This window comes from Microbacterium sp. DT81.1 (assembly GCF_049844955.1).
In the GTDB taxonomy this organism is placed as follows: domain Bacteria; phylum Actinomycetota; class Actinomycetes; order Actinomycetales; family Microbacteriaceae; genus Microbacterium.
Genome location: NZ_JBNCMA010000010.1, coordinates 1 through 54,845 on the forward strand (window position 1 = coordinate 1; position 54,845 = coordinate 54,845).

A 54,845-nucleotide genomic window follows, 5' to 3' on the forward strand; every position below is an offset into this window, starting at 1 on the left:
GAAAGCCCTCGCTAGACTGCCCGCAATCGTTCACTTTTCAAGCGCCGAAACCGTTCAGAATTCGAGCGCCGTCGACACTGATCGAGCGTGTAGACCCGCTGGCATTCCCCGCAGTAGGCGCGCCTCTTCGGCCTCCCGGTCACGCTCGGATACCAGAACAGGTTCACCGGAGGCACGTCGCATCGTGGGCACGGGCGCGCCCGGGTGATCGCCGCCGGCAGATCCGCCACCGGCACGGATCTGGAGGGCGAGCGCTCACCGTGGCGGCGCCGGCGATCGCCCTCCCGGAGGCATTCTCGGCACAACTCGAACGGATCGCCGGTATGCGGTCCCGAGCGGCGGCGCTCCACCCGCACATCCTCGGCGGAGCGAATCGGGTGCCCCTTCCGACAGACACCCCGGCGGAGCAGCCCGCCCACGGTGGCCGGCGCGGCCCGTTCAACCTCGCTCACGCGCACACCGTAACCGACCCGGCGCCGGGTTGGCGAGGGCGATCGTGAGGGGCGAGCAGCGGGATCAACTGATTCGCGATTGTGCGGCGGTGTGGCCGGATGGGCGCGCGTTCCTGCCCACCGTCGAGATCATTCAGCTGATCCGCGAGGTGTTCCCCGATCGGTGGGGCGAGGATGCGCTGAGGCGACCACTCTCCCCGCAGTTGTTCGCCGCGATCCTCCGCCCGCTTCCCCGCGGCGCGGAGTCGGCTCGGTTCGATGATCGGATGGGGCGGTGGCGGAGCGCGCTCGATGCCCTGCTGCAAGATATGACGCCGGAAGCGCCGCGGCGCGCGCACGGTGCGCCCGAGCCCGCCGCTCTCCAGGGGGTGCTCCTCGGCTCCACGCTGATCGTGCAACTCCCCGAGCAAGCCGCACACGCGATCGCCGCGCGAGGATGCGCCTGGATCCTCCGCGATCCTCCGCCCGCACCTCGCGATCCGGCCCGTTTCGTTCCCGATCCTCCGACTCTTCGGGCGGATCCTCCCCCGATGCGGGTTCAGCTCGTGACACCGCCGGGCGCCCCCGGGAGGCTGATCGCATGACCAGCGCCACGATCTCCGACCTTATCGTCCCGCCCGCGGAATACCCCTATCCGGATTGGGCGCCGCCCGGCGATACGTTCCACGTTCCCGAGCACATCCGCGCCGACTACGCTGCGTGCCAGATCCCTCCGAATGCGGAAGCCGACTACTGGCGGAACGGGGCGGTTACCGTCGTGAGTATCCCGCATGAGGCCGCGATCGCCCGAGCCCAGCGCGCCGGGCGACTCCAGGGAGACCTCGTGACCGATCCTCGTGATCTCATGGTGCACGCGGATGATTCGGTGTCCTACCGGAGCGACCACAACGGGGCGAACGCGCGTTTCACCGTGACCGCGACGGTCAAGCTGGAAGGTCGGACCGGCTACCCCGAGTGGCTGCACCTCCGCCGGCTCGATCGCGCCCAGGCCGCGCTCGATGCACGCGCCGCCCAGGCGCGCTTGCGGGAGCAACACACCTGCGGAATCTGCGGAGTGTTCGACGCCGCCCCTCGTACTCTCACGCTCCCCGATCTCCCCGCCGCCCGAGTGTGCGGCGAGTGCGGTGAGTTGATCGCGCACCGTCACCGGGAGAGATTCACGATCAGCGGCAGACCGCGCGGCGATCTCGTGGACGCATGGCTGAACGCAACAGGAGGAGATCTCGCATGACCGGAAACTACGCGCCCTACATCATGCACGAGCACGTCGAGATTGGAAGCCGGCCCGCCGCATCCAGACCGGCTAGCGCCGCCGCCGTGCTTGCGAACATCCGCACGATGGAATTGAGCGATCAGCAGGCGGCGCTCGACGCCCGAGTGCAAGATCTGGAGACCGCGACCGCGCATAGCGGGATTGGGCAACGGCTCACCGGCGCCGGTCTAGAGCGCTACCGTAGAGCCCTCGCCGTGGGGATCGATGAGCAGTCAGCCCGATCCCTTGGGCTCGCCACCTCGCGCGGTACGAGCCGGCCCACCGGCAGTGCCGCTGAGACCTTCCAGGTCGCATCCGGGCGGCCGATCGTGTACTACCCAGGAGAGCGCCGCAGTTGGAGAGACCTCAACTAGCGGTACCTAGCGGGGTGCGAACCGGGCTATCCAGCCTCCTCGGTGCGTTTGCATACCCGGGTTTCAGCCTCCGACCTGCACGCACCCGGAGCGAGCGCGAAGCCTCGCGTGAACCGCGTGGATGAGTTGGAGCGGCGGTGCCCGGCGTGTGGCACGGTGCTCCGTGATCGTGTGACCGGGTTCGAGGTGTAAACACTCCGATCTCTGCCGTTACTGCGGGGAAAGATGTGATCGTCACCCCACCAGGGATCGTGCCGAAGGCGTCTTCCGCCACCCGTATGGTCCGGTCTAAACAGCTACCGAGATCTGTCGAGTATTCGGCGGCGTTTCAGTCACTCGGCGGGTCCGTCCCCGCGTCGTTCTGGACTCGTCCTTTGAGGATCGTGCCATGCGAGCGACGGGAGACGGCGTGGGTGTGATCGATGCCCAGAACTGCATCTCATCGACAAGCCGCTGAGACACAACACCAACTTTCGCGGCATGTTCGATGACACTATGGATCGGTTCCGGCTGATCGGAATAGCCTGGCGTGTCAAGGTCTACAAAGTACTTGAGGGAGGCTTGAAACCGGTGCGCGTCAAGCTCATCCCCTTCGAGGTGTACGGCCCACAACCCGTGGCCGATCATCACCGGGCCACCCACCAGATCTGCGGTGTCCACTCTTTGGGGCGGCGCCTCCTCAGTCTGGTAGAGCTGCTCGACCCGATCCGCCACGCGTGAGAGCGACGCGACAAGTTCCTCATCACTCCGACGCTCATCACGCCTGCCACGAACCACAACGGTGATACTGACTCCAAGCGTCAGAAGGCAGGCGACCACTAGAACGGCGCTGACAATCTCCATGATCACTCCGTGGTCTTTTCGGTAAGACGATCTAGCTTACGAGCATTTTCTTCGCTTATGGTCCGAATGATACTCACATCCTTCGATATCTGAAGCGCCTTCCCCAAGCTCTTCTCGATCCTATCCGTGGCGCTTCGGGCGATCTGGGACAGTGTCGGGTCCGGTGGAAAGACCTTCCGCATCAGCGGGGGGCCAAACGCTACGACGATCGCGGTCAACAGAGAAAGAGCCGCTGCGATGACGGGCGTCCAGTCCTGCTCTACGGCCTCAGCGGTAGCGGACCTAAGAATCTGCAGCAACATGCGCCCACCCCGGAACGATGATCGGAGAGTTGTTGGTCATGAGCCCGCTCACCTTGGTTCGGAGCTCAGTGAGGGACTCGATCAGGCCTTCCAGATCGCCAGGTGTGATCTGGAAGACGACGCTGCTATTTCCGTTTCCCACAGGATCATCGAAGCGAAGACGAGCGATCGCAAGCGGCACCACATGTGTAGCATCCTCAGGTTGTGCAACCACCCTGAGATCAACCGCGAAGATGTGGGACGTGAGGATAGGGAGGTACGCGTCTCGCTCGCTAAGTCCGTCAATCCGCGCAAGGTCATCAGGACCAGGTTGTAGTGCCCTCTCAAGGCGTGCCAACGCAGACGGCTCAGCGTCTGGCATCGCAGCACGGATATCCGCGATGACCTCGGCTGCACCCTCTCGGACTGCGGTCTCATACAGGATCCCCAAGGCGCGTTCGAGAACCTCGGTCCCGCTGGCCGTCGGCGGGGATGCGATCATCAAGTCGTAACCGCGTACCGCCTTCTCGAAGACGGCTTGGAACTGGTCATCCGGCAACGCCACGATCTTCGCAACCGTCCCACGGAATGACTCCACCTTGAAGAGCGACTCGACCCTACTCAATTGCGACCCCAGTGCATAGACCGCAACATAGCAGGTCGCCGTGAGCCGCGCGTAGCATGATCGGCGTCGCCGACCACTGGCGCCGTGACGACGGTGGCTACCCACCACTGTTGACCGCGATGCGCCCCCCTCCAGCCAGCCGGCGTACGTCGCCAGTTGCCGCCGCGCCGCGTGCATCATCGTGCATGATTGCCCTCCACAACCGGGCGCTCTCCGACGCAACCGGATGCACCCAATCGCCAACCAGCGTAGAGTTGAAGCGCTGGTCAGCGCGAAAATTTGGCGTCTTCAGCGACATGTCGGAGTAGCGTGGATGAGCTTCCCAAGCTGATAGCGCGGGTTCGATTCCCGTCATCCCCTCGATGCCCTGTCATGCCGCCGAAGGCGGTACGACGGGGCATTGTCGCGGATGCGCCGTCAGGTGACGGCGAGGTGGTCGGTGAGCGGGACCGACCCACTGTCGGTGATGTGCAGCATCGTCTCCAGGCGAACGCCGCCGGTGCCTGATTCGTACGCGCCGGGCTCGAGAAGGATCACCATGCCGGGCTCCAGCCTGGCGGGCTCACCGGGGATGATCCGGGGGTGTTCGTGAACCGATGTCCCGATGCTGTGGCCCGTGTGGTGGGGGTAGTCGTAGCCATGTTCGCGCAGGACCTTTCGGACGCTGCGGTCGATGTCCGCCACGGAGGCGCCGGGAACCGCCGTTTCGATGCCCGCCTGCAGCGCCGTCAAGACGAGTCGGCGCAGCCTCTGAATTTTCGGGGCGCCCCCACCGACGGTGAAGGTGTTGCAGGAGTCGGCCCAGTAGCCGTTGATGCGGGGCGCGAAGTCGAAGATCACCGGATCGTTCTCGACGATTCTCCGCGAGGTGGGCCAGCCGCCCACTCCTGCGGTTCGATCAGGGCCGGAGAGGAGATCTCCGGCGATGGCGACCCGTTCGCCTGCTTCAGCCTCGACCGCGCTGCGGACCAGGCTGAAGAGCTGGAGTTCGGTCATGCCGACCTCGGCGGCATCGACCGCCGTGTTCTGTCCGAGCGCGGCGTGTCGACCGCTCTCTGTGAGCAGCGTGAGCTCGCGGGGGGTTTTGATCATTCGTGCGCGCGCAAAGATCTGGGTCCCGTCTCGCGTGGGGATACTGCGGCGCCGCAGCAGATCATCGACGTGTGCGGGAAGGGAAGCGGGCTCCACGAGTGCGGGGCCGGGGCTCGGGCTCAGCAGGTCGATGGCTGCGCCGAGGGCTTCCAGGTAGTTCTGGTCGAGGTTCTCGGGGCCGTCGGCGCTGAAGCCCACGTAGTCGACGATGTCGTCGGCGAGGCTGGTACCGGGCGACTCGATGTTCGTCGTGATCAGCACGCAGCGGCCATCGTGTGAGACCAGCGCCGTGGCGGGGCCGCCGGCGAATGGCGAGCGACCGGTCTCGATGGCGACGGGTGCCGCGGTGACGTACCCCACCATCTCGGGACTTGTGAGCAAAGCCCACCCGCTGTCGTGCTCGCCGAGGAGCCGTCCCAATCGTGCGGCGGTATCACTGGTCATGGGGTGTCCTCATCGCAGAACGTTATCGGTGGCCGAGGTCAATGCGCTCAGATCATCGACGGTGGGGGTGCCTTCCCAGTCGCCCACTGTCGAGACGGCGATCGCGCCGACCCGGGTGGCCTGGGAAAGCCTGTCGAGGGGGGACATTCCGCCAAGGACTCCCGCGAGGTAGGCGCCGACGAATGCGTCGCCGGCCCCGACGGCATCCGTCACGGTGGCGGCGACGGCGGGGCGGTGGATCTCGCCGTCCGGCGTGAACAGGGTTGCGCCATGAGCGCCGTTCTTGATGATGACTTCGCTCACTCCGTGCCCGAAGAGATCCCCCGGTTCGTCAGCCACGAGGGCGAGCTCTTCGGGGCTGCCGAAGACGTAGTCCGCCTGCTGAGCGAGAACCTCGGCGAACCTCACTCCCGCACCTGCCAGGACGGTGAGCACTGCGGCCGTATGCGTCGAGTCCTGGTGACGGATGATCGCGAGCACGGGTGCCGCGGCGAGATCCTCCAGGATGCTCACGCCGGTGCGTCGCCGAAGTCGGGGATGGGCAGACGGACGCCGCCCTGCTTCGCCGACTCGTGCGCGATGATTCCCGGGACCGTGTACCGGGCGGCGACCCATGCGTTGACCGGTGGCAGTTCCCGGCGGGCCACCGCGGTGACGAAGTCGTTGACGAGGAACTGGTGGGAGCCCTCGTGACCGTTGTGCAGCCCGGCATACTGGCGGGGCAGCACGCTCGTGTCGTGGACCGGCGCGAATCCGCTGGTGAAGCTCTCGACGAGCGCGGCATCCACCCCGGTGCGCGAGCGGGGATCCGACTTCAGGGGAGCGTCGGATCGGCCCGCGGTCACTTCGGCTTTGACGTCCTCGTAGCCGTCGTGCGTCTGCCACACCACCGCGTCGGTCTGCTGCTCGAAGGCGGCGTCGGTGCCGTAGAGGCTGAGCCGCACCTCTGGGCGGTAGGGAGCGATGCCCACGCGGCGGAACTCGTTGATGCGCATGATGCCCCCGTCGGCGGTGGTGAACAGCGCTGTCTCGTTGCTGAAGTCGTTCTGCCACAGCGAGACGTTCTTGTCGAAAACCCCGTCGTCGACGGTGTCGACGAAGCCCAGGCAGGAGACGGAGGTGGCGTACGAGCCGGTGACCGCCAGCACGTTGCTGATGGAATGAGTGGGGTACAGCATCGGCGGGAAGCTGGCCGTGGCCTTCCAGTTCTCTCCACCGCTGAACTGGAAAGCCTTGTAGAAGCCGTCCGTCATGTCGTGCAGGTACTCTCCCTCGCCGTAGACGAACCGGCCGAACTTCCCTGCCCGCCACTGGTTGCGGCAGTACACCACAGCGGGATAGTAGTAGCTGGTCTCGCCCATCATGTAGGTGAGGCCGGTCTCCCGGACCAGGCGGAGGATCTCTTCGATCTCCGCCACCTCGATCGCCATCGGCACTGCCGAGTAGACGTGCTTACCGCGCTTGAGCGCTGCGATCGCCATCTGGCCGTGCATCCATCGCTGGGTGAAGATGGCGACGGCGTCGACGTCGGAGTCGAGCAGCTCGTTGAAGTCCGTGAACGCACGCTGGGCGCCGAAGTCGTTGCGGACCCGCTCGGCCCGCTCCCCCACGACGTCGCAGACGTACACCTCCGACACGTGGGGGTGCGACTGGAACAGATCCATGAACTCCGGCGCGAACTGGCCGAGTCCGACCACTCCAACCTTGAACTGCGACATGCGTGCTTTCACTTTCCTTTGCGATGAGACGTCACTCGGCAGCGCCGGGACGGTTTACTTGTAGAGGGCCGAGACTTCTTCGTCGAGGGCCGTCAGCGTGTCCGCCGGATCGGTGCCGTTCAGGAAGATGTTCTGCAGCGCGGCGCTGCCCGCCTGGCTGACCTGGGCGAACTTGAGCGCGACCGGCAGCGCAACCGGCGCGTCCGGGTCGGTGATGGTGTCCAGGATCGGCTGGAGGTCGACGCCCTTCTCTTCATACGCGGCGATCGCCTTGTCGGTGGACTCGGCAATGGCGGGGAAGACCACGCCGAACGTCGCTACCTTGTCCTGGCAAGCCGCCGATCCGAGGTACTTGACCCACTCCCACGCCTCATCTGGGTGCTTGGAGTTGGCGTTGATGGAGTCCGCCAGGCTGTTCGTGTAGCTGCGGAGCCCGTTCGGCCCTTCCGGAAGCTTCGACCATGCGATGTCGGCCTTGCCCTCCGAGAAGAGGCCGGCGTTCCAGCTGCCGTCAACGGCCAGGGCGATCGTCCCGGCATCGAAGAGCGCAGCAGTCGAGAGGCTGGAGTTGAGTGAGGCGGGCTGGATGTATCCGTCGTTCTGCATCTGCTGGAACCAGGCGATCGAGTCGATGACCGCTTCGTCGCCGAAGTGCCACTCCTCACCGAACGGGTTGGGGGACAGCAGCTCTGTGCCACCGGAGATCGCGAAGTTCCCCCAGCCGGTGTGGCCGGTGACGCTGTTGGGGTCCGAAGCCCTCAAGCCGTAACGCGTCACGTTCCCCTTGTCGAAGTCGGCATCCAAGCCGGTGTTCCCGTCGGCGTCGACGGCGAGCGCCTTGATGAGCTCCCCGAAGGAGCCTCCGTCGCTGGCGTTCCAATCGAGGTCGTTGAGGGTGGCCGGGTCGATGCCGGCCGCTTCGACGGCTGCCGTGTCGTAGGCGAGTCCCACGGCGTCGATGTCCTTCGGGAGGCCCCAGTACTTGTCGTCCATCTCCCAGTTCTGCAGGGTGACGGGAATGAAAGCGTCCAGGTCGACGTCGTCTTCCTCGATCAGCGGTGTCAGATCGACCAGCTGGCCCTGAGTGGCGTAGTCGGGGTAGTTGCTCGTGACGTTCGCGAACACGTCGGGGCCTGTGCCCGCGACGAAATCGGTAGAGAGTCCGGTCCAGTAGCTGCCCCAGTCGGACTGGGTGACGTTCACCTTGACGCCGGACTCCTTCTCGAAGTCGGCGGCACAGGCCTCGTAGGCAGGGACTTGGCTGGTGTCCCAGAGTGCATAGTTCAGGGTGACACCGTCGGCGTCACCGCCGCCGCCGGCGGAGGGGCTGCAGCCCGCGAGGGCGAGGACGCCGACCGTCGCAGCTGCGACGGCGACGGACGTGGACTTACGGATCATCTTCGACTCCTGGGTGTGATGGGTACTGCTGTGGTGGCTGGTTCGGGTACTGCGTTTTCGGATGGTGCGGTTGGGAGGGTGGGCAGTGTCAGCGCAGTCCGTTGAGCTGGATGGAGCCGACGAGTCGCTTGCCGATCAGGAGCAGGACGATGATCACCGGGACGACCGAGAGGGTGCTTGCGGCCATCAGCCCGGACCAGTCGATCTGGCTGCCCTGTGATTGGTCGCTGAAGATCGAGAGTGCGACGGTCAGTGGGCGCGCGTCGGGAGCCTTGGCGACCAGCAGCGGCCAGAGGAACTCCTGCCATTGGGTGACGCCGACGATGACGGCGAGGGTGATCATCGGGGGGATGCTGGTGGGGATGACGACGCGGGCGAAGGTGCCGAACACGCCGAGACCGTCCATCCGGGCGGCTTCTTCCAGTTGGGCCGGGTACCCGAGGAAGAACTGCCGCATGAAGAAGATCGCGAACGGCGACATGAGCAGGAACGGTGCGATCAGCCCGGCGTAGGTGTTGATCCAGCCGAGGTCCTTGATGAGGACGAAGTTGGGGATGGTGACCAGGATCGCGGGGATGAACATGCCGGCGAGGAACGCGACGAAGATCGCATTCCGGCCCCGGAAATGCACTCGTGCGAACACGTACCCGGCCGCCGTGCAGAAGATCACCTGGCCGATCACTGTCACGAAGGTGAACAGCAGCGAGTTGCCCAGGTACCGCATGAAGTCGATGCTCGCCACGCCGCCGGTCAAGGCCGCTTCCTCGGGGGTTGCGAAGCCGAGCACGCGCTTGAAGTTCAGCCACGTGAACTGCTCGGGGATCCATGCTCCGGGGTCGGCGAACAGGTCTGCGTTGAACGAGAACGCGGTCTTGAGCATCCACATCAGCGGCAGGACGGTGATTGCTGCGGCGACGGTCATGAAGATGATGCCGAAGAGGCGCCCCGGGGTGAGCCGGCGTCGTGTGCGTCGCATGTCAGAGTCCCTCGATCTCGGATTCGTTGGCGCGCCCGAACCGCAGCCCGACGTACGTCAGCAATCCGACGACGATCATGAACGACACGGCGATCGCCGACGCGTAGCCGAGATCGAAGTTCTCGAACGCGGTCTGGAAGATGTACGGGTAGAACGCCTCGGTGGCGTTGGCCGGGCCGCCCTTCGTGGTGACCTGGATGATGTCGAACACCTGCAGTGAGCCCACCACCGAGGTGATCAGCACGAATCCGATGATCGGGCGCAGCAGCGGCATGGTGATGGAGCGGAACATCCGCCACTCCCCAGCACCATCCAGCGCGGATGCCTCGTACAGCGACTTCGGGATCAGCTGCAGCCCGGCGAAGAACAGCAGTGCCACGTATCCGACGTAACGCCAGGTGTTCACCAGAGCCAGCGTGGGCATCGCCTGCGCCGCGGAGTCCAGGAACGGCTGCGCCGGGATGCCGATGCTCATCAGGAACTCGTTCACGATCCCGATGCTGGGATCAAGCATCCACTGCCACAGCAGTCCCACCGTCACGCCGGGGATCAGCCAGGGGATCAGCAGCAGCGCCCGAAGCCATGTCGACTGGGTCAGCCGGTCCAGCGCGACCGCGATCACCATCGCCAGCACCGTCTGCACGACGATGTTGATGACGACGTACTGCAGCGTCACCAGGATCGAGTTGCCCAGCTTGGCGTCGGTGAACATCGCCGCGTAGTTCTCCATGCCGATGAACCCGCCCGGATTCAGCAGGTTCGAATCGGTGAGGCTGTAGTAGATCGACCGCACCGAGGGAGCCAGATAGAACACGGCGAACCCGAGGGCCGCCGGCGCCAGAAGCAGGATGACGGCCGTCTTGTCCGCACGAGAGAAGAACGTCCTCTGCTGCTCCGCTGAGGGCACCGCAACCTTCCGCGGCTTCCGCAGCGGAGCGGCTATGGCACGCGTTGTCGTTTGCATCGTCATTGGTGCGTCTCCACTCGATAATCTGATCATACTACTAACTTTGTGGCACAGTACAACTTTCTTCACCGGGATACCGGCTTCAGTGGGCTGTGGAGTCCACGGCCTCTTGGACGTCGAGTGCCGCGGCGGCGAGCAGGGTGAGCATCGCGCGCCGAGCGCGTTCCGGGTCCGAGGCCTGCACCGCTTCGGCCACGTCGCGGTGCATCTGGAGAGATCGCTCGATGGAGATCGAGGTGGAGTGCACGAACTGGTCGCGAGCGGTCAGGCCGATGCCGATGAGCAGGCTCAGCTGTTCGATGAGCTCGTTGTGCGTGGCCGCAAGCAGGCCCACGTGGAACCGCTCGTCGTGCACGGCGATATCGGCGCCGGGCGCTCCCATTGCATCCAGGGCCTCGAACAGATTCCGTAGGTCCTCAGGCGTACGCCGCCGCGCGGCCAGCTCCGCCGCGCTCGGCTCCACCATGGCTCGGACCTCCTCGAGTTTCTGCAGCATCGCCGCATCGGTCACCCGGCTGAACTGCCAGCGCAGCACATCCGGGTCCAGCAGATTCCAGCTCTCACGATCCCGTACGAAGGTGCCGTGCCCCGGCCTGGCCCCGATCAGTCCCTTGCCGGCCAGCACCTTGATCGCCTCACGGACGACCGTCCGGCTCACCTCGTAGTTGGCGGCGATCTGCTCGGGGTCGAGGATCTCGCCGACCTTCAGCTCGCCGCCGATGATGCGGGAACCGAACTCGTCGACGACACGGCCATGAAGACCTCGGTCGGGATAACGCTTCATCGGATTCCGCCTTCATCTGGTGGGTGATCGTAGCCGCCGGGCGACGTGGAGATGTGCAGATCCCATTCAAGCCTCCCGGACGCCGGTACTTCAGCAGCGGAGCGGGCGCGCTGCGCCGCCGCGATGTCGGGATTGGCGCCGAGCATCGGCTCGATGCCGATCGACCGATACGCCGGACCGCCGTCCCAGCTGTACCCCTCGAGGTTGCGCCAGAAGCCGAAGCCGTGTGGTTGCCCGGCCACCACCAGACGCAGACCGAGACAATGGCCGGCGTAGTGGAGCTCGATCTGATCGAGGCCGGGAAGCAGGAAGAACGCCGCGGTGCCGTCGTTGACCGACACATCCGATATGTCTGTCCCATGAACGAGCGGCCAGTCCTGCCGGCGCTCCGGATTCTGGAACCCCCGCGGCCAATGGACCGTCGGCCAGCCCCCCGGCACGAGAAGCCGAAGCTCTGTCGGCGCCACGACGAGGGCGTGCAGTGCCCAGACGAATCGGTATCCCGGCTCAGCCGTCACCTCGTAGTGGAGGGTGTGCGTGTCTCCCTCTCGTGAGATGTGCCTCGTGATGGTGGCATCGGGCAGCCGGCATCTCAGTCCCGTGGCGCCTTCGAGTTCCCATTCCCGCCGCCACACCGCTCCGTGGTCGGGGTCGCCCGCGATCGTCGGAAAGCACTCCTCGGCTCCTCCGGCGTCGACGAACGCCTCGCCGGGGTTCTGCCGCCGCGCATCCGGCCGGCTCCAGAGCCATTCGAAACCGGATGCATCGGTGAGGCTGGTGAGCCGAGCGCCGTTGCGGATGTCGATCTGCATCGCGGCCACGGACTAGAGCGAGTCCTTGGTGATGGACCATCCGCCGTCCGCGACCACGCTGGCGCCGGTGATGAACGATGCGTCGTCGGAGGCGAGGAAGGCGACCACCGCGGCGATCTCATCCGGAGTGCCCATGCGGCCGAGCACAGTCGCGCCCGCCGCGCGGCTGAGATCCTCGTCCGGATCGAAGGCTGCTGTGGCGACCGGGCCGGGCAGCACGCAGTTCACTCGCACGCGGGGCGCGTACTGGACGGCGAGTTGACGGCAGAGCGCCGTGATCGCGCCCTTGGACGCCGCATAGGCGCTGTACCCGGGCAGCCCGAACATCGCATGAACGCTCGAGGTCGCGATCAGGGCGCCCCGCTGCGCGGTCAGGTCGTCGGCGAAGGTGCGCGCGGCGAGATAGAGGCTTCCGACGTTGACGTCCAGGACGTGACTCCAGTCTTGGCCCGACAGATCGCGCGGTTCTCCCTCGATATGCCGGTATGCGTTCGAGTGCACGATGTCGACGGGCCCGAAGCTGCCGTGGGCCAGCTCCCGCGCTTCCTCCCATGTCAGCGGGTCGGCGACGTCGCCCGCCAGGAAGAGGGCGCTTCCGGTGGATGCCGCGTTCAGCGCGGCGGCGCGGGACTGCCCGCCGTCGCGGTCGATGTCGACCAGGACCACCCGCGCGCCCTCGCTCACGAAGCGAGCGGCGGTGGCGGCGCCGATCCCGCTCGCCGCCCCGGTGACGATGGCGGTCTTGCCGGTGAATCTCACGCGCGGGCACCTTCCTGCGACCACTGAGCATGCTCGATCACGGCGAGGACGGCCGGGCCCTGGCCCCAGGGGACCGTGAATCCACGCGGTACGTGATCGTAGTGGCCGATGGATGTGCTCGCCCAGACAGCGGCGGATACTCCCTCCAAGGTACCGTCGGCACCCATGCTCGACACCGTGGCAGCGAACGAGCGTTCCAGAGCCTCGCCGACCTCCTCGGCCGGGATCACGTCGAGGCGGACCGCGCGGGCGAATCCTGCGACCATGAAGGCCGCGGTAGACGTCTCCACCCCGCCTTCGCGCCGCTGCGCCACGGCATCCCAGTGACCGTCCGGCCGCTGCGCCCGGACCATGGCCTGGATCAGACGGCGGGCGCTCGCGGCCAGCTCGCTCCGGTCATCGCCGTCGGGCAGGTCCTCGATCACTTCGAGCAGTCCGAGCAGGGCCCACCCCTGCCCCCGCGCCCAGCCCAGGATGTGGGCGGGGCCGGTGCGCTCGAGGACGAAGTGGTGGAAGAGGCCGCTCTCGGCATCCTGAAGCAGTCGGATGTATCCCCGCGCCTGCGCGACGGCTTCGTCGAGCCAGCGCGAGTCTCCGGTCATCCGGGAGAGCCCCGCGAAGAAGGGAGGGTCGAAGTGGAGGCAGTCCACGAACACCCCCGGACCCGGGTCTGCCAGCAGCTCCCGCTCCCAGTCCGCGAGCGGGACGGGCCCATAGCTGTCACGCAGAGGGGACCGAGTCCAGGTCTGATACACGCCGTCGATCGTGGGGCGCTCCGTCAGGTAGACCCCGAGCGCCACCAGGTGACGCCGAAGCAGATCATCGCCGGTCTCCTCGACGATCCGGCACATGGCAGCACCGGCCGCGGTGCAGTCGAGGGGCCGGAATTCCGGACGCGCAGCGGCCCACCCGCGGGAGAACCCATGGGCGAAGTCGCGGTACCTCGCATCACCGAGCGCCTCTGATGCGGCCACCATGGCCTCGAATGCGATGGAGTCCCCGAAATGCCACGCTTCGAAAGGCAGCGTCAGCAGGGCGTCGGCCGCGGTGCGAAGACGTTCCGTCATCCTCAATCTCCCGTGAAGCGGGGGGCGCGCTTCTCTGCGAAGGCAGCGCGGCCCTCAGCCGCATCGTTGCTGCGCATCTCGTAGCTGAAGAGATCGTTCTCGTACGCCAGACCCACCTCGACCGAGCTCGACTGCGCCACCCGCACCAGCTTCTTGACCGCTTCGACAGGGATCGGCGAGTGACCGGCGATCCTCTGCGCGAGAGACCGGGCGGCTGCCAGCATCCCTTCCCTGTCGTCATAGAGATGGTTGAGCAGACCGATCCGGTCCGCATGGGCGGCGTCGAATCGATCACCGGTGAGAAGAAGCTCGCTCGCGAACCCTGGCCCGACGATCCGCGTGAGGAACTGCGTCGCCCCCGATCCGCCATGCCATCCCCAGTTGATCTCTCCCGCCGAGAAGGTGGATGCCGTGGTCGCAAGGCGCAGGTCGGACGCACACGCCATCTCGAGCCCGCCGCCGATGCAGTACCCGTGGATCGCGGCGATCACGGGCTTGCGGATCTTAAAGATGCCGATCGCGTAGTCCAGGTTGCGGTCGAACCGGTTGCGGTACTGCCAGCTGGTCCCGTAGCCCTCGAGGTCCTTCAGATCGCTCCCGGCGCAGAACGCACGCTCCCCCGCACCGGTCAGGATGACCACCCGGACGGCGTCGTCGCTGTTGATCTCGAACACGAGACGGTTGAGTTCTCTGTCCATGGCCACCGACATGGCGTTCAGCTTCTCCGGCTTGTTCAACGTGATCGTCGCCACGCCGTCCACGGCGTCGTACAGGATGCCCGGCTGCCCGTCGCTCATGCGGTCACCGCAGGCACCGAGGCGGAACGGACGACCCCGTCATCCACGAGCTTCTGAGTGCGCTCTGGGGAGTAGCCCAGGATGTCGGTCAGGATCTCCTGGCTGTGCTCGCCCAGCAGGGGCGGGGGCGAGTCGACCGAGTCGGTCTCGCCCGAGAGCCTGATCGGCGACTTGATGGTGCGGATGGTCCCTGCCTCGGGGTGGACCACCTCGGTGATGAGACCGCGAGCGGTCACCTGCGCGTCCGTCTCGAGGTCGCTGTAGTCGTACACCGGTCCTGTCCAGATGTTGAAGACGTCGAAGTGCTCGATCCACTCCTGGGTGGTGCGCGTCGTCAGGATGGGTCGGAGGATGCGGTAGATCTCATCCGCGTGCTCCAGGCCCTCCTCGTACGACATGCCGATCAGTCGCTCACTGCCGATCGCGTGGCCGAGCACGTCGATGGGGCACATCGCCATGGTGAGCCAGCCGTCGCTCGTCCGGTGCACCCCGTACGGGGCAGGGATCCACGCGTGCGCGCTCGGCTCGGCGCCACGCTGTGGCTTGAGACCGGTGTTGAGATAGGTCACCAGCTCTTGAATCTGCGCGTCGAGGACGACCGACAGCATGTCGACCTCGACGTGCTGGCCTTCACCGGTCCTGCCGCGGGCGGCGAGGGCAGCCAGGATGCCGATGACGGCCTGGTGCCCGGTCATGGCGTCGATGGCGGGAATGCCGCCCGGCTGCGGCGGGTCCTCCGCGCTCCCGACGAACCACATCGACGCGGAGTACCCCTGCATCACGAGGTCCTGGCCCGGCCGGCCGGCGCCCGGGCCATCGGCCCCGTAGCCGGAGATGGAGCAGTAGATGAGCTGGGGGTTGATGGCGTGCAGTGTGTCATAGTCGATGCCGAGGCGATCCACGGTCCCGACGCGGAAGTTCTGGATGAGCACGTCGGACTCGCGCACGAGGTCGTAGAACAGCTCCTTGCCGTCGGCGCTCTTGAGGTCCAGCGCGAGCGAGCGCTTGTTGCGGTTCAGCGCCAGGAACGTCGTCATGTGCCCGTTGAGATTGACCCCGGCATAACCATGCGTGCGGTTGAACTCCCCCGAGGCGGGCGGTTCGATCTTGATCACGTCAGCGCCGAGATCGCCGAGGCGCATTCCCGCCATGGGACCCGCGAGCATCTGCGTCGCATCCAGTACTCGCAGACCTGCAAGTGCATCCATCATCCGACCTACTTTCCTGACGACGAGCTGTCGCGTAAATATGATTAAAGTATAAACCGCAAATCTCGCGCGTCAAGGTCAGCACTGTCCGGGTCGCAACGCCGCGCATCGGCACCCTCCGTCATCAGGCGTTAGTGTCAGGCATGGAGATACGGGACCGCATCCTCCGCGAAACGAAGCGCCTCACGCTCGAACTCGGGGTCGTCCCTTCCCTGAACACGGTGGCTGCGGCAGCAGAGGTCTCGAAGGGCGGCCTCATGCATCACTTCCCTACACGCGTCGCCCTGCTGGACGGACTGGCCATGGAAGCCCTCACCGAGATCGACCAGGCGATGCGAGACGCCGCGGCCGCCGGGAACGCGGTGGAAACGTGGCTGGCCGTGTCGGTGCCCGAAGGCGAGGACATCGCCTTGTTCCGGTCCATGGCGGTGGCTCACCGCGCGCTCGGGGAGCACGGCCTCACGGTGATGGACGCCGCCATCGAAGCGACCAAGAGGTGGGAAGGCTACCTCGCTGCCGAGCTCAGCGACCCCGCGCTCGCCCACGTGATCCGTCTCGTCGGAGACGGTCTGATGCTCAACGCCGCGACGGGGCTGGAAGTGCCCACACGCGCCGACACTGAGTCGCTCACCGCATCGTTCAGGCGCTGGGCCGCGGGCAGCACGGGCCCTGCGTGACCACGAGCACGCCCCCGATCAACAGCGCGACGGGCGCGCCCAAGACGTATCGCCCCGACGGGGTTCGCTCACCCTCGCGCCGAGCGAGGATCCCGACTGAGCAGCACGACTTCGCGGAGCCCGAGGAACAGCGGGAAGGTGAACGCGATCGCGACCGCGAACGACAGCGGTATGAGCAGGGCGGCGACCACGATCAGCCAGGTCCGTCTCAACCGGACGGCCTCGACCACGAAGAAGATGCAGGCGACCAGCGCGACCACGATGACGTCGACGGCGAGCGAGGTGGATGCCGCGTTGACGAACCACCCGTCCAGGTAGGACGGCACCTCGTCAGTCGGAACGAACGCCAGGTTGTACGACCAGGTGCCGATCGCGCCGATGGCGGCCGCGCTGAAGTAGAGCACGGCGAGCAGGATCCGTGCGATCCGGCGTCCGCGCGAGGGGCGTGTGTCCGGGGCACCGACCGCCGCCGCGCTCATCGACGCGCCTCCGCTGCGAGACGGTTCCGACCGGCCAGCACGACCACCGCGGCGGCCAAGAATGCCGTCGCCAGCAGGGCGAGCCCCGCAGCGAGGGTCTCGGCGCCCGGTGCCACGATGGACTCGCCGCGCGTCGCCTGCCAGGTCACCAGAGCCATGAAGCCGGCGTACGCCGCCGCCGCGACCCACACCAGCCCCGTCCGCACCCGGACGTCGCGAAGCACGGTCACCCGGCGGGAGAGCAGCTCCAGGGCGATCAGGACCAGGGGAATCGCCTGCAGGGCGTGCATTCCGACGAAGTGAGGAATCCGCAGATCGCCCCCGACGGTGCTCCAGCCGAGGATGGGCAGGCCCGCTCCGCCATCGGGTAGCCCGACGGTGTGCGCGCCGACGACGCCCTGGGGGTCGGCCAGCTGCGCCGACGTCGGACCGGTCATCAGGTACCCGAGCCCGAGACCCACCAGGGACAGGACGGCTCCCGTGCGGATTGCGACGGTGCGAGCCGAGTCACCGAGCCGGCTGAAGAACAGCAGGAGCGCTGCGACGAAGGTCGCGAGCCACAGCACGCTGATGGCGGCGGCCATCACTGTCCAAGCGAAGGCGTTCAGCGGCGTGGAAACGTTGAAGTGACTTGTCGTGCCCACTGCGGCGGCACCGACGATCACGATCATCTCGACGATCAAGCTGATCACGATCACCGTGCCGGCGACCCATGCGACGCGACGGAAGCGCTGCAGCTGCCCGATGAGCCACGACCACGTCACGGCGTAGAGGACGATCGACAGCGAGAACTTCAACGGCTTGTCCCACTGATTCAGCCCCGTCACCTCCACCGGATCGATGAATCGGGCTACCAGGGCGAACGCTGAGACGAGCGCCATCAGCGCCGCAAGGGCGAGCAGCGGGCGGTGCCATCGTACCGGTTGGGGCGGCGTGAGCAGGGTTCGAGACGGGGAATCGAGCGTGGCGGTCACGAGTGGGTCTCCTTGGCTGATGGATCGGGCGATGGTTGGTCTTCGCCCGACGGTGAGATGTACCGGGAGGAGGAAAGGTCTTCTTGAGCCGAACGACGCAGTCCGGCCAGCAGAGTGTCGCCCAGCACGGTCCCGAGAACGACCGTCTCGGCCTTCTCGGCGCGCGTCTGGCGCGTGTCGAGGAGATCGAGGTCGGCTTCGGCGATGAGCCTCGCGGCCTCCGCGTAGCGCTCGTACCAACGCACGGCGTTGCGCTGGCCCGAGGCCTCGAAGGCCGCGATCGACGCAGCGGCGAGCATCTGACCCGGGCCGCGTGGGTCGGTGTGCCATCCCGCGGTGATCGTCTGCACCACGGCGATCGCTTCCGGGGTGACGTTGTCGGCATCCACGGACGAGCTCGCCGCGCGCTGGGCGACTCCGAAGATGTCCACCAGGAAGCGGTCGGACTCCACCGCGGCGACCACCTCGCGCGCCGCGGCCACACTGAGCCCGCCGACGCGGAGCAGACCGTGCACCAGCTTCAGCCGGCGAAGGTGCTCGTCGCCGTAGTCGGCCTGGTTCGGACTCGACTTCTCGCCCTGCGGAAGCAGGCCCTCGCGAAGGTACATCTTGATGGTGGCGAGCGGGATGCCCGTGGCGTCGCTGAGCTGCGAAATCTTCACGAGGTGCTCCGCGGCGGTGATGCCCAAGTCATGGCCACACCGTATCAGATACCTAAACTATCCGATAGAACCAATATCTATATTGATGGTGGTGTCACCCCGCTCCTCTTCCCGGGTCCGTCACGCCATTCGGCGAGGCGTAGCGTTCGATATCCCATCCGGCTGCGGCGGCACCGTTCTGGTAGGCCGCTTCGAAGAACTCGAGGGCCGTCGCGGCGACGTCGCCCGACGTCTGGGCGGCGCCCAACGACAGAGTGGCCAGGTGCGAGGATCCACGGGGGAGCCACTGGGCCCCGCCCGGGAGGGGTGAGGCCGCTAAGCCCTCGGGCTCCGGGGAGATGTATGAGTAGAACGCCGGCTCGGGGTAGCTCTCGTCACCGAACCAGAATCCGAAGCTGATGACGTGTCGCGAGTACGCTTCACGGGTTACGGCGTCCGCGTTCTCGTCGTGCTGAACGGTCGCGTCGGAGTATCGCGTCATGGCGATGTCCATGGAGTGCCAGAAGTGGTGGACCGGGCTCGACTTGCCGGAGAAACGCCCGCTGAACTCCTCGAGCACCATGTTCACTTCGGCGAGCATTCTCCAATACGTCGTCACAGCATCACGGTCGTAGTCCGCATGATCGGTGTCGTCGGAGAAGGGCCGCTCGCTGTCGGGGAGAGCGAAAGGCCGCACAGCGCCGATCGGCGCCGGGTCCACGCCGACCGCCGAGAGCGCCTGCTCCAGTCCCCGCTGGAACTCCGCGACACTTCGGTCCGCGAGGGAGAATGACGCCCGGCCACCGTCATCGGCGGTCACGATCAGCCGGTGATCCAGGAAGTCGAAGTCCACCGCGAAGATCGGTTCGCGGCCCATGGGTCTGGTGGTCAACCCGGTCCCCGTGAGGTGGAACGGCACGTTCCACCAGTGATTCCTGCGCGGACTGAGCGCCAGGCGCAGCTTTCCCACGAGCTGCAGGTAGCGGTGGAGCGTCTCTCGCGTCTCCTTCCACGACGAGTAGGACAGCGATACTTCGTTCAGCACGGCGAACCTCCAGATGATCGGAGCGGAACCCTCGTTCGATGGCGAACAGGCGCAGCTATCCGGCTGCCCCAGAGTGTCATGGCTCGTCGAGGCGAGGGGCCGCAGGGCTCGCTGTCGGTGTCGGTGAGGCCCCGCAGTACCGTGTTTACGGTGATGCCCCGGCGTCCGACCTCCTTGGCCAGTGGGCCGGCGGAGCGCGAGCGGACGGGTGAGGAACCTGGCAAGCAATTCGTGAGCGGAATCATCGCCCCCGCCGTGGAGGGCTGACGCTCACGGGGCTTCCGCGCGATAGGGGTCGGAGGATCGGTGTGAACTCAACCGAGCGAATCGAGCAACACGGATGTGAGCCCCGATAACGAGTTGATCGAGCGGCGAGAGAAGAGCCGATTCTTTTCGCGACCTTGTACGACCGTCATGCAACGTGGGTGGCTCGGAAGCGAATGCCCGCGGATGTCGCGGCCAAGGTGGCGCCGGACCTCATCGATCAGGCGGGCGCTCGCATCGACGCCGAGCGACTGACTCGACGGCTGGCCAAAGCGCTGCGGCGCCTGACCGACGCGGACCGGAACACATTGCTGCCGTATGCGTGGGGCGACCTGGACTACGGATGCTGTATCCCGGGGGCACGGCGGCGCGGGAGCGGGAGTGGCGCCGCCGCGTAGGATGACGCAATGCCGACCGACCCCAAACGCGGCGCGAGCCCGGTCAGGATCACGCCTCGTCTGATCGCGGACGACGTGCACGACCAGCTGCTGCAGCTGATCGTCGACGGCCACATCGATGCGGAGCAGCCCCTGAGCATCGACGGTCTCGCGCGAGATTTCGGGGTGTCATCGAGTCCGGTACGCGAGGCGCTGGCCCGGTTGGAGGCGACGGGACTGGTGCGGCGGTTCGCGTTGCGCGGCTACAGTGTGGCGCCCGCCCTCACCGCGGGCGAACTGGGCGACCTGATGGACGCCCGCCTGCTGATCGAGCCGGGAGCGGCTGCGGCCGCAGCAGCGCGCACGGCGGAATCGGGGATCGAAGCTCTCCTGACCAGCGCCCAAGAGGCCCTGGAGACCGCGCCGCGCGGGGGGCGTTTCGACGACGTCCGAGAGTACTACGACGCCGACCGGGCGTTTCATCTCGCCGTCATCGCCGGCACTGGGAACCGATTCATCGCACAGGCGTACGAGGCTCTCGGCGGGCAGTTCCAGCGATTCCGGCTCTTCTCGGGGCGCGGTGTGACGGATGCCGACGCGACCATCGCCGAGCATGCGGCGATCCGCTCCGCGATCGTGCGCGGGGACGCGAAGGCTGCCTCGGAGGGGATGCACGCCCATCTCACCGGTGTACGCCACCGTGCCCTCGGGGAGATGGCCGACATCTCATGAAGGTGCGAGGTCGTGTGGTGTATCGTGCTCTCTAGGATCATGCACGATGCGTGATGCACTATATGCCCCAACGGACGACGGCGGAGATCGATGAGTCTGACCAAAGACGACTGGCCCATTGCCGCATCCCTCCTCTCGCTGGGTCGAGGGCGACTCGACGGCGCCTCGTCCGACCGGGAGGAGTGGCTTCGCTCCCTCACCACCGTGCGCGACGCCGAGTTCGACCTCGTCGACCTCACCGACTCATGGCTGCCGTACGGCGATCTCCGCACGGGCCAGAGGAAAGATCTGCGCGAGGCGCTGAGCGAGGCAGACCTGCGGGCGGTCTCGCTCTCCGCGATCCGGCGAAGCGTGATCGACGAGGTGAGCGGCGACGAGAACCTGGCCTACAGCCACCGCACACTGGACTTCGCCGCGGAGCTCGGCGTCGGTGTCGTCTCGGTCGGTCTGCATCGCCCGCTCACCGAAGAGCAGCGCTCGCAGCTCTGGTTCTGGACCGCGCAGGGCCATCGCGACGCGGTCGACGACGAGGATGTCTGGCGACTCGCTGTCGACAGGTTCCGGGAACTCGGGCGGCATGCCGAAGAGGTCGGTGTGCTGCTTTCGCTCGAGCTCTACGAGCACACGCTGCTGGGTTCGGCACGATCGGCGGTCCGCCTCGTCGAGAGCATCGGCCTCGATGTCGTGGGCCTCAACCCCGATGTCGGCAACCTGATTCGCCTGCACGAGCCGGTCGAAGACTGGCGGACCGTGATGAGCGCAACCCTTCCCTACGCGAACTTCTGGCACGTGAAGAACTACACCCGCGACGAGAACACGACGAACGGCACTGTGACGACAGCTCCGAGCTACCTCGAGAGCGGGATGATCGACTACCGCGAAAGCGTCGCCCTTGCGGTGGCGAGTGGGTTCCAGGGGGTCATCTGCACCGAGCACTACGGCGGAGACGGCCTCAGCATGAGTGCGGCCAACCGCGATTACCTGCGGCGCCGCGTGCTCCCCCGAAGGCCAGGCCCGGTCGGCACGAGCCGGGTGCGCCAGCAGTTCGGGGAGGCGCGATGACGCGCATCTTCGCAGAACCCGGGTCGTTCGTCGACGACGCGCTCGCGGGCCTCGTCCTGGCGCACGCCGACGAATTGCAGCGCGTGGATGGCGGAGTGATCAGGCGAGCACCTCTTGCGGATGGACGCGTGGCGGTCGTGGTGGGCGGTGGATCGGGTCACTACCCCGCCTTCGCCGGCTACGTCGGACCGGGCATCGCCGCGGGCGCCGTGTGCGGAAACATCTTCTCCTCCCCGTCCGCCGCGCAGGCGTTTCGCGTCGCGAGCGCGGTGCACGCCGGCGGTGGCGTGCTGTTCTCCTACGGCAACTACGCAGGGGATGTCATTCACTTCGGCAAGGCTGAGCAGTTGCTGCGGGCGGAGGGCATCGACACCCGGACCGTTCTCGTGACGGACGACATCGCGAGCGCGCCCGCCGAAGAAGCGGCAAGGCGGCGCGGGATCGCCGGGGACCTGTGCGTCTTCCGCATCGCCGGCGCCGCGGCGGAACGAGGCGACACGCTCGACGAGGTCGAGCGACTCGCCGTCGCGGCGAACGACCGCACCCGCACGATAGGGGTCGCCTTCGCCGGCTGCACGCTGCCGGGCGCCGATCGCCCGCTCTTCACGGTGCCCGAGGGCATGATGTCGATCGGACTGGGGATACACGGCGAGCCCGGCATCCGCGACGTTCCGCTGCAGCGCGCCGACGAGCTGGCGCACACGCTGGTGGGACTGCTGCTCGACGACAGGCCCGACATGAGGGCCACCCGCGTTGCGGTCGTGGTCAACGGGCTCGGCACGGTCAAGTACGAGGAGCTCTTCGTGCTGTTCCGCTTCGTGGCCGCTGAGCTCGACGCCGCCGGCCTTCAGATGGTGGCACCGCTCTGCGGGGAGCTGGTCACGAGCCTCGATATGGCGGGAGCATCCGTCACTCTTCTCTGGCTGGATGACGAACTCGAGCCCCTCTGGCTGGCGCCGGTGCAGAGCCCGGCTCTCCGACGGGGTGCGCCGGCCCAGCCCTCGGATGTCCCGGTACGCGGTGCCGAGTCGGCGCCCGTTGTCGCACCCTCCAGCGATCCGCCGCGCAACCGCGAGGCCTCGGCGCAGTCGCGCCAGGCAGCGGCAGTGGTCGTACGGCTGCTGACCGTCGCGCGGGAGGCCGTCGACGCGAACGTCGAATCGCTGGGCGCTCTCGATTCGGTGGCGGGAGACGGCGATCATGGCGTGGGCATGGCGCGCGGCCTAGGTGCCGCGCTACGCGCAGCAAGAGCCGACGTCGAGGGCGGAGGGGGCGTGGGTTCCGCGCTCGAGAGCGCGGGAGCTGCGTGGTCCGATGAAGCCGGGGGCACATCCGGTGCCCTCTGGGGAGCGGCGCTGGAAAGCATGGGCGGGGTGCTGGAAACGTCATCCGCACTCGACGCGACGGCCATAGCGGATGCGGTGTCGGCGGCGAGAGGCTCGATCGAGCGCCTCGGAAAGGCGACGCTGGGCGATAAGACGATGCTCGACGCGATCATCCCGTTCGAGCAGGCGCTGCGGCGGCAGGTCTCCGCGGGGGCCGATCTCGGTGCGTCAGTGAGCGCCGCCGCCGCCGCCGCGACAGAGGCGGCGGCCGCGACCGCGCGGCTGCGTCCACGCCTGGGCCGTGCACGACCACTCGCCGAGAAGAGCGTCGGCCACCCCGACCCCGGCGCCACGTCTTTCGCATTGATCGTCTCGACGATCGGAGAGGAGCAGTCATGGGCCTGAGGATCATCGTCGGCGCGGACGACGCGGGGCTCGTCTACAAGGACGCGCTTCGCGACATGCTGGCAGCCGACGCCCGCGTGGAGGAGGTCTTCGATGTCGGGGTTGCCGTCGGCGTCCACACCCCCTATCCGAGCGTCGCCGTCGAAGCCGCCCGTCGCGTGGCCGACGGCGAAGCCGATCGCGCCCTGCTCATCTGCGGAACGGGGCTGGGCGTGGCGATCGCCGCGAACAAGGTGAGAGGCATCCGCGCGGTGACCGCACACGACAGCTACTCCGTCGAGCGCTCCATCCTCAGCAACGATGCGCAGGTGCTCACGCTGGGCGCTCGGGTGATCGGCCTGGAGCTGGCCAAGAAGCTCGTCGACGAGTGGCTCAACCATCGCTTCGACCCCGCGTCGCCCTCGGCGGCCAAGGTCGCACTCATCACGACGATCGAACAGGAGAACACATGAGCCAGACAGTCGCCGTCGTCGGCGCGGGATACATGGGGGGCGGGATCGCGCAGGTCGTCGCGCTGTCGGGGCGGCTGGTGTCGCTCGCCGATCAATCGGCAGCGCACGCGGTCGCCAGCAGAGAGCGGATCATCGTCGAAGCGGCCGACTTCGCGTCGAGGGGTCTGTTCCCGGCGGACGCGGCCGAGCGGATCGCCGCCCATGTCTCCGCGAGCGCCTCGATCGAAGAGGCCGTCGCGGATGCCGATGTCATCGAAGAGGCGGTCTCCGAGATCCCGGAGGTCAAGCAGGACATCCTGCGGCGCATCAGCGCGGCATCCCGGAGCGATGCGGTCATCGGCAGCAACACTTCGACCATCTCCATCGCCCGTCTGGCGGAGGCGGTCGAGCACCCTGCCCGCTTCCTCGGCGTGCACTTCAGCAACCCGGCGACGTTCATCCCCGGTGTCGAGGTGATTCCGCACGCCGGCACGAGCGCCGCCGCGGTCTCGACGGTGCTCGGCCTCCTGGAGGACTGCGGCAAGGTGGGTGTCGAGATCAAGGACGTCACCGGGTTCGTGCTGAACCGCCTGCAGTACGCGCTGTTCACCGAGTCGTGCCGGCTGGTGGAGGAGGGCATCGCGTCCGCGGAGGACATCGACCGGATCGCCCGCACGACGTTCGGCTTCCGCCTGCCCTTCTTCGGACCGTTCGCGATCGCGGACATCGCAGGCCTCGACGTCTACGCGTTCTGCTACCGCTCCCTCGAAGAGGCGTACCCGGACCGCTTCGCGCCGCCCGTCGCCCTCGAAGAACGGGTCTCGCAGGGTCGGCTCGGCCTGAAATCGGGAGGCGGATTCCTCGCCACGCCGCCGGAGCGCATCGCCGAGATCACCGCGTACCGCGATACCGCCTATGCGGCGATGTCTGAGCTCTTGGAGCGCCTGGGGCCCGCTCCCGTCGAGTACTGACCGGGCGGCCGACGCAACACCAGCCGGGGCTCGGACTGGTCAGCGGCGGCTGGAGGCGGCTGCGGGCGTCGAGTGGCTCATGCTGACTCGTCGTACTTCTGCCGCGCCTCTCTGACCTCAGAGATCTGCGCCTCGGCCCAGGCCTTCATCCGGCTGACCACCTCGAACAGTGAGGAGCCGAGGTCTGTGAGCTCGTAGGTCACCGCGACGGGGACCGGGTGCGCACGCGGAGTACGCCGTCGTCGCCGCCACCGCGGTCGATTCCCCTCATCCCTTCTCCAACCTCCGCCGCCCGCCGCGCACAACGGCGGGGATCATCGGCGACACGCCGCAACACCGCGGAACGTCCGGCGTGTCGCCGAGGCGATCCGCCGTTGTGCATGCGCACGCCGGTCCGGGCCGGGTGCGCGCGCCCTCACGCGGTCGATGAACGAGCAGTGGCCCCATGCCGGTGAGCCAGAAGTGCATGTGCGGAGTACCCGCAGGCTCGTGGCACGAGGGGTCTCCGACTGGACACGAGAGTAGTCTCTGCGCAACAGACTCGCGGGGAGCGGCCATGGTCCAGTCCAGCACCAGCTACCGAAGTTACTGGGTCGTCGCCGTCGCGGCGCCGGCGGTACTGCTGCCCTTCCTCATGTTCGTCTGGCTGGGCTGGCCCGGCGACCCTGACTCCTGCACGCTCACGAATCCGAACGCGTGCTTCTGCGAGGCCTTCGATCCTGGCGCCGTTCAGACCGGTGCGGGCGGCGTGCGGCAGCCGTCGAACACCTGGTTCAATCTCTATGCGCTGGCCACCGCTTCTCTGGTAGCCATACAAGTCTCTGTCGACCGCCGGCATCGCGGCCCCGTGTTCGCACCGGGAGCGATTCCCGACGTCTACGTCTTCGTCGTCCTCTTCCTCGGCCTCGGCAGCATGTGGTTCCACGGATCGCTCACGAGGTGGGGAGGAATCGTGGACGCCGTGTCGATGTACCTGTTCACTGCGTTCCTCGTCGCCTTCGCGGCGTACCGGCTCCGTGCGAGCGTCCCGCTCTTCTGGGCACTTTTCCTGTCAGTGGCAGCGGTGGCTTCCATCACCCACGCCGTGCTCGATCGGCCCGGAACCTCAGTGGTGCTCATCGCGGCACAGGTCTGCGTCTACATGGCGCTGGAGCTTCTGGTCTGGTCGAGACGTCTCCGTGGGCGGGTTCCCCAGCGTTGGTCGGGAGCACTCTGGTGGTTCGCGGCGCTCGCAACGATCGGCATAGCCATCGTCTTCTGGGTGCTTTCCCAGACGGGCGGTCGCCTGTGCGACCCCGCGTCGGTCTGGCAGCCGCACGCGATCGCTTGGCACCCCTTGGCCGGGGTCGCGGCTGTGCTGCTGTTCTACTACTGGCGTGAAGCCGCGCGAGTGACAGCGCGATGAAACCAGCACGGCAGGGCGGCTCGCTTCAGTTGCCGCCGATGACGTGCTCGGGGAGGTCATGCTGGCGCTGGGGTCGCGGCCCGTCCGCGGCCCATGGCCGGCGCCATTCGGGCGCCGGGAAGGGGTCCGCGAAGTAGAGCGTTTCTCGGGCCACCTTGTCGCCCCGGAACTGCATGATCTTGATGTAGTGCAGCGGCTCGCTTCCGTCGTAGCTGAGCAGCCCCTCCGCAATCCACAAGTCGCCGGCGCCTCTGATCTCCTTCGGTTGGAAATCGAGCTTCGCGGGGTAGCGTTCCCGCCAGCCCTGCTGATTCGCCTTTCCCTGGAACCACTCGTCGGATTGGGGGAACTCGAGCACGACGTCCTCGTGGTACAGCTCCGATGCCCTGGCCTCGTTGGGTCCTCCCGTATATGTCCACTGGTGCAGAAGCAATTCGCGGACCTGTTCATACTCCATTTCGCGGACCCTCCAGAGCGCGACCGGGTTCGCGTCGATTTTGGAGCATCCAGGCGCCGGTGTCCACCACGTGAAAGGGTCCTGGGCGGGGTTGGCACTCAGAACGCGGCAAGTCACCGCTCGCGCGGGGAGCCGATGAGCAGGGGAGCCCGTTGGGGCGTCTCTGCTCGCCCCATGGACATTTCGCGGCACCGCGCGAGAGGGTGGAAGTCGGGCTGAGGGGGCCATGTGATCGATCGCGACGAGGATCCACTGGAATTCGGCCGTGTCCTCTCCCTGAGCGACGCGGTGTTCGGTCTTGCCATGACGCTGCTGGTGGTCAGCATCGTCGTTCCGCCGGGGCTCTCGTCGGATGAGTACACAGCCGCCATCGGTGAGCTTCTTCCGAGAGTCGCGATCATGGCGCTCAGTTTCGCCGTCGCGGCCAGCGCCTGGATCGGGCACCGGCGCTTCTTCTCCCGAGTGCAGCGCATCGACGCCGGCATCCAGTGGCGCAATTTCGTGCTCCTCGGCCTGGTCGCGCTCCTCCCACTTCCACACCAAGTGCTCGGCGGTTACGCGAATGAGCCGCTCTCGTACGTGCTCTACGCCGCGGTCCTCAGCGCGGTGAATGTGATGTTCGTGGTGCTCGAGCTTCACGCCGCACGCCGGAACCTGCTCCGCCCGGGCGACTCGGAGGCATCACACCGGCTGGAGGTCGCCCGCGGCCTGCTCGATGCGTGCGGCTTCGCCCTCAGCATCCCGCTCGCCTTCCTGGTCGTGTCGTGGACGCCGCTGCTGTGGGTGGCGCTGCTGCCACTGGAGGCGCTCCTGGTGCGGCGTATGCAACCCAGCGGGCCGCCCTTAACCTCGCCGCACGCGGAGTAGGCATTCCTCGCGCGCGTCGCCCGCTACAAGGATGCGCTGATCGTGTTGCTGACGATCACGAGCGCCGCACCGATTGCTCCCGCCACGATGCCCAGGATCGCGATCAGTTCGTAAGGCCGCTGATTGCCGGTCCTCCGCGCGCTGACCAGGGCGACGACGCCCAGCACGATCGCGACCACGGACGTCAGCAGGTACGGGTTGAAGAAGATGCTCACTGCACCGATGACGAGCGCGACGATCGCCAGCCAGTTCACGGTGGCGTTGGAGGTGGACGACGGTTCGGTCACGGCACGCCTCCATTCGTGGGTCGCCCACACCCTAGCGGCCGCGGCACACGCGCGTAAGAGGGTCCCGCACCGCTTCGGTCAGGCCGTGTCGGAGTCCGCCTTGCGGCTGCCCGCCTCGAGCACGTCGCCGGCCGGCAGCTCCTGGTGCCCGCCGAACTGCAGGCGCATCGCCGACAGCAGCTGATTCGCGTAGTGGTCTTCACCGCGTGATGCGAATCGTTCGAACAGAGAGGCCGCCAGCACCGGCACCGGCACGCCCGTGTCGACCGCGGCCTTGATCGTCCATCGGCCCTCGCCCGAGTCCGAGACGCGACCCGCCAGTCCGTCCAGGGTCGGGTTGGCCTGCAGCGCCGCCGCGGTCAGATCGAGCAGCCACGACGAGATCACGGAGCCGCGACGCCAGAGTTCGGCGACCTTCGGGGTGTCGATCGTGAACTGATAGAACTCGGGCTCCTCGAGCGGTGCGATCTCGGCAGAGTGCTCCGACTCGCGGATGCCGGCATCCGCGTTGTCGAGGATGTTCAGGCCCTCGGCGAGCGCCGCCATGATCCCGTATTCGATGCCGTTGTGCACCATCTTCACGTAGTGACCGGCTCCCGACGGGCCGCAGTGCAGGTAGCCCTGCTCCTCCGGTGCGTGGTCGCCCTCGCGTCCGGGCGTGCGCGGGATCTCGCCCTGCCCCGGGGCGATGGTCTTCAGGATCGGTTCGATGAACTCGACCGCCTCGTCGGGTCCGCCGACCATGAGGCAGTACCCGCGCTCGAGCCCGAATACGCCGCCGCTCGTGCCCACGTCGACGAAATGGATGCCGCGCTCCTTGAGTGTCGCCGCGCGCCTGACGTCTTCCCGGTAGTTGGAGTTCCCGCCGTCGATGATGATGTCGCCCGGCTCCAGCACCGCCGCAACCTGCTCCACGACCTTGCCCGTGAGGCCCGCCGGGATCATCAGCCAGACGACCCGTGGCGCCTGCAGCTTCCCGACCAGCTCTTCGACGCTGCCGCTGCCTTCGGCGCCCTCCGCGGCGAGCGTGGCGACCGCCTGCTCGGTCACGTCGAAGACCACCAGCTCGTGGCCGTCGCGCATGAGCCGCCGCACCAGGTTCCCGCCCATCCGGCCGAGGCCGATCATTCCCAGACGCATGCTCTTCTCCGGTCTGCTCCACGCGGACGCCGTCGGCGCCGCGGTTCAGAGGAGTCTATGAGCCGGTGCGCTCGCGAACGAGGGGTGCCGATCGGGGCGGAGTACCCCTATGCTTCGGCCCTCAGGCCGCCTCGAGGAACGGTTCGTGCCGGTAGCCCTCGGCATCCAGGATCGCCAGCGTCGATTCCGGCACCTCGATGAAGGCGCCGGGGAGGTCGTTGAGGGGCTCCGACACCACGACGTGCGCGGTGTCGCCGAAGAGCTCCAGCCGCTCGGCATCCGGGTACAGCTGCCGCAGCGTCGGGATGTCTGCCGAATGGAACAGCGACCGCGAGCGGCCCTGCGTCGAATACCGGAACGTCCAGACGGTGTCGCCGTCCGACACGGCGATCGTCCCCTGCATCGGGAACGGCACCCCGTGGTCGCGGCCGACGCTCTCGACCTTCCGCACCGTCTCCCGCATCGCCTTCACGGGGTCCTCGCGCAGCCCGAGCGTCAGCGCGAGGTGGAACAGCACCTCGGAGTCGGTCGTGCCGCGCACGTGCGGGTAGAGCGATGGGTCGATCGCGAACGTCAGGTCGCGCTTCACCTCCGCGAATCCCGAGAGGAAGCCGTTGTGCATGAACATCCAGTTCTCGTAGCGGAACGGATGGCAGTTGGTGTTCTGGATCGGCGGGCCGCCGGCCGCTCGCACGTGGCTGAAGAACAGCGGACTGCGCACCGCCTGCGTGATCTCGCGCAGGTTCTGGTCATGCCAGGCCGGCTCGATGCTGTGGAACAGCGCGGGGCTGCCCGCGGCATCCGGCCCACTGGAATACCACCCGAAGCCGACCCCGTCGCCGTTCACCGTCTCGGCGCCGAGCGGTGAGTTCAGCGACTGCGCCACGAGCGAGTGCGCGCTGTCCAGGATGAGCGTGGAGGGCTGCAGCGATTCCCCCCGATAAGCGAGCCAGCGACACATGACGGTGCATCTCCCTTCGCGGCGGCGACCGACGGCCGTGTCGATCGGATGCCTGTGGCACACGTTACGGCGTATTCGGTCCGGCCGCCCGGAGTGCAGCATCCGTCCTCAGGCGATGGGTTCGGCCAGCGGGGGCGTCTCCTCCTCGGCAGCCCGATCCCTCGCGATGGAGCGGTCGTCGGCATCCGCCCTGCTCGCGGCCCGCACCGCACCGATGCTGGCGACCATGACAAGCGCCATGCCTGCGAGCTCGAGCCACGTGAGCGTCTGTCCGAGGATGAGGTAGCCGGCGAGGGATGCCGTGGCGGGCGAGAGGCTCATCAGGATGGCGAACGCGGCGGCCGCGAGGCGCCGCAGAGCGATCAGCTCGAGCGCATACGGGATGGTCGAGGAGAGCAGCGCGACGGCCGCGCCGAGCCCGAGGATCTCGGGGCGCAGCAGCGCTGATCCGGCGTCGATGATGCCGAACGGCAGGGCGAGCACCGCCCCGATGACCATGGCGAGCGCGAGCCCGTCGAGCTTCTGGAACGCGCGCCCCACACGCGCCGATGCCAGGATGTAGAAGGCCCAGCTCGCGGCCGCGCCGAGTGCGAAGAGCACGCCGACCGGATCGAGCCGGTCCCACCCACCGCCGCCGAGGGCGAGCACGCCGAGCAGCGCGAGCCCCGCCCACAGCCAGGCCGAGCGGTGACGCGCGACCACGATCGACAGGGTGAGCGGCCCCAGGACCTCGATCGTCACGGTGACGCCCAGCGGCAGGCGCTCGAGCGCGAGGTAGAAGAGGCCGTTCATCAGCGCGAGCACGGCACCGAAGCCGACGACCGCGAGCCAGCCGGCGCGCCCGTGTCCGCGCAGGGAGGGGCGCGCGATGACCATGAGCACCATCGCGGAGAACACGAGCCGCAGCAGCACCATGCCGAGCGGCCCGACCGTCGGGAAGAGCAGCACGGCGATCGACGCGCCGACCTCCTGGCACGCGAGGCCGACCACGACGAGCGTGACGGCGAATCCGGGTGTCCGGCTCACCAGCGGACCGGGTCGCCCTGGGTCGAGACGCCCAGCAACCCGCTGTCGACTCTCCGAGCGTCCTTCGCCGGAGTCTCCGACATGGTGGACCGAGGATCGAGACGGCTCGATGTCACGGGGCCGGCAGGGGGCAGACCGCGGCCTGCGCGATCGCCTCGTGGTACTGCTCCGCCGTCCACGGCAGGCCGAACTGCGGAGCCGTCTCGCCGCTTGCCGCCGGCGCCTTGGAGGCGATCGCGGCGAGCTCCCAGGCGAGGGATGCCGCGAGCGTGCTGCCTGCGGCGCTGTTGTTGAGCACCACGGCGACCGTCATCCCGGTCTCGGGGTCGGAGTAGACGCTCGTGAGATAGCCGGGCACCCAGCCGTGCTGCCCGACCAGCGATCCTGCGAGGAACGCGCCACCGGTCGCCTGCAGCCACGACGGACCGTCGGGGCTGACCGGAAGGGGATTCGCCCAGCGATCGGGCTGGCCCTCCCGGGCGAGCGCGCCGGATGCCAGCGCCTGGGCGTACCGCCCCAGGTCGGAGATGGTGGAGGTGACACCGGAGTCCGTGAAGCCCATGCTCGAGGACATCGTCGTGATGTCGAGCGGCTCCGCGCAGTTGATCACCCCGTCGGGACCCCGAAGGGAGTGATACCCGTTCAGCACCGGCTCAGACCTCGAGGGGGCCGAGGGAGTGGCCCGGGGCAGCGTGGTGCTCTGGAGGTCGAGCGGGTCGAAGACGTACTCGTTCAGCAGCTGGGCCGCGCTCTTGTTCGTCGCGCGCTGCAGCGCCAGACCCAGCAGCACGTAGCCCGTGTCGGACTCGCGGTACTGGGACCCGGGCGGAATGGGCTTCGAGTAGCCCAGCCCGAAGCTCGTCAGCTCCCGCGCGCCCCACACGCGCTCCGGGTTCGTGATCCACTGACTCTGCAGCGTGCCCTGGAAATCGCCCAGGCCGGACGTGCCGTTGCACAGCTCGATGAGCGTGATGTCTTCGAGGTCGGGCACGCCGGTGACGTAGTCGGAGATGCTGTCGTCGAACCCCACGACGCCCTCCGCGGCGAGGCCGTACAGCACGTCGCACGTCATCGGCCGGGTGGCGTCCGCCGCCCGGAACACCATGTCGGTGTCGATGGGTGCGGAGCCTGTGGGCGATTCGGTGCCGAGCCCGGTCACCCAGGTTCCGCTCCACGGAACCCACACACCCACGAGCGCACCCGTCGCGCCGGCGGCGGCCATGGCGTGAGTGACCGATGCCTCGAGCGGGGCTCGCACCTCTTCGGGCAGTGGGCCATCCACCTGAGGGGGCGTCTCGATCGCCACGGAGGACTCGGGGGCGCACCCGGCGAGGGCCAGCGCGAGAGCCGTGAGGCCGACGAGACCGGCCGTGGCGCGACGTCGCGCCTGTCCTGCCCTCATGTCACCCCCCGATGTCGTTCATCGAGTCTATGCGCTCACCCGGGCCGAGCCCGCCGGGCGCGCGTACGCTGGACGAGTGGGCGGAGCGTTCGAGGACGGCACGGCGTTCGAAGACAGCACGGTGAGCGCGGTGCTCCGGCACATGAACAGCGAGCACTCGGACGACAACCTGCTGATCGCCCGGGCCTTCGGCGATCCGGGTGCCTCCAGGGCGGTGATGACCGGCTTCGACGAGCGGGGTGGCGAGTGGATGACCACCGTGCATGCCGCGACCGTCGGCCTGCGGGTGCCGTGGCCGAACGCGCCGATCGCCGAGCGACCCGAGGTGCGGCGGGAGATCGTGGCGCTCTACGAAGAGGCATGCAGGCGCCTGTCGGTCGAGCCTCGACGCCACGCGTGATCGCCCGCTAGGCAGGAGAGGTTAGGGCACCCTAAGATGTGGCCATGACCAACGTCGTGGCCTTCTCGTCGGCCCTCCGCGATCGCTCCAGCGGCGCGCACTCCGGCAGCGAGAGCGCCGGCTTCATGACCGACCTCATCCAGGGGCGCGGCAGCCGCGACGATTACATCGCCCTCGTCACCCAGCACTTCTTCATCTACGAGGCGCTGGAGGCGGCGACCGAGCGGATGCGGCGGGATCCGGTGGCGGCCGTCTTCATCAGCGACAAGCTGACGCGGCTGCCGGCGCTCGAGGCCGATCTGGAGTTCCTGCTCGGAGCCGACTGGCGTGCGCGACTCGAACCGCTTCCCACCACCAGACGGTACGTCGCCCGCATCAACCAGGTCGGCGCAGCCTGGGCGGGCGGATTCGTCGCGCATCACTACACCCGCTACCTCGGCGACCTCTCGGGCGGTCTGTTCATCGGGCGGCTCATGCAGCGCCGCTTCGGATTCGAGACGAACGGCATCGGCTTCTACCTCTTCGACGACATCGCGAACCCGAAGGCCTTCAAGGACGTCTACCGCGAGCAGCTCGACGCCGTGCCGTGGGATGACGCCGAGAAGGAGCGTGTGATCGACGAGGTGCTGCTCGCCTACCGCTTCAACACCGAGCTCTTCGAAGACCTCGAGCGCGCGAAGCGCGCGGCGGAAGTGGCATAGTCGCGCGAAGCGCGCGGCGGAAGTGGCATAGTCGCGCGAAGCGCGCGGCGGAAGTGGCATAGTCGCGCGAAGCGCGACTCTGTCGCCTAGCCTGCCCCGATACGCGGCTGCACCGGGGCGGCGCGGCCGCGCATGAACCGCTGCACGTCGGGGTCGACGCGGATGTCGCTCGGGCGCAGGGGACGCGACAGGTACAGCCCGTCGATCGAGGTCAGGCGGCTCAGCGCGACGTAGGTCTGCCCGGGCGCGAAGGCCCCCGACCCGAGGTCGATGACGGCTCGGTCATAGGTCTTGCCCTGCGACTTGTGGATCGTCACGGCCCATGCGAGGCGCAGCGGGAACTGGGTGAACTCCGCCACGATCTCGCGTGTCAGCTTCTTGGACCCCGGGTCGTACGCGTACCGGAACCTCTCCCAGACCGCCGGCTCCACGTCGAACTCGTGGCCGTCGACATCCACCCGCACGGTCCCGCCCGCGATGCGGGTGACGGTGCCGATCGTGCCGTTCACCCACCGGTGCGGTTCTCCGAAGGCGCCCGTGTCGTTCCGCAGGAACATCACCTGTGCGCCGACCTTGAGCTTGAGCTCGGCATCCGCGGGGTAGCCGGCCTCGCCGCGGCCGAAGTCGCCGCTGATCTCGGCGTTCGCGGTCTGCTCACGGCCGGCCAGGGCGGTGAGGTGCCGCCGGTTGATGCTGTTCACGATGTCGTTGCGGGTGGCCAGCGTGATGATCGGCGACTCCGGGTCATCCGGCGGCGTGCGGGCGCCGGCGCCGTTCAGCATCCCCGCGATCTCTGCCGTGACGACGCCGTGTCGCACGGCGTTGAGCATCGCCTTGAACGCGTCGTCCGCCTGGCGATGGATGTCGACGAGCTCCCGGATGTGCAATTCGGCGCCGTGGCGCCCGACATCCAGAATCCCGTCCGAGGCCTCACCGCCGGCCCACACCTTCGCGTCGAAGAACCAGAACGACCGGTAATGGTCCTGGATGTACCGCAGCTCGTCTCCGCGGGGCGGGACAGGGGCCAGCTGATACGGGTCGCCGAACATCACGACCTGCACCCCTCCGAACGGCTCGGCGCGCCGGCCGCGCGCCTGCCGGAGCGCTCGGTCCATTCCGTCCATCAGGTCGGCGTTGACCATGGAGATCTCGTCGATCACGAGGGTGTCGATGGCGTTCAGGATTTTGCGGGTGGGGTCGGACTGGTCGATCTCGGTGTCGGCGATCAGCCCGATGGGCAGGCGGAACAGCGAATGGATCGTCTGACCCTCCACGTTCAGGGCAGCGACCCCCGTCGGCGCGCACACCGCGATCTGCTTCGACGTGTTCCACGCCAGGTGCTGCAGGAGCGTCGACTTGCCCGTGCCGGCGCGACCCGTCACGAACACATGCTCCCGCGTGTCCTCGATGAGGCGGAACAGGGCCTCCTGTTCCGCCGAGAGGGGGGGAGTGTTCACGGGTTCCTCACGGGGCGACGGCGTTCCTCCCATCGTAGGCGGGCGGCGGTTTCCGCGTCGTCGCGCGACGACGGTGGGCAACTCTTCAGGGCGTCTCCCTAAACTGGCCGGGTGAGCCAGGGTGCCAACAGCGCGGTGCCGGGGGTCGTGCCGACGGCCCCCGAACCCGCCGTGCCCGCGGAGGCCGCGGCATCCGTGCAGGCGACGCCTCCCCGGCGCCCGCGACTGGGCCTCCAACTCACCGCCATATGGGTGATCGTCGGGCTGCTGCTCGCCGGGCTCGCCGTCGCCGGCGTCGCCTTGTATCGAGCCCTGTACAGTCCGGCGGCGTTCGTCGAGCGCTACGTCGGCATGCTCGCGGACGGGCGCGCCGCCGACGCGCTGCTCGTGCCGGGTGTCGCGATCGACACCGCTCAGCTCGAGGATGCCGGGCTGCCGACATCCGCCTCCGACGCGCTGCTGCGCCACGATGCGCTCGCCCCCATCAGCGACATCGAGATCGTCTCCGAGACATCCGAGGGGGAGATCACCGAGGTCGTCGTCTCGTACTCGGCCGGCAGCTTCCCGGCGAAATCCACGTTCGCGGTGGAGAGCAACGGATTCATCGGCGTGCTTCCCTCGTGGCGCTTCGCGAAGAGTCCACTCGCGGTGATCGATCTCACCGTGCGCGGATCGATGCGGTTCGAGGTCAACGGGTTCGAGCTCGACAAGCGGCAGGTCTCCCCGGACGGCGTGGAAGCCGCGCCGCTGGATGCCGTGCCGCTGCTGGTCTTCTCGCCGGGCCTCTACGGGGTCGCGGTCGACACCAGCATCTCGGAGACGCCCGGAGTGAACGTGCTCGCCGATGCTCCGCAGGCCTATGTTCCCGTCGATCTGCAGGCCGAGCCCACCGACGAGTTCGTGGGTGTGGTGCAGCGGAAGGTCGAGGAGTTCCTGACGAACTGCACCACTGAGCAGGTGCTGCTGCCGACGGGATGCCCGTTCGGGTACTACGTGCAGAACCGCATCGATGAGCCTCCCACCTGGACGATCACGCGCCAGCCGGCGGTGCAGGTGGCTCCCGACGGCGCGGACTGGAAGATCCCGCCGACCGATGCCGTCGCGCACATCGAGGTCGACATCCGGTCTCTCTTCGACGGCAAGGTGAGCCACGTCAGCGAGGACGTCCCCTTCACCGTCGAGGGCGTCATCAAGGTGCTTCAGGACGGCACGGCGTCGATCAGCGTCGGCGGCGAGACCAGCCCCTAGCGGGCCGGCTGCTGAGGCTGCCGAAGTGCATCGCGCTCGGCGAGCGCGGCCAGCTTGGCGTTGTACTCCTCGAGTTCGGTGTCGCCGGTCCGGTCGACGTGCCGGTCGCGTCGGCGCTGGGCGCGGTCATCGCTCCGGCTCCACTGGATCGCGACGGTGATCGCGAGGATGAGGGTCGGCAGTTCGCCGACGGACCACGCGACCCCGCCCCCGACGTACTGATCCTCGAGGGGCGTCGCACCCCACGTGCGCCCCATCGACCCGAACCACTCGGCGACGAACAGGCCACTCTGCATCATGATCGCGATGCCGAAGAAGGCGTGCATCGCCATGACGCCGATCAGCACGAGCAGCCGCCCCGCGTAGGGCAGGCGATAGGGCACCGGGTCGATGCCGATCAGGGAGAGCACGAACAGGTACCCGGTGATCAGGAAGTGCGCCGTCATCCATTCGTGGCCGAGGTGATCGTAGAGCGACCACCGGAACAGATCGGTGTAGTAGAACGTCCAGAGCGAGCCGACGAAGAGCCCGGCCGCGACGAAGGGATGGGTCAGCACACGCGACACCGGCGAGTGCACGGCCCAGAGCACCCACTCGCGGCCGCCGCGCGTGCCGTCGTCGCGCTTTCTCGCCGCCCGGGCCAGGAGGGTGACGGGCGCCCCCGCGACGAGCAGCAGCGGGATCGCCATCGACAGCAGCATGTGGCCGACCATGTGGATGCTGAAGAGGTAGTCCTGGTAGGCGTTGATGGGACCGCAGGTCACCCAGAACAGCAGCACGAGGCCCGCGACCCAGAGGACGGTGCGATAGAGCGGCCACGAGTCGCCTCGGCGGGACAGCCGCCAGACACCCGCGAGGTAGAAGAAGATGCCGAAGGCCGCGGCGAACGCCCACAGCAGGTCGATGTCCCACGCCGTGAACCACTGCCCGAGGGTCAGCTCGGGCGGAAGCGGCGCCCCGGTGAGCACTTCCGCCGGCGTGCCGATTTCGGGGAGCGCGCTGGATGCCGGAGGAGCGGTGCGCGCGAGCGCGGCCGCGGCACCGCTCGCGATCCCCATGAACGCCAACTCGATGGCGATGAGGCTCCAGAAGCGCCGGCGTCCCGCATCCTCGCCCATCTTCCGGATGAGCCGATTCCGGTACCAGGCGCCCAGCGCGCCGAGCACGAGCAGCGCGGCGACCTTGACGAGCACGAGCAGCCCGTACGGGGTGGCGAGCTGGTCCCAGGCGCCGACGCTGATGGCCGACCGGGCGTAGCCGGAGACCGCCACGACGAGAAAGGCGACGAGGGCGATGCTCGAGTAGCGCGTGAGGACCACGGCGATGCGGTCGCGGGAGACGATCGGGCGCAGCATGACGACGAGCAGCAGGCCGCCGAGCCATGCCGCCGCGGCGACGGTGTGCAGCACGAGCGCCATCATGGCGGCGGTGTGGTTGGCTTCCTCGCCCGAGTGTCCCTGGGTCGCCATCGGCACGAGGGTGGCGATGGCCAGCATCGCGACGAAGAGGGTCGCGGTCCACGAACGGACGGCGAACGTGAGCACAGTGAGGGCGGCGCCGGCGATGGTCGTGATCAGCCAGGTGCGGCCGAGCTCGGTCTCGAGCAGGAACCGGCCGAGCTGCGCGCCGAAGACGGCGTCGGGGCTCGGGCTCGCGTCGAAGGCGTTGACGAACGTGAGGAAGCCGGTCACGCCCGCGGCGACGGTGAAGACCGCTGCGCTGACGGATGCCGTGTCCAGGGCCGTGTCGAACTCGCGATCCCCGGCCCTGAGCGCGAAGAGGGCGAGCACGAGGGAGCCGACCATGCCGGCCGCGCCGAAGTTGACGGCGAGTTTCGCCGCGGGCAGGCCCCAGCGGACGACCGGCCCTGGGTCACCGAGAACGAGCGCCGCCGCCCCCCCGCCTACGACAAGACCCCAGACCAGGGTCACGAATGCCGCGGCGATCAGGATCGCGGGCCCGGCGGCCCGCAGCGCGCGGGAGTTCACCCCTCAAGCCTAGGCTCTGCGGCCTGAGTGCTCGCCGCGTCCAGTCCCCGGCATCCACCTCTCGCGAAAGGACGCAATCCGCGGGTTCCGGCGTCCGTATCCCGCACTTCGGGTCCCTTCGCGGCGGTCGGGGGCGCCCCCCGGGCACGCGAAAGGGGGATGTCGCGAGCGACATCCCCCTTTCGGCGACCGTCCTACTTGACGGCTGCCTTGAGCTTCGAGCCCGCGGTGACCTTGACGCGCTTGCCGGCGGGGATGCTGATCTCCGCACCGGTCTGCGGGTTGCGGCCCGTGCGGGCGGACGTGGCGACCTGCTCGAAGGCGATCCAGCCCGGGATCGAGACCTTGCTGCCCTTGCCGACAGCCTCGGAGACGGTCGAGAAGAGGGAGTCGAGAACGCCCGACACGGTGGCCTGGCTCTGGCCCGTGGCGCTTGCGATGCTCGCGACGAGCTCGGTCTTGGTGATGGACTTGTCGGCCATGGTGGTCCTCCAGCGGCGACGATGGTGCCGCAGTATCTTGCGGGACCGGAGAACGGACGCTCCCCGGCTGGTCGATCGACCGCCTCGAATGTATCAACGTTCGGCGGAATTCCGCGGATTTCCGGGGGTTATGACGGTTTCGGTCGGCGTGTCGCCGGTACGGATGTGGCTGCTGTGGCGGGAGTGACGGGTGTCGGACGTCGTGGTCGCCGCCGGGGGCGCACGCAAGCGCGCCCCGACACAGAAGAGGCGGACCCCCGTAATGGGGATCCGCCTCTTCGACGTGTGCTGCTGGTGTCTACCAGCTCGACTGTGCCCTTTGGCTCGCTTACCAGCTCGACTTGGTCACGCCGGGCAGCTCGCCCCGGTGGGCCATGTCGCGGAAGCGGATGCGCGAGACGCCGAACTTCGTGAGGACACCGCGGGGGCGTCCGTCGATGACGTCGCGGCTGCGCACGCGCACGGGCGATGCGTTCTTGGGCAGCTTCTGCAGGCCGATGCGAGCGGCTTCGCGCTGCTCGTCGGTGCTGGTCGGGTCGACGAGCGCCTTCTTCAGCTCAGCGCGCTTGGTGGCGTAGCGGTCGACGATCACCTTGCGCTGCTCGTTGCGAGCGATCTTGCTCTTCTTGGCCATTCTTAGCGCTCCTCGCGGAAGTCAACGTGCTTGCGCACGACGGGGTCGTACTTCTTCAGCACGATGCGGTCGGGGTTGTTGCGACGGTTCTTGCGGGTCACGTAGGTGTACCCGGTGCCCGCCGTGGAGCGGAGCTTGATGATCGGACGGACGTCCTGAGCCTTCTTGGCCATTAGAGCTTCACACCCTTCGCCTGAAGGTCACGGACGACGGACTCGATGCCGCGGGCGTCGATGACCTTGATGCCCTTGGCCGACACGTTGAGCTTGATGTTGCGCCCAAGCGACGGAACGAAGTACGTCTTCTTCTGCACGTTCGGGTCGAAGCGGCGCTTCGTCCGACGGTGCGAGTGGCTGATCGAGTGACCGAAGCCGGGAACAGCTCCAGTCACCTGGCACACTGCTGCCATAGTGATTTCTCCTTAATACCGTGAGGCCGGACGGCCTCACCCAAGATCCCTTGTCTGTCCACACGCCACCGCGACCCACGACGAACTCAGGGAGCGACCCTCGACGAACTCAGGGACGGAAAGGTGGGGAGTGTGGGCGAACTGCGCGCGTGGAAGGCGCGCAGACAAAGAGTCAGTCTAGCACGGGCGGCGTGTCGCCTTGACGCCCTGCCGACTCGGCGGCGAGCTCGCCCGCTCCCCGCCCGAACCGGAACGGCGACACCGTCGGATCCCCCGGGATCCAGAAGCGCCACGGGAACGCCGCCGTCCCCGCGACGCCGGCGACGCCGACCCGCGGCCCCGTCGCGATGTCGACGTGGGGGGGATCGCGCAGTTCGAGCCGCGCGATCGGCCCCTCGAGCGCGTCGACGCCGTTGTGCACGGGATAACGCAGACCCACGGCATCCCCGAGCCGACCCGGTCCACGCGCCAAGTCGCGCTCGACGCGGGCCGCCGGGCGCCGCCGGAAGGCGACATCCCGCCCGTCGATCACCTCGCCGCCCCTCAGCAGCACCCCGCCGGCGGTGCCCTCCGGCCCGCAGACGACGTTGACGCACGAGTGGATGCCGTGGCTGAGGTACACGTAGAGATGCCCCGGCTCACCCCACATCACCGCATTCCTGGCGGTGGGGCCCATGCGCGCATGAGAGCCGGGGTCGGGCACCGCGCCGGTTCCGAGCCCGTGGTAGGCCTCGACCTCTGTGATCCTCACGGTGACCGTGCCGTCGGGCAGAACGGTCGTGAGGTGTCCGCCGAGCAGCCGTGGCGCCACCCCGAGGGGCAGCCCGGCAAGTTCGGCGCGCGTGGCCGAGCGGACCTCGCTCACGACGCACCCACCGCGCACCATGAGATGGCCGACCCCGCCAGGGTCACGACCTCGTCACCGGTCGAGAGCTCGATGATGTGCGTCTCCAGGTTCTGCGGGAGCGGCTGCAGGTACCCGTCGTACGGGTTCGACACCAGATCGGGCGCCACGAGCGCGGCCGCGTACCGCCCGCTCGGCGCGACACAGGTCTGGAGCACCCCGTCGGAGATGGGCACCTCGAGCAGCGGGAGCACCGCCCCCTCGTCCGAGACGTGCACCACCGACTGCTCGACCGGCAGGCCGGCGGCATCCCGCTCGGAGTACAGCCGCACGGTGCCGCCACCGGGGATCGGCGTGACGGACCCGGCCACACCGAGCGACTCCTCCCCCTCGGCCGGGACGAGCGGCTCTTCGCCGGCATCGGTCAGGTCGAGAACCCTGAGCCCGTCGATCCGCTCCACCACCGCCTGGAAGGTGCCCACCGTGATGCCGTCGATCGTCAGGGCGGCGCCGAGCGCGGTGGGGTCGCCGTCGGTCGCCGGATCGGTGAGCAGCAGGTCTCCCGCGAAGTCGATCAGCAGTGCGGCCGTCGCCTCCGGCACGAAGAGCCAGTCGACGACGCTCGGGGCCTCCCCGGCGATCTCCAGCGGCTGCGGTTCGGCATCCGCCTGCCGCAGCGACTGCGTGAAGATGACGCTCTCGCGGCCGCTGTCCTCATCGAGCGCGCGGTCGGAATACGTGTAGCCGACCAGATCGCCGCGACCGGAGACCTGCAGCGCGGTGATGATCCCGTCTCCCGGTAATCCGAGCTCGCGCCGGTTCTCCCCCGCGAGATCGGTGACGAGCACCACGGATGCGTCGTCCTCGACGACCGAGACGACCAGCCGATCGCCGCTGGCGCGGAAGTCCTCGATGTGCGGATGCGTGAACACCGGCACCGCGCGCTCGCCCGTCAGGTCGGTGCGGAAGATGGCGTCGTCCCCGCTCGTGCTGCGCTGCAGCAGGAACACCTCCGCCGCCGGTGTGCGGAAGCTCGACGTCAGGTCCGCGGTCGGTCCCCCGCCCACCGCCTCGACGTCCGACACCGTGACCGTGTACTCCGTGTCGTCCCAGAGCGGCACCGTGAAGCGCACCCCCACGCTCCGACCGGAGGCATCCACGGTGAACGGGACGTCCGGTTCGACGCTCACCTGATCGGCCGTCACGGAATCCAGCGCCTGGTTCGCCGTCAGGATCATGCGGGAACCGGATGCCGCGGCCGCCGCGGCGGGGTCCACCTGCACACCGGTGAGCCGGGGCCCCTGCGAGAGGCTCAATGCGGCTCCGGTCACGACCACGGCGATCAGCGCGGCCATCACGAGGGCGAACGCGGCGAAGAAGCCGCGTGTGCGCCGGGCCCGTGCCCGGGAGCGCCGGCTGGATCCGGCCGGACCCGCCTCAATACTCATACGGGTCGCCCGGCTCGGGGATGGGGTTCACGGCGCCCGGCTCGATCACGAGCGTGCCGTCGGCAGCGGTCCGCACCGTGCCCTCGAGCTCCACCCAATCGCCGACCTCGTAATCGCCCTCCCAGCCGGCGGCGACCACGGGCAGGGTCGCGGGCTGGGCGTCGATCACGCAGTGCGTGATGACGAGGCGGGTCAGCTGCACCGAGTCCGGGTCGTCGGGATCCGGCGTCAGGAATCCGGTCAGCGCGACGGTCTCACCGTCGAAGTTGTCGGGATTCGTCGAGGTCGCGAACACGGTGGCCCACTCACCGACCCCGAACTCGCTCGTGTCGCCGGAGGTCGCGAGCTGGATGGAGTCCGCGCCGCCGAACAGCGGCGGGGCACCGACATCCCGGGCCATGGCCAGCTCGACCGACAGAGAGGCGGGGGGAAGCACCAGAGCGGCGACCGTGATGCCGGAGGCGAGCACGCCACCGGTGACCGTGGCGACCATCGCCAGGGGTCGCCGGGGGGCGATGAGGGCGTCGTGGGCCTCCTCGTCGTCTCTGTGGTGGGCGCCGGTGTGCTCGTCGTGCTCCACGGCGGAACCGTGGTCGTGCGCGTGCAGCCCGTGCACCGCCGGAGCATCGCCGTGCTCGTGCCCGTGGTCCGCCTCCGCGCCGAGCGGCACGAGGAACGAGCCGACCGCCCCGACCAGGGCGACGACAGACATGCTCACCGCGAACCACGCCGAATCGGGATTGATGTAGAGCCCCAGCTGCCCTCCGGCGGCCAGGCCGAGCGTCACGACGGCCAGGCAGGCCGTGAGGCCCACGCCGAGCCAGCGGGTCGCGATCCAATCGGCCCTACGCAAGGAGGTTCACCCCGATCCCGATGGCGAACGCCGAGAGCAGCACGATGGTGACGATGCCCGCGAGGGCGCGCGTGGTGAAGGTGGTGCGCATGAGCGCGAGCATCTTGATGTCGATGAGCGGGCCGACGAGCAGGAACACGACCAGTGAGCCGGGCGAGAAGGTCGACGCGAACGACAGGGCGAAGAAGGCGTCGACGTTGGAGCAGATCGCGACCGTCATGGCCAGTGCCGTCATCGCGGCGATCGAGAGCACCGGATTCGACCCGATGGCGAGCAGCGTGTCGCGCGGGATGAGAACCTGCACTGCTCCCGCGAGGGCGGAGCCGATGATGAGGGCCGGCATGACCGCCCGCAGTTCGATGATGAACTGCGTGAGGCTGCGGCGGCCGCGGCCGCCTGGCTCGTTCACGACGAGATCGCACGTCCCGCGGAACCGGTCGGTGAGCAGCCCGTCAGGATCCGGATGACGGCTGTAGAGCCAGCCGATCAGATTCGCGATCGCGTATCCGCCCAGCAGCCGCGCGACCAGGATCCCGCCATCCCACCCGAACGCCTGGTGCGTCGTGAGGATCACGATCGGGTTCACGATCGGCGCCGCGATGAGGAACGTCAGGGTTTCCGGCACCGAGAACCCGCGGATCAGCAGGCCCCGCGCGAAGGGCACATTCCCGCACTCGCACACGGGCACCAGCATCCCGAGCAGAGACAGCACGGCCCGGCGGGCCCATGCCCGCCGGGGCATCCATCTCTCGATGACGCCTGGCGGCACCCACACCTGCACCACGATCGAGAGCGCGACACCCAGCACGACGAAGGGCAGCGACTCGATCAGCACGCTGATCGCGAGGGTCATCCCGTCCTGGGCGCGCGTCGGCAGCGACGCCGAGAACAGCGTCGGGGCGAGGCGATCGATCGCGAAGAGCACGGCGACCGCGACGATCCCGAGACCGAGAGCGACCGCTGGTGCGGCGCGCCGAGGCGTGGTGACCGCGCCCGCGCCGGGCTCGGCCGTGCTGAGCCGGGTCACGCTCCCTCGCGTGCCTTCGTGCAGGCGGCGCACAGGCCGAAGATGTCGACCACGTGCTCCGCGTCGGTGAAGCCGTGCTGGGCGGCGGTGCGGCGGGCCCACGCCTCGACCTCGCTCGCCTCGATCTCGACGGTCAGGCCGCAGGACCGGCAGATCAGGTGGTGGTGGTGGCCGGGACTGACGCACGCGCGGTAGAGCGCCTGACCGTCCGGGCTCTGCAGCGAATCGGCCTCACCGGCGGCGGCCAGCCCCGAGAGGGTGCGGTACACGGTCGCCAAACCGATGCCCGTGTCCTCGCGCAGCGAGGCGTGCAGGTTCTGGGCGCTCACGAATCCACGCGCATCGGCGAGCGCATCGCGCACTCGCTCGCGCTGCCACGTGTTCCGCTGAGCCATGTCAGAAGTTTAGGCGGCGACCCTGGACGCCGCCTCGGCGCCGGCAGACAGGGGACGGACGCGCCCGCGGCGGGAGGCGATCACCCGGCAGAGGACGTAGATGAGGAAGGAGATGGTGGTGATGTAGGGGCTGACCGGGAGGGTACCCGCGATGGCGATCAGGATGCCGCCCACCGCCGACACGAAGCCGAACAGTGCCGAGAGAAGGGGCACCGACAGGGGGCCCGTTGCCACCCGCATCGCCGCCGCGGCCGGCGTCACGAGCAGCGCCATCACCAGCAGCGCGCCGATGATGTGCACCGCGACGGCGACGATCAGTCCGAGCAGGAGCATGAACGCGAGCGACACGGCGGTGGTGGGCACGCCGCGCGCCGCCGCGGACTGGGGATCGAGGGAGTCGAAGCGCAGCGGCCGCCAGATCGCCAGCAACCCGAGCAGCACGAGCGCGCTGATGCCGATCAGCCAGCCGAGCTGCCCGGTCTGCACCGACACGATCTGCCCGGTGAGCAGGCTGAAGCGGTTCGAGCTGCGCCCGCTGTAGAGCGAGAGGAACAGGATGCCGAGGCCGAGGCCGAACGGCATGAGCACGCCGATGATCGAGTTACGGTCCCGGGCGCGCGCGCCCAGCCACCCGATCAGCGCGGCCGCGATCAGGGACCCGACGATCGATCCTGTGACGACGTCGACGCCGATCAGCAGGGCCGCGGCCGCCCCGGCGAAGGACAGTTCGCTGATGCCGTGCACGGCGAACGCCATGTCGCGCTGCATCACCAGCACCCCGACGAGACCCCCGACGAGGCCCAGCACGGCGCCCGCCCACACCGAGTTCGAGACCAGCGCGAGGATCTGGCCGTAGACGGGCAGGCCGCCGAACATCGCGTCCCACACGTCGTTCGGGTTCATTCGTGCACCTCGTCGTGATGGTGGTGCGACTCCTCGGCATCCGGTGCACCGACCACGACCAGCCGGTCGCCGGCACGCAGCACGAACACGGGTGCGCCGTACAGCTCCGACAGGACGCGGGAGTTGAGCACCTCATCCGGGGTGCCGAGCGTGAACGCGCCGTGGGCGAGGTAGAGGATGCGGTCGACCTTGCTCAGCACGGGATTGATGTCGTGGGTGACCAGCAGCACAGCCGCGTTCCGCTCCCGGCGGTGCCGGTCGATGAGTCCCACGACCGCCTGCTGGTTGGCCAGGTCGAGGCTCGTCAGGGGCTCGTCGCACAGCAGCAGACCGGGTTCGTCGGCGAGCGCCTGTCCGATTCGCAGCCTCTGCTGCTCGCCTCCCGACAGCAGGCCGACGGGCCGATCGGCATACCCCCGCGCCCCGACCGCGTCGATCAGCGCCTCTACGCGCGCGGCGTCGCCTCGACGAGGAAACGGCAGCCCGAAGCGGTGGCCGTCGACACCGAGGGCGACCAGATCGCGGCCGCGAAGCGCCGTGTCCCGGGGCAGCGGCCGGGACTGCGGCACATAGCCGACGCGGCGGCTGCCCTGCGAGCGGACGGGGTCGCCGAGTACGGAGATCGAGCCGGCGCTGAGCGGCTCGAGGCCGAGGATCGCGCGCAGCAGGGTTGTCTTTCCCGAGCCGCTCGGGCCGAGCACCGCGACCAGTTCACCGGGTTGCACCTGCAGGTCAAGGCCCGACCACAGCTCGCGGTCGTCGCGTCGCAGGGCCGCATCCGTGATCTCGAGAGCGGGACGCTCGAGCGCGGGCACGCTGGGCGTCACTCCTGCAGGGCGCCCGCCAGCGCCTCGACGTTCTCCTGCATCCACGAGATGTAAGTCTGCCCGTCCGGAAGCGTTTCGGAGAACGTGAGCACGGGGATGCCTCGCGCGTCGGCGGCGCCCACGATCTGGGTGGTCTCGGCCCCACCGGTCTGGGTGTTCGCGATCACTACGCGCACATCGCCGCCGTTGACCAGGTCGAGCGAGGCGAGCAGGGTCGCGGGCGGAACGTCCTGGCCCTCCTCCACCGCCTCGCTGAATTCGTGCGGCGTGACGTTCTCGAGCCCGGCGGCCGCGAGGAGGGCGGCCGGAACGGGCTCGGTCGCGAAGACCTGCGCGCCGCCCGCGACGGCACCGACCTCCTTCAGCGATGCCTCGAGATCCGCGATCTCAGCGACGAAGGCCGCGGCGTTCTCCTCGAAGGTCGATGCCTCCTCCGGCAGCAGTCCCGACAGCTCGGCGGCGATGGCCTCGGCTACCTGCTCGATGGTGTGCGGGTCGTACCACACGTGCTCGTTGAAGCCCTCGATGTGCTCGTTTTCGGCGCCGTCTTCTTCGGCGTGGGCGTCGTGGGTCTCCGCCGTTTCAGCGGCGGCGTCCTCGGTGTGGCCGTCATTGCCGGGGTAGTCGTGCGAGAACTCCGCGGCGGTGATCACCTGCGCGTCGCTGCCGCTCGATTCGATGAGCGCATCGACGAACGCGTCATAGCCGCCGCCGTTCTCGATGATGAGGTCGGCGGTGGTCACGAGAAGCTGGTCCTGAGCGCTCGGCTCGAACGAGTGCGGATCCTGCGAGGCGGAGTCGATGATCGAGGTGACGTCGACGAGACCGCCGCCGATCTCCTCGGCGATCTGGCCGTAGACGTCGGTGGACGCGACGACCTCGACCGCACCGTCGGCTTCCGCAGCGCCCGCGTCGCCCGTCGCGCATCCGGCCAGCACCAGTCCGGAAGCGGCGACGGCGGAAAGGGCGATCAGCGATCGGAAGTTCATTCCTCCAGCGTATGTCTATTGATAATCGTTCTCAAATCGCCCGACTAGAGCGTTCGCATCTGACGCCGTGAACGTCATGAGCGTCCATCCAGCTTTCGTGCCCTAACTATCTGAAGTGCCGTGTCCAAGAACACGCTTATCTGCATGCGCTCCATGACGAGGTGTGTCGTTGCCGGGGAGATGGCTTCTCGCCACGTTCCCGCCTCGGCGCGCCCATCCGCCCCCGAAAGTATCTTGAGCGGACGCGGCACTCGAGTCATAAGCTGCGCGATCGTTTCATGGCCGACTGAGGTGGCCAGGCTGCGGTCCGTTCTGCGCGCCGCCAGGGCAACCTCGAAGGCCCTCCGTCGCAGCGTCCCCACCATTCTTCGCAGTTCCGGGTCAAGCTCAGCATTGTGGAGCAAGTTGAGGTCGTCGCTGATGGTCCGCACGGCGAACAGGCGATCGGCTCGATCTGTGAGATCGAAGGCGGCCGTCAGCTGGTCAGTGGCGCGGAGAACCTGCTGAGTGTTGGAGGACTCGTCATCCAACACGGCAAGGTGTTCGTCGAGCTTCATGGCATTCATGAACGAGTCCGAGCTGAACGATTCGATCGTTCGAAGCTGAGAGCGGAGCCGTTCCGCCTCTCCGAGAGACATCAGCTCTACGTCGAGCTCGCCTGACAGGTGCCCGACGGCTACGAGGTGAACGGGGCCGATCAGCGCTAGCACAAGTGCATCGGTTTCCCTTAGGCGCGTCGCTATTTGGGTTTGCGACCTGATCGCCTCGTCGCGGCGTCTCAGCACCTCCGCCATCGCCGCCAGCAGAAGAGCCAACACGACCGCCACCAAGAGATTCGTGACGGCTTCCGAACTGAAGCCAATCCAGAATGCACGGTCGACGAGACCTTGCGATGTGATCAGAGCCTTCAATCCTGCGGCTAGAAGAGCGATCACGACGGCGAGACAGCCGAGCCCCCAGGCACGACGATAAGTGGACATAGGCCTCCGAACCCTGAGCACGCCAGCTGAGGTTCACGGTACTGTCCCCCGGTATAGCGGGGTAGCGCTCAGTCGAGCAGCAGCGCCGGCTCCTCGAGCACCGAGGCGACGTCAGCGATGAAGCGCGACATTCCGTCGCCGTCGACAACGCGGTGGTCGAACGAGCCCGCGACCGTGGTGACGAAGCGCGGGCGCACCTCGCCGTCGACGACCCACGGCTTCTGGCGGATCGTCCCGAGGGCCACGATCCCGGCCTCGCCGGGGTTGATGATCGGCGTTCCGGCATCCATCCCGAACACGCCGATGTTCGTGATCGTGATCGTGCCGCCCGACTGGTCGGCGGGCGTGGACTTGCCCTCGCGCGCCGTGAGCGTGAGCTTCTCCAGTGCCTTCGCGAGCCCGCGGAGGTTCAGGTCCTGCGCGTCCTTGATGTTCGGCACCAGCAGACCGCGGGGCGTCGCCGCCGCGATCCCCAGATTGACGTAGTGACGCAGGACGATCTCGGCGCCGTTGTCGGTGTCGACCCAGGCGGCGTTCACGTGCGGGGTGCGGCGCACCGCCCAGATCACGGCACGCGCCATGATCAGCAGCGGCGAGACCCGCACATCGGCAAAGTCCGGGGACGCCTTGAGTCGCTTGACGAGCTCCATCGTGCGCGTCGCATCGACGTCGACCCAGACGGTCACGTGGGGTGCCGAGTAGGCGCTCTGCACCATTCCGGATGCCACGGCCTTGCGAACGCCGCGCACGGGGATCGCCTCTTCGCGAGGGTTCTCACCGGCGGTCGAGCCGGCCGGAGGCGCGGAAACGGATGCCGCGGCAGCCGCCGGCGCGGCGGGCGGCGCCTGGCGCGGCACCGGCGGGACGGGGATCTTCTCCTCGCGCACCTGGCCCCACTCCGGCGTCTCGATGTTGCGGAAGACGCTCGCCTGCGACGCGTGCTTGACGACATCGTCGCGGGTGACCTCTCCCGCGGGGCCGCTGGGCTGCACGGCGGCGAGGTCGACCCCCAGATCACGGGCGAGCTTGCGGATCGGGGGCTTCGCCACGACCCCGACGGACGCCTTCACTGTGGCGGTCTGAGCGGCGGCATCCGGCTTGCGTCGCCGAGACTGCACCGCACCCCCCGTGCCGTAGCCGACGAGCACCGCGCCGCCGCCCTCGATGTCCGATCCGCCGTGCACCGGGATGTCCGCGGGGGCCGGCGACCCGGCATCCTCGATCGTGATGATGGCGGCCCCGACATCCACCGTGTCTCCCTCACCGAACAGCAGATCCCCGACGACACCCTCGAACGGCGACGGCAGCTCGACCAGCGACTTCGCGGTCTCGATCTCGACGAGCACGTCGTTCACCGCGACCGTGTCGCCGGGCGACACGTGCCATGACACGATCTCGGCCTCGGTGAGTCCCTCGCCGACGTCGGGCAGATGGAAGGTCTGGGTGCTCATCCGGGTTTCCTTTCCGGTGGTGCGACGCGTGGCGCCTGCGGTGAAGTGTCGCTCAGTACGCCAGGGCGCGGTCGACGGCCTCGAGCACCCGGTCGGCGTCGGGCAGGAAGGCGCCCTCCAGCTTCGCGGGCGGGAACGGGGCGTCGAAGGCCGACACACGCAGCACGGGCGCCTCGAGCGAGAAGAACGCCTTCTCCATCACGGTGGCGGCCACTTCGCTGCCGAGGCTGGCGAACTGGGGCGCCTCCTGCACGTACACCATGCGGCCAGTCTGGCGCACGGAGTCGAGGATCGGCCCGAAGTCGACAGGCGAGAGCGAGCGGATGTCGATGACCTCGCAGCTGGTGCCCTCCGACTCGGCGAGCGCGGCGGCCTGCAGCAGCGTCGTCACGATCGCCCCGTGACCGACCAGCGTCACGTCGGTGCCGCGGCGGACGATGCGGCTGGCGTGCAGCGGCACGGCGCGGGCCGATTCGTCGACGTCGCCCTTCTGCCAGTACCGGCTCTTGGGCTCGAGGAAGATGACGGGATCATCGCTCGCGATCGCATCCTGGATCATCCAGTACGCGTCGTTCGCCGTCGACGGGCTGACGACCCGAAGTCCCGGCGTGTGCGCGAAGTACGCCTCGGGGCTCTCCTGGTGGTGCTCGACCGCGCCGATGTGCCCGCCGTACGGGATCCGGATGACGATGGGCATGCGGAGCGCGCCCTCGTGCCGGTTGGTGATCTTGGCGAGCTGCGAGGTGATCTGGTCGAAGGCCGGGAAGACGAAGCCGTCGAACTGGATCTCGCACACCGGGCGGAATCCCGCCATCGCGAGCCCGATCGCTGTGCCGACGATGCCGGACTCCGCGAGCGGGGTGTCGAGCACGCGGCGATCCCCGAAGTCGGCCTGCAGCCCCTCGGTCACCCGGAAGACTCCGCCGAGCGGGCCGATGTCCTCGCCCATGAGCAGCACGCGGTCGTTCTCGGCGAGCGCACGGCGAAGGCCCGCGTTGAGCGCGCGGCTGATCGGCATGGAGGTCGTCACGAGGCGTCTCCCTCGAACGAGGCCTCGTAGCCGTCGAGCCACGCTCGCTGCTCATCGATGCGCGGGTGCGGCTCGCTGTACACGTGATCGAAGATCAGCGAGCGGTCGATCGTCTCGAGCTTCATCGTGCGGGCCCTGGCGTCGTCCGCGATGGAGCGGGCCTCGGCCTCCGACTCTTCGAAGAACGCGGCGGACGCCCCACGAGCCTCGAGATACGCGCGCATCCGGAGGATCGGGTCGCGCTCGGCCCACGATCGCTCCTCGACGTCGGTGCGGTACTTGGTCGGGTCATCGCTCGTGGTGTGGGCGCCCATCCGGTACGTCAGCGCCTCGATCGCCCGCGGACCGCCGCCGGCGCGCGCCTCGTCGAGGGCCACGCGAGAGACGGCGTAGCTGGCGAGCACGTCGTTGCCGTCGACGCGCAGGGTCGGGATGCCGTAGCCCTTCGACCGCTCGTACAGTGGGGTGCGCGACTGCGTCGCTACGGGCACGGAGATGGCCCAGTGGTTGTTCTGCAGGAAGAACACCTGGGGCGTCTGGTAGCTGGCTGCGAAGACCATCGCTTCATGCACGTCGCCCTGGCTGGATGCGCCGTCGCCGTAGTAGACGATGACCGCGGCGTCCTTCTCCGGATCGCCCGCGCCGCTCTTGCCGTCGAACGCGAAGCCCATCGCCAGCCCCGTGGCGTGCAGCGTCTGCGAGCCGAGCACGAGCGTGTAGATGTGCGTGTTGCCGTTCTTGGGTTCGGTGGGATCCCAGCCTCCGTGGGTCAGCCCGCGCATGAGCCGGATGATGTCCACCGGGTCGACGCCGCGGATCATGCACACGACGTGCTCCCGGTACGACGGGAAGAGATGGTCTTGGGGCTTGGCCGCCCGGGCGGACCCCACCTGAGCCGCCTCCTGCCCGTAGCTCGGCGGCCAGAGGGCAAGCTGGCCCTGCCGCTGCAGGTTTGTCGCCTCCCGATCGAAGGCGCGGACGTTCACCATGTCGCGGTAGAAGCGCTCGAGCGCACTCTCGGGGAGGGCCTCGATGATGTCGAGATAGGGCTCTGCGGCGGCGGTCGGGGCGAGCGTGCCGTCGGCCGCGAGCACGCGAACGAGGTCGGAGTCGGCCGGGGACGTCATTTTCCTACGCTAACGCGCGCCCGGGATGAGCCTCCGGGAGGTTGCGGACAACGGATGCCGCAATCCGTAGGACCCTCTCCACAGACTCATGCTCCCCGACGGATATGCGGATCCCGTCGCCGGCGAAGGGGCGAACGATCAGCCCCGCCTGATCGAAGGCCTGGCCGATCTCGAGCGTCTGGTCACCGGCCGGCAGCCACACGAAGTTGCCCTGTGCCTCCGGCACCCGCCAACCCGCCGCTCTGAGGCCCGCGGCGAGGCGATCGCGACGCTCCGCGATGGCGGCGACGCGTTCCCGCAGCTCGGACTCGGCGTCGAGGCTCGCGATCGCAGCGTCTTCCGCCTGCGCCGTGACCGAGAGGGGGATGCCGGTGCTGCGTGCCGCGTCGAGCACGCGCGGGTGCCCGATGGCGTAGCCGATGCGGAGGCCCGCGAGTCCGAACGCCTTGGAGAAGGTGCGCAGCACGACCACGTTCGGATGCTTCTCGAAGAGCCGGGTGCCGAGGCCGTCGACCGCGTGCGGGTCCGTGACGAATTCGGCATAGGCCTCATCGAGGATCACCAGCACCGTCGGCGGCACCTCCCGGAGGAACTGCTCGAACTCGCGCTGCGGAACGATCGGCCCGGTCGGATTGTTCGGGGTGCAGACGATGATGCAGGACGTGCGTTCGGTGACCGCAGCCGCCATGGCCGGCAGGTCGTGCTGCGAGTCCGGAGTCAGCGGCACCTGAACCTGAGTGGCACCGGCGACCAGCGCGAGGCTGGGGTACGCCTCGAAGGAGCGCCACGCGTAGATCAGCTCGTCGCCGGGCGACGATGTGGCGAGCGCGAGCTGCTGCAGGATGGACACGCTGCCCGCGGCCACATGCACGCCGTCCGGTTCGACGGAGTAGCGGGCGGCCAGGCGGGCGCGCAGCCGGCCCGCCGAGGCATCCGGATAGCGGTTGATGGAGGTGGAGGTGCGGAGCGCCTCGAGCACCGAGGGCAGCGGGTCGAACGGGTTCTCGTTGCTGGAGAGCTTGAACGCGTCCCCCTCCGCCTGCCGGCCCTGCTTGTAGGCGGGCAGCGCGGCGATCTCCGGGCGGATGCGGGGAAGAACGGGCTCGGGCGTGCTCACCGTCCGAGTCTAGGAGCCTCTTTCCTTTTCGACTCCAGCGTCGTGGGAGGATGACGCCCATGCGCTTCCTCATCCGGGTCGTCATCAACGCGTTCGCCATCTGGGTCTGCACCCTCCTCCCCGCGCTGACGGTCACCGTCACGGCCTTTCCGCCGGGCGAGACGCTCCAGTACGTGCTCACGCTGCTGATCGTTGCCGCCGTCTTCGCGATCATAAACACGTTCATCGGGACGATCGTCAAGATCATCGCGATCCCGCTGTACATCCTCACGCTCGGCCTCATCTCACTGGTGATCAACGGCTTCCTGCTGTGGCTGACCGCGTGGATCACGAGCTTCTGGGGTTGGGGACTGACGATCGGCGACTTCTGGTGGGGAGTGCTCGCCGCGCTGCTCATCACGATCATCAACTGGATCTTCGGGATCATCCTCCGTCCGCAGCGCGACGACGACTGAGTGCCTACGAGCGCTCGGCCGCGTACTCCACGACCTCGACGGATGCCGCTCCGCCGAGCTCCCTGAGCACATCCCGCACCCCGTCCACGCGGGGGTCGGCCGAGGCGTCCACCAATGCTGCCGTCTCGATGTAGCCGTCCATGGCATGCGCCGGCGCTTCGAGATCCCGCATCCCGAGACGCGGGTCGCCCATGCGCTCCACGGTGAAGCTGCCGACCGCCCCTGTGCCGGCGCCTGACCCGCCGCCGGCGAGCGCGGAAACCGGATCATCGACGTGCCGGAACGACACGTTGAGAGTGGACGCCGGCACCTCGGCCTCGACGGGGGACCCGAACGACACCAGCGTCTGGACGTCGAAGCCGCCCTCCACCGCCGTCAGTCCGGCGATCATCGCGCCCTGCGAGTGCCCGAAGGCGTGCACCACATCGCCGTCCGTGGCGCCGGAGGCCCGCAGCGCCTGCTGCACCGCCTGGTAGGACGCCGATCGCTCGCCGGTGTAGGCCTGGGCATTCGACAGGTTGTCGAAGGGGTCGGCGCCGCCGAGGGCCCGCGATCGGGTGCCCGCGACGTAAACGGCGAACTGGCGGGTGCCGCCCGGCATCGTGTACTTCTCGACCCGCACGCGGGCCTGCCCGCCACCCGGGATCCGAGCGGCCGCGTCGGCCAGGCCCTTCGGCGCGGCGGGCGGCTGACCGGCGGCCGAAGCCGTGGGGGGCAACGCGCGCACCGTGACCGCGGGGGGCGGCCCCGCGAGCTGCGAACCCGCGCGGACGGTGCCCGAGCGGGCCGCGGCCAGGCCGCCGACGAGGGGACCGGCCAGCAGCCCGAGCGCGGCGAACCCTGGTTGCCCTGTTGCCGTGGTCACGCCGGCTGCCTGCAGCGTGAGCGCCGACGCCCAGGTGAGGCCCCTCCAGAAGATGTCGAGCCTGCCCTGCCGGACCGCATCCGGATTGCGCCGGCCGATCGCGTCGATGGCGGCCTCGTGTCGTGCCGCCGCCGTCTCATCCCCCGCTGCGGCGGCGGCGCTCCGCAACGCGGTCAGCTCGACGACCTCGTAGACGTCCGCCGACGAGCGGACCGCGGTCGCCAGGTCGCGGCACTCGGTGGCCGCAGTGTCGGCCCCGACACCGAGCACGTGGATGTCGTCCGCGGTGCCGGCCGCCTCCACCGCGCATCGGGTCGCCCGCCGGAAGGCCTCCGCCGTGCTCTCGACGTTCTCGGCGAGGCCGTCCAGCCGCGCCGCGACGGCACGAAGCGTCTCCGTGTCGACCGCGACGACGCCACCGGCGCGGATGTCGATGTC

Annotated in this window: 61 protein-coding genes (1 of these 61 running past the window's edge); 17 read left to right on the forward strand and 44 right to left on the reverse strand. The window is 68.3% G+C overall.

Annotated features, from left to right (window positions below):
• Positions 1 to 541 precede the first annotated feature (541 nt).
• The 4 genes from ACLQ2Q_RS20710 (at position 542) to ACLQ2Q_RS20725 (ending at position 2,798) form a co-directional block, all read left to right on the forward strand.
• Complete coding sequence (locus tag ACLQ2Q_RS20710; protein WP_425823477.1) at positions 542 to 1,036, forward strand: hypothetical protein; 495 nt, start codon at positions 542 to 544, stop codon at positions 1,034 to 1,036.
• A complete protein-coding gene (locus tag ACLQ2Q_RS20715) occupies positions 1,033 to 1,683 on the forward strand; it encodes a hypothetical protein (RefSeq protein ID WP_425823479.1) in 651 nt (216 codons plus the stop codon). Before ACLQ2Q_RS20710 ends, ACLQ2Q_RS20715 begins: the two co-directional genes overlap by 4 nt.
• Entirely contained in the window at positions 1,680 to 2,078 is a 399-nt protein-coding gene (locus ACLQ2Q_RS20720; protein WP_425823481.1) for a hypothetical protein, read from the forward strand. Before ACLQ2Q_RS20715 ends, ACLQ2Q_RS20720 begins: the two co-directional genes overlap by 4 nt.
• A 480-nt stretch (positions 2,079 to 2,558) precedes the next feature.
• Entirely contained in the window at positions 2,559 to 2,798 is a 240-nt protein-coding gene (locus tag ACLQ2Q_RS20725) for a hypothetical protein (protein WP_425823483.1), read from the forward strand.
• 405 nt (positions 2,799 to 3,203) lie between these two features.
• On the opposite strand, the gene ACLQ2Q_RS20730 is transcribed toward ACLQ2Q_RS20725, so the two are convergent.
• The 13 genes from ACLQ2Q_RS20730 to ACLQ2Q_RS20790 all read right to left on the reverse strand — a co-directional run bounded on the left by ACLQ2Q_RS20730 (position 3,204) and on the right by ACLQ2Q_RS20790 (position 15,852).
• Positions 3,204 to 3,827 (reverse strand): hypothetical protein, encoded by a 624-nt coding sequence (locus tag ACLQ2Q_RS20730; RefSeq protein ID WP_425823485.1) that lies wholly within the window; start codon positions 3,825 to 3,827, stop codon positions 3,204 to 3,206.
• Between the two features lie 417 nt (positions 3,828 to 4,244).
• The gene (locus ACLQ2Q_RS20735) at positions 4,245 to 5,363 is read right to left on the reverse strand and encodes a M24 family metallopeptidase (RefSeq protein WP_425823487.1); all 1,119 of its coding nucleotides are present in this window, start codon (positions 5,361 to 5,363) and stop codon (positions 4,245 to 4,247) included.
• Between the two features lie 9 nt (positions 5,364 to 5,372).
• Positions 5,373 to 5,876 (reverse strand): carbohydrate kinase family protein, encoded by a 504-nt coding sequence (locus ACLQ2Q_RS20740; protein ID WP_425823489.1) that lies wholly within the window; start codon positions 5,874 to 5,876, stop codon positions 5,373 to 5,375.
• Entirely contained in the window at positions 5,873 to 7,081 is a 1,209-nt protein-coding gene (locus ACLQ2Q_RS20745) for a Gfo/Idh/MocA family protein (RefSeq protein ID WP_425823491.1), read from the reverse strand. The genes ACLQ2Q_RS20740 and ACLQ2Q_RS20745 overlap by 4 nt, the downstream gene beginning before the upstream one ends.
• 54 nt (positions 7,082 to 7,135) lie before the next feature.
• Positions 7,136 to 8,479 (reverse strand): ABC transporter substrate-binding protein, encoded by a 1,344-nt coding sequence (locus ACLQ2Q_RS20750; protein WP_425823493.1) that lies wholly within the window; start codon positions 8,477 to 8,479, stop codon positions 7,136 to 7,138.
• Positions 8,480 to 8,567: 88 nt separating this feature from the next.
• Entirely contained in the window at positions 8,568 to 9,455 is an 888-nt protein-coding gene (locus ACLQ2Q_RS20755) for a carbohydrate ABC transporter permease (RefSeq protein ID WP_425823495.1), read from the reverse strand.
• Position 9,456: 1 nt separating this feature from the next.
• A complete protein-coding gene (locus ACLQ2Q_RS20760) occupies positions 9,457 to 10,362 on the reverse strand; it encodes a carbohydrate ABC transporter permease (RefSeq protein WP_425823497.1) in 906 nt (301 codons plus the stop codon).
• 142 nt (positions 10,363 to 10,504) lie between these two features.
• A complete protein-coding gene (locus ACLQ2Q_RS20765) occupies positions 10,505 to 11,206 on the reverse strand; it encodes a FadR/GntR family transcriptional regulator (RefSeq protein WP_425823499.1) in 702 nt (233 codons plus the stop codon).
• Positions 11,203 to 12,027 (reverse strand): hypothetical protein, encoded by an 825-nt coding sequence (locus ACLQ2Q_RS20770; protein WP_425823501.1) that lies wholly within the window; start codon positions 12,025 to 12,027, stop codon positions 11,203 to 11,205. The genes ACLQ2Q_RS20765 and ACLQ2Q_RS20770 overlap by 4 nt, the downstream gene beginning before the upstream one ends.
• 3 nt (positions 12,028 to 12,030) lie before the next feature.
• The gene (locus tag ACLQ2Q_RS20775; protein WP_425823503.1) at positions 12,031 to 12,777 is read right to left on the reverse strand and encodes an SDR family NAD(P)-dependent oxidoreductase; all 747 of its coding nucleotides are present in this window, start codon (positions 12,775 to 12,777) and stop codon (positions 12,031 to 12,033) included.
• Positions 12,774 to 13,844, reverse strand: a complete 1,071-nt coding sequence (locus tag ACLQ2Q_RS20780; protein WP_425823505.1) for a glycoside hydrolase family 88 protein — start codon at positions 13,842 to 13,844, stop codon at positions 12,774 to 12,776. Before ACLQ2Q_RS20780 ends, ACLQ2Q_RS20775 begins: the two co-directional genes overlap by 4 nt.
• A 2-nt stretch (positions 13,845 to 13,846) precedes the next feature.
• Positions 13,847 to 14,641 carry an enoyl-CoA hydratase/isomerase family protein gene (locus tag ACLQ2Q_RS20785; protein ID WP_425823507.1) on the reverse strand — a complete coding sequence of 265 codons (795 nt, stop codon included), beginning with the start codon at positions 14,639 to 14,641 and terminating at the stop codon, positions 13,847 to 13,849.
• Positions 14,638 to 15,852, reverse strand: coding sequence for a CaiB/BaiF CoA transferase family protein (locus ACLQ2Q_RS20790; protein ID WP_425823509.1), 1,215 nt, complete (start codon positions 15,850 to 15,852; stop codon positions 14,638 to 14,640). The genes ACLQ2Q_RS20785 and ACLQ2Q_RS20790 overlap by 4 nt, the downstream gene beginning before the upstream one ends.
• Positions 15,853 to 15,992: 140 nt before the next feature.
• On the opposite strand from ACLQ2Q_RS20790, the gene ACLQ2Q_RS20795 reads away from it, so the two are divergent.
• Complete coding sequence (locus ACLQ2Q_RS20795) at positions 15,993 to 16,526, forward strand: TetR/AcrR family transcriptional regulator (RefSeq protein ID WP_425823511.1); 534 nt, start codon at positions 15,993 to 15,995, stop codon at positions 16,524 to 16,526.
• A gap of 68 nt (positions 16,527 to 16,594) precedes the next feature.
• Here ACLQ2Q_RS20795 and ACLQ2Q_RS20800 read toward each other — a convergent pair whose 3' ends face one another.
• The 4 genes from ACLQ2Q_RS20800 to ACLQ2Q_RS20815 form a co-directional block, all read right to left on the reverse strand.
• A complete protein-coding gene (locus tag ACLQ2Q_RS20800) occupies positions 16,595 to 17,005 on the reverse strand; it encodes a DUF2834 domain-containing protein (protein WP_425823513.1) in 411 nt (136 codons plus the stop codon).
• On the reverse strand, positions 17,002 to 17,979 hold the full coding sequence (locus ACLQ2Q_RS20805; RefSeq protein WP_425823515.1) for a hypothetical protein: 978 nt from the start codon (positions 17,977 to 17,979) through the stop codon (positions 17,002 to 17,004). Before ACLQ2Q_RS20805 ends, ACLQ2Q_RS20800 begins: the two co-directional genes overlap by 4 nt.
• Positions 17,976 to 18,641 carry a MerR family transcriptional regulator gene (locus ACLQ2Q_RS20810; protein WP_425823517.1) on the reverse strand — a complete coding sequence of 222 codons (666 nt, stop codon included), beginning with the start codon at positions 18,639 to 18,641 and terminating at the stop codon, positions 17,976 to 17,978. The genes ACLQ2Q_RS20805 and ACLQ2Q_RS20810 overlap by 4 nt, the downstream gene beginning before the upstream one ends.
• A gap of 94 nt (positions 18,642 to 18,735) precedes the next feature.
• Positions 18,736 to 19,665 (reverse strand): DUF5996 family protein, encoded by a 930-nt coding sequence (locus ACLQ2Q_RS20815; RefSeq protein WP_425823519.1) that lies wholly within the window; start codon positions 19,663 to 19,665, stop codon positions 18,736 to 18,738.
• 425 nt (positions 19,666 to 20,090) lie between these two features.
• Here ACLQ2Q_RS20815 and ACLQ2Q_RS20820 point away from each other — a divergent pair, with 425 nt between their 5' ends.
• The 6 genes from ACLQ2Q_RS20820 to ACLQ2Q_RS20845 all read left to right on the forward strand — a co-directional run bounded on the left by ACLQ2Q_RS20820 (position 20,091) and on the right by ACLQ2Q_RS20845 (position 25,232).
• A complete protein-coding gene (locus ACLQ2Q_RS20820) occupies positions 20,091 to 20,327 on the forward strand; it encodes a hypothetical protein (RefSeq protein ID WP_425823521.1) in 237 nt (78 codons plus the stop codon).
• A 9-nt stretch (positions 20,328 to 20,336) separates the two neighbouring features.
• Positions 20,337 to 21,038 carry a GntR family transcriptional regulator gene (locus tag ACLQ2Q_RS20825; RefSeq protein ID WP_425823523.1) on the forward strand — a complete coding sequence of 234 codons (702 nt, stop codon included), beginning with the start codon at positions 20,337 to 20,339 and terminating at the stop codon, positions 21,036 to 21,038.
• A gap of 90 nt (positions 21,039 to 21,128) precedes the next feature.
• Positions 21,129 to 22,100 (forward strand): sugar phosphate isomerase/epimerase family protein, encoded by a 972-nt coding sequence (locus ACLQ2Q_RS20830; RefSeq protein ID WP_425823525.1) that lies wholly within the window; start codon positions 21,129 to 21,131, stop codon positions 22,098 to 22,100.
• A complete protein-coding gene (locus tag ACLQ2Q_RS20835; RefSeq protein ID WP_425823527.1) occupies positions 22,097 to 23,830 on the forward strand; it encodes a dihydroxyacetone kinase family protein in 1,734 nt (577 codons plus the stop codon). The genes ACLQ2Q_RS20830 and ACLQ2Q_RS20835 overlap by 4 nt, the downstream gene beginning before the upstream one ends.
• Positions 23,821 to 24,282, forward strand: coding sequence for a ribose-5-phosphate isomerase (locus ACLQ2Q_RS20840; protein ID WP_425823529.1), 462 nt, complete (start codon positions 23,821 to 23,823; stop codon positions 24,280 to 24,282). The genes ACLQ2Q_RS20835 and ACLQ2Q_RS20840 overlap by 10 nt, the downstream gene beginning before the upstream one ends.
• On the forward strand, positions 24,279 to 25,232 hold the full coding sequence (locus ACLQ2Q_RS20845) for a 3-hydroxyacyl-CoA dehydrogenase family protein (RefSeq protein ID WP_425823531.1): 954 nt from the start codon (positions 24,279 to 24,281) through the stop codon (positions 25,230 to 25,232). Before ACLQ2Q_RS20840 ends, ACLQ2Q_RS20845 begins: the two co-directional genes overlap by 4 nt.
• Positions 25,233 to 25,309: 77 nt before the next feature.
• Here the strand turns inward: ACLQ2Q_RS20845 and ACLQ2Q_RS20850 are convergent, their stop codons facing one another.
• Positions 25,310 to 25,537 (reverse strand): winged helix-turn-helix transcriptional regulator, encoded by a 228-nt coding sequence (locus tag ACLQ2Q_RS20850; protein WP_425823533.1) that lies wholly within the window; start codon positions 25,535 to 25,537, stop codon positions 25,310 to 25,312.
• A 251-nt stretch (positions 25,538 to 25,788) separates the two neighbouring features.
• Here ACLQ2Q_RS20850 and ACLQ2Q_RS20855 point away from each other — a divergent pair, with 251 nt between their 5' ends.
• A complete protein-coding gene (locus tag ACLQ2Q_RS20855) occupies positions 25,789 to 26,637 on the forward strand; it encodes a ceramidase domain-containing protein (protein ID WP_425823535.1) in 849 nt (282 codons plus the stop codon).
• Positions 26,638 to 26,662: 25 nt separating this feature from the next.
• Here the strand turns inward: ACLQ2Q_RS20855 and ACLQ2Q_RS20860 are convergent, their stop codons facing one another.
• Positions 26,663 to 27,094: a hypothetical protein gene (locus tag ACLQ2Q_RS20860; RefSeq protein ID WP_425823537.1), complete on the reverse strand. Its 432-nt coding sequence runs from the start codon at positions 27,092 to 27,094 to the stop codon at positions 26,663 to 26,665.
• Between the two features lie 228 nt (positions 27,095 to 27,322).
• Here ACLQ2Q_RS20860 and ACLQ2Q_RS20865 point away from each other — a divergent pair, with 228 nt between their 5' ends.
• On the forward strand, positions 27,323 to 27,961 hold the full coding sequence (locus ACLQ2Q_RS20865) for a TMEM175 family protein (protein WP_425823539.1): 639 nt from the start codon (positions 27,323 to 27,325) through the stop codon (positions 27,959 to 27,961).
• A 23-nt stretch (positions 27,962 to 27,984) separates the two neighbouring features.
• On the opposite strand, the gene ACLQ2Q_RS20870 is transcribed toward ACLQ2Q_RS20865, so the two are convergent.
• From ACLQ2Q_RS20870 to ACLQ2Q_RS20890, 5 genes are all read right to left on the reverse strand, one after another.
• Positions 27,985 to 28,248: a DUF4190 domain-containing protein gene (locus ACLQ2Q_RS20870; protein WP_425823541.1), complete on the reverse strand. Its 264-nt coding sequence runs from the start codon at positions 28,246 to 28,248 to the stop codon at positions 27,985 to 27,987.
• Positions 28,249 to 28,326: 78 nt separating this feature from the next.
• Positions 28,327 to 29,388 carry a phosphogluconate dehydrogenase (NAD(+)-dependent, decarboxylating) gene (gnd, locus tag ACLQ2Q_RS20875; protein WP_425823543.1) on the reverse strand — a complete coding sequence of 354 codons (1,062 nt, stop codon included), beginning with the start codon at positions 29,386 to 29,388 and terminating at the stop codon, positions 28,327 to 28,329.
• A gap of 121 nt (positions 29,389 to 29,509) precedes the next feature.
• Positions 29,510 to 30,349: a class II glutamine amidotransferase gene (locus ACLQ2Q_RS20880; protein WP_425823545.1), complete on the reverse strand. Its 840-nt coding sequence runs from the start codon at positions 30,347 to 30,349 to the stop codon at positions 29,510 to 29,512.
• Positions 30,350 to 30,457: 108 nt separating this feature from the next.
• A complete protein-coding gene (locus ACLQ2Q_RS20885; RefSeq protein WP_425823627.1) occupies positions 30,458 to 31,378 on the reverse strand; it encodes an EamA family transporter in 921 nt (306 codons plus the stop codon).
• Positions 31,379 to 31,487: 109 nt separating this feature from the next.
• On the reverse strand, positions 31,488 to 32,777 hold the full coding sequence (locus ACLQ2Q_RS20890) for a serine hydrolase domain-containing protein (protein WP_425823547.1): 1,290 nt from the start codon (positions 32,775 to 32,777) through the stop codon (positions 31,488 to 31,490).
• Between the two features lie 76 nt (positions 32,778 to 32,853).
• Here ACLQ2Q_RS20890 and ACLQ2Q_RS20895 point away from each other — a divergent pair, with 76 nt between their 5' ends.
• A complete protein-coding gene (locus tag ACLQ2Q_RS20895; RefSeq protein WP_425823549.1) occupies positions 32,854 to 33,177 on the forward strand; it encodes a DUF2470 domain-containing protein in 324 nt (107 codons plus the stop codon).
• A 44-nt stretch (positions 33,178 to 33,221) separates the two neighbouring features.
• The gene (locus ACLQ2Q_RS20900; protein WP_425823551.1) at positions 33,222 to 33,878 is read left to right on the forward strand and encodes a heme oxygenase (biliverdin-producing); all 657 of its coding nucleotides are present in this window, start codon (positions 33,222 to 33,224) and stop codon (positions 33,876 to 33,878) included.
• Between the two features lie 86 nt (positions 33,879 to 33,964).
• Here ACLQ2Q_RS20900 and ACLQ2Q_RS20905 read toward each other — a convergent pair whose 3' ends face one another.
• The gene (locus tag ACLQ2Q_RS20905) at positions 33,965 to 35,335 is read right to left on the reverse strand and encodes an ATP-dependent DNA helicase (RefSeq protein WP_425823553.1); all 1,371 of its coding nucleotides are present in this window, start codon (positions 35,333 to 35,335) and stop codon (positions 33,965 to 33,967) included.
• Positions 35,336 to 35,446: 111 nt separating this feature from the next.
• Here ACLQ2Q_RS20905 and ACLQ2Q_RS20910 point away from each other — a divergent pair, with 111 nt between their 5' ends.
• Positions 35,447 to 36,583, forward strand: a complete 1,137-nt coding sequence (locus ACLQ2Q_RS20910) for a hypothetical protein (protein ID WP_425823555.1) — start codon at positions 35,447 to 35,449, stop codon at positions 36,581 to 36,583.
• Here ACLQ2Q_RS20910 and ACLQ2Q_RS20915 read toward each other — a convergent pair.
• The 18 genes from ACLQ2Q_RS20915 to ACLQ2Q_RS21000 form a co-directional block, all read right to left on the reverse strand.
• Positions 36,580 to 38,571 carry a cytochrome c oxidase assembly protein gene (locus ACLQ2Q_RS20915; protein ID WP_425823557.1) on the reverse strand — a complete coding sequence of 664 codons (1,992 nt, stop codon included), beginning with the start codon at positions 38,569 to 38,571 and terminating at the stop codon, positions 36,580 to 36,582. The genes ACLQ2Q_RS20910 and ACLQ2Q_RS20915 overlap by 4 nt on opposite strands.
• A 194-nt stretch (positions 38,572 to 38,765) precedes the next feature.
• Entirely contained in the window at positions 38,766 to 39,053 is a 288-nt protein-coding gene (locus ACLQ2Q_RS20920) for an HU family DNA-binding protein (protein WP_425823559.1), read from the reverse strand.
• Between the two features lie 328 nt (positions 39,054 to 39,381).
• Positions 39,382 to 39,687: a 30S ribosomal protein S14 gene (gene rpsN, locus ACLQ2Q_RS20925; protein ID WP_425823561.1), complete on the reverse strand. Its 306-nt coding sequence runs from the start codon at positions 39,685 to 39,687 to the stop codon at positions 39,382 to 39,384.
• Between the two features lie 2 nt (positions 39,688 to 39,689).
• Complete coding sequence (rpmG, locus tag ACLQ2Q_RS20930) at positions 39,690 to 39,860, reverse strand: 50S ribosomal protein L33 (protein ID WP_013584775.1); 171 nt, start codon at positions 39,858 to 39,860, stop codon at positions 39,690 to 39,692.
• Complete coding sequence (rpmB, locus tag ACLQ2Q_RS20935; RefSeq protein ID WP_425823563.1) at positions 39,860 to 40,096, reverse strand: 50S ribosomal protein L28; 237 nt, start codon at positions 40,094 to 40,096, stop codon at positions 39,860 to 39,862. Before rpmB ends, rpmG begins: the two co-directional genes overlap by 1 nt.
• Positions 40,097 to 40,268: 172 nt before the next feature.
• On the reverse strand, positions 40,269 to 40,982 hold the full coding sequence (locus ACLQ2Q_RS20940) for a DNA-3-methyladenine glycosylase (protein ID WP_425823565.1): 714 nt from the start codon (positions 40,980 to 40,982) through the stop codon (positions 40,269 to 40,271).
• Entirely contained in the window at positions 40,958 to 42,388 is a 1,431-nt protein-coding gene (locus tag ACLQ2Q_RS20945; RefSeq protein ID WP_425823567.1) for an Ig-like domain-containing protein, read from the reverse strand. Before ACLQ2Q_RS20945 ends, ACLQ2Q_RS20940 begins: the two co-directional genes overlap by 25 nt.
• A complete protein-coding gene (locus ACLQ2Q_RS20950; RefSeq protein WP_425823569.1) occupies positions 42,378 to 43,241 on the reverse strand; it encodes a DUF1980 domain-containing protein in 864 nt (287 codons plus the stop codon). The genes ACLQ2Q_RS20945 and ACLQ2Q_RS20950 overlap by 11 nt, the downstream gene beginning before the upstream one ends.
• Complete coding sequence (locus tag ACLQ2Q_RS20955; protein ID WP_425823571.1) at positions 43,234 to 44,268, reverse strand: permease; 1,035 nt, start codon at positions 44,266 to 44,268, stop codon at positions 43,234 to 43,236. The genes ACLQ2Q_RS20950 and ACLQ2Q_RS20955 overlap by 8 nt, the downstream gene beginning before the upstream one ends.
• Complete coding sequence (locus ACLQ2Q_RS20960; RefSeq protein ID WP_425823573.1) at positions 44,265 to 44,663, reverse strand: Fur family transcriptional regulator; 399 nt, start codon at positions 44,661 to 44,663, stop codon at positions 44,265 to 44,267. The genes ACLQ2Q_RS20955 and ACLQ2Q_RS20960 overlap by 4 nt, the downstream gene beginning before the upstream one ends.
• 9 nt (positions 44,664 to 44,672) lie before the next feature.
• Positions 44,673 to 45,566 (reverse strand): metal ABC transporter permease, encoded by an 894-nt coding sequence (locus ACLQ2Q_RS20965; protein ID WP_425823575.1) that lies wholly within the window; start codon positions 45,564 to 45,566, stop codon positions 44,673 to 44,675.
• Positions 45,563 to 46,381, reverse strand: coding sequence for a metal ABC transporter ATP-binding protein (locus ACLQ2Q_RS20970; protein ID WP_425823578.1), 819 nt, complete (start codon positions 46,379 to 46,381; stop codon positions 45,563 to 45,565). Before ACLQ2Q_RS20970 ends, ACLQ2Q_RS20965 begins: the two co-directional genes overlap by 4 nt.
• An 8-nt stretch (positions 46,382 to 46,389) precedes the next feature.
• Positions 46,390 to 47,382: a metal ABC transporter solute-binding protein, Zn/Mn family gene (locus tag ACLQ2Q_RS20975; RefSeq protein WP_425823580.1), complete on the reverse strand. Its 993-nt coding sequence runs from the start codon at positions 47,380 to 47,382 to the stop codon at positions 46,390 to 46,392.
• A gap of 74 nt (positions 47,383 to 47,456) precedes the next feature.
• Complete coding sequence (locus ACLQ2Q_RS20980) at positions 47,457 to 48,362, reverse strand: hypothetical protein (RefSeq protein WP_425823582.1); 906 nt, start codon at positions 48,360 to 48,362, stop codon at positions 47,457 to 47,459.
• A gap of 68 nt (positions 48,363 to 48,430) precedes the next feature.
• Positions 48,431 to 49,813, reverse strand: a complete 1,383-nt coding sequence (locus ACLQ2Q_RS20985) for a dihydrolipoamide acetyltransferase family protein (RefSeq protein WP_425823584.1) — start codon at positions 49,811 to 49,813, stop codon at positions 48,431 to 48,433.
• Positions 49,814 to 49,865: 52 nt separating this feature from the next.
• Positions 49,866 to 50,831 carry an alpha-ketoacid dehydrogenase subunit beta gene (locus ACLQ2Q_RS20990; protein WP_425823629.1) on the reverse strand — a complete coding sequence of 322 codons (966 nt, stop codon included), beginning with the start codon at positions 50,829 to 50,831 and terminating at the stop codon, positions 49,866 to 49,868.
• Between the two features lie 8 nt (positions 50,832 to 50,839).
• Entirely contained in the window at positions 50,840 to 51,970 is a 1,131-nt protein-coding gene (locus tag ACLQ2Q_RS20995) for a thiamine pyrophosphate-dependent dehydrogenase E1 component subunit alpha (RefSeq protein WP_425823586.1), read from the reverse strand.
• 4 nt (positions 51,971 to 51,974) lie between these two features.
• Positions 51,975 to 53,087 carry a histidinol-phosphate transaminase gene (locus tag ACLQ2Q_RS21000; protein WP_425823588.1) on the reverse strand — a complete coding sequence of 371 codons (1,113 nt, stop codon included), beginning with the start codon at positions 53,085 to 53,087 and terminating at the stop codon, positions 51,975 to 51,977.
• Positions 53,088 to 53,146: 59 nt separating this feature from the next.
• Between ACLQ2Q_RS21000 and ACLQ2Q_RS21005 the strand changes: the two genes are divergently transcribed.
• Positions 53,147 to 53,542, forward strand: coding sequence for a phage holin family protein (locus ACLQ2Q_RS21005; protein ID WP_425823591.1), 396 nt, complete (start codon positions 53,147 to 53,149; stop codon positions 53,540 to 53,542).
• A gap of 4 nt (positions 53,543 to 53,546) precedes the next feature.
• Here ACLQ2Q_RS21005 and ACLQ2Q_RS21010 read toward each other — a convergent pair whose 3' ends face one another.
• Positions 53,547 to 54,845: the 3' portion of an alpha/beta hydrolase gene (locus ACLQ2Q_RS21010; RefSeq protein ID WP_425823593.1), read on the reverse strand. 9 nt of this gene lie beyond the right edge of the window; the window shows 1,299 of its 1,308 coding nt (coding positions 10-1,308); its start codon lies beyond the right edge, outside the window; the stop codon is at positions 53,547 to 53,549.

Coding starts and splice junctions, on each gene's coding strand:
- ACLQ2Q_RS20755 (WP_425823495.1), bottom strand. CDS start 9,455: ATGCGACGCACACGACGCCGGCTCACCCCGGGGCGCCTCTTCGGCATC.
- ACLQ2Q_RS20745 (WP_425823491.1), bottom strand. CDS start 7,081: ATGTCGCAGTTCAAGGTTGGAGTGGTCGGACTCGGCCAGTTCGCGCCG.
- ACLQ2Q_RS20845 (WP_425823531.1), top strand. CDS start 24,279: ATGAGCCAGACAGTCGCCGTCGTCGGCGCGGGATACATGGGGGGCGGG.
- ACLQ2Q_RS20860 (WP_425823537.1), bottom strand. CDS start 27,094: ATGGAGTATGAACAGGTCCGCGAATTGCTTCTGCACCAGTGGACATAT.
- ACLQ2Q_RS20985 (WP_425823584.1), bottom strand. CDS start 49,813: ATGAGCACCCAGACCTTCCATCTGCCCGACGTCGGCGAGGGACTCACC.
- ACLQ2Q_RS20715 (WP_425823479.1), top strand. CDS start 1,033: ATGACCAGCGCCACGATCTCCGACCTTATCGTCCCGCCCGCGGAATAC.
- ACLQ2Q_RS20790 (WP_425823509.1), bottom strand. CDS start 15,852: ATGATGGATGCACTTGCAGGTCTGCGAGTACTGGATGCGACGCAGATG.
- ACLQ2Q_RS20735 (WP_425823487.1), bottom strand. CDS start 5,363: ATGACCAGTGATACCGCCGCACGATTGGGACGGCTCCTCGGCGAGCAC.
- ACLQ2Q_RS20840 (WP_425823529.1), top strand. CDS start 23,821: ATGGGCCTGAGGATCATCGTCGGCGCGGACGACGCGGGGCTCGTCTAC.
- ACLQ2Q_RS20980 (WP_425823582.1), bottom strand. CDS start 48,362: ATGTCCACTTATCGTCGTGCCTGGGGGCTCGGCTGTCTCGCCGTCGTG.
- ACLQ2Q_RS20995 (WP_425823586.1), bottom strand. CDS start 51,970: ATGACGTCCCCGGCCGACTCCGACCTCGTTCGCGTGCTCGCGGCCGAC.
- ACLQ2Q_RS20900 (WP_425823551.1), top strand. CDS start 33,222: ATGACCAACGTCGTGGCCTTCTCGTCGGCCCTCCGCGATCGCTCCAGC.
- rpsN (WP_425823561.1), bottom strand. CDS start 39,687: ATGGCCAAGAAGAGCAAGATCGCTCGCAACGAGCAGCGCAAGGTGATC.
- ACLQ2Q_RS20835 (WP_425823527.1), top strand. CDS start 22,097: ATGACGCGCATCTTCGCAGAACCCGGGTCGTTCGTCGACGACGCGCTC.
- ACLQ2Q_RS20785 (WP_425823507.1), bottom strand. CDS start 14,641: ATGAGCGACGGGCAGCCGGGCATCCTGTACGACGCCGTGGACGGCGTG.
- ACLQ2Q_RS20800 (WP_425823513.1), bottom strand. CDS start 17,005: ATGAGCGCGGCGGCGGTCGGTGCCCCGGACACACGCCCCTCGCGCGGA.
- ACLQ2Q_RS20765 (WP_425823499.1), bottom strand. CDS start 11,206: ATGAAGCGTTATCCCGACCGAGGTCTTCATGGCCGTGTCGTCGACGAG.
- ACLQ2Q_RS20725 (WP_425823483.1), top strand. CDS start 2,559: ATGTTCGATGACACTATGGATCGGTTCCGGCTGATCGGAATAGCCTGG.
- ACLQ2Q_RS20780 (WP_425823505.1), bottom strand. CDS start 13,844: ATGACGGAACGTCTTCGCACCGCGGCCGACGCCCTGCTGACGCTGCCT.
- ACLQ2Q_RS20890 (WP_425823547.1), bottom strand. CDS start 32,777: ATGAGGGCAGGACAGGCGCGACGTCGCGCCACGGCCGGTCTCGTCGGC.
- rpmG (WP_013584775.1), bottom strand. CDS start 39,860: ATGGCCAAGAAGGCTCAGGACGTCCGTCCGATCATCAAGCTCCGCTCC.
- ACLQ2Q_RS20920 (WP_425823559.1), bottom strand. CDS start 39,053: ATGGCCGACAAGTCCATCACCAAGACCGAGCTCGTCGCGAGCATCGCA.
- ACLQ2Q_RS20855 (WP_425823535.1), top strand. CDS start 25,789: ATGGTCCAGTCCAGCACCAGCTACCGAAGTTACTGGGTCGTCGCCGTC.
- ACLQ2Q_RS20750 (WP_425823493.1), bottom strand. CDS start 8,479: ATGATCCGTAAGTCCACGTCCGTCGCCGTCGCAGCTGCGACGGTCGGC.
- ACLQ2Q_RS21005 (WP_425823591.1), top strand. CDS start 53,147: ATGCGCTTCCTCATCCGGGTCGTCATCAACGCGTTCGCCATCTGGGTC.
- ACLQ2Q_RS20795 (WP_425823511.1), top strand. CDS start 15,993: ATGGAGATACGGGACCGCATCCTCCGCGAAACGAAGCGCCTCACGCTC.
- ACLQ2Q_RS20965 (WP_425823575.1), bottom strand. CDS start 45,566: ATGAACCCGAACGACGTGTGGGACGCGATGTTCGGCGGCCTGCCCGTC.
- rpmB (WP_425823563.1), bottom strand. CDS start 40,096: ATGGCAGCAGTGTGCCAGGTGACTGGAGCTGTTCCCGGCTTCGGTCAC.
- ACLQ2Q_RS20880 (WP_425823545.1), bottom strand. CDS start 30,349: ATGTGTCGCTGGCTCGCTTATCGGGGGGAATCGCTGCAGCCCTCCACG.
- ACLQ2Q_RS20975 (WP_425823580.1), bottom strand. CDS start 47,382: ATGAACTTCCGATCGCTGATCGCCCTTTCCGCCGTCGCCGCTTCCGGA.
- gnd (WP_425823543.1), bottom strand. CDS start 29,388: ATGCGTCTGGGAATGATCGGCCTCGGCCGGATGGGCGGGAACCTGGTG.
- ACLQ2Q_RS20825 (WP_425823523.1), top strand. CDS start 20,337: ATGCCGACCGACCCCAAACGCGGCGCGAGCCCGGTCAGGATCACGCCT.
- ACLQ2Q_RS20940 (WP_425823565.1), bottom strand. CDS start 40,982: ATGGTGCGCGGTGGGTGCGTCGTGAGCGAGGTCCGCTCGGCCACGCGC.
- ACLQ2Q_RS20830 (WP_425823525.1), top strand. CDS start 21,129: ATGAGTCTGACCAAAGACGACTGGCCCATTGCCGCATCCCTCCTCTCG.
- ACLQ2Q_RS20960 (WP_425823573.1), bottom strand. CDS start 44,663: ATGGCTCAGCGGAACACGTGGCAGCGCGAGCGAGTGCGCGATGCGCTC.
- ACLQ2Q_RS20720 (WP_425823481.1), top strand. CDS start 1,680: ATGACCGGAAACTACGCGCCCTACATCATGCACGAGCACGTCGAGATT.
- ACLQ2Q_RS20945 (WP_425823567.1), bottom strand. CDS start 42,388: ATGAGTATTGAGGCGGGTCCGGCCGGATCCAGCCGGCGCTCCCGGGCA.
- ACLQ2Q_RS20990 (WP_425823629.1), bottom strand. CDS start 50,831: ATGCCGATCAGCCGCGCGCTCAACGCGGGCCTTCGCCGTGCGCTCGCC.